This window comes from Aeromonas sp. FDAARGOS 1402 (assembly GCF_019046925.1).
GTDB lineage: Bacteria > Pseudomonadota > Gammaproteobacteria > Enterobacterales > Aeromonadaceae > Aeromonas > Aeromonas caviae.
Window position 1 is genome coordinate 114,246 of record NZ_CP077202.1, and the last position, 47,139, is coordinate 161,384.

The 47,139-nt window shown below is 53.4% G+C and carries 44 protein-coding genes and 2 pseudogenes (1 of these 46 cut by a window edge); 5 read left to right on the plus strand and 41 right to left on the minus strand.

Features of this window, described 5'->3' with window-relative positions:
* The 9 genes and pseudogenes from I6L32_RS22005 to I6L32_RS22045 form a co-directional block, all read right to left on the minus strand.
* On the minus strand, nucleotides 1-381 hold the 5' portion of the coding sequence (locus I6L32_RS22005; RefSeq protein WP_001067834.1) for an IS6-like element IS26 family transposase. The gene continues 324 nt to the left of window position 1, outside the view; only the first 381 of its 705 coding nucleotides appear in the window; it begins with the start codon at nucleotides 379-381; the stop codon falls past the left edge of the window.
* A gap of 64 nt (nucleotides 382-445) precedes the next feature.
* Nucleotides 446-1,696, minus strand: a pseudogene (locus I6L32_RS22010) (transposase); the annotation flags it as partial.
* Between the two features lie 74 nt (nucleotides 1,697-1,770).
* Nucleotides 1,771-2,439, minus strand: coding sequence for an EAL domain-containing protein (locus I6L32_RS22015; RefSeq protein ID WP_001300294.1), 669 nt, complete (start codon nucleotides 2,437-2,439; stop codon nucleotides 1,771-1,773).
* A 35-nt stretch (nucleotides 2,440-2,474) separates the two neighbouring features.
* Entirely contained in the window at nucleotides 2,475-2,711 is a 237-nt protein-coding gene (merE, locus tag I6L32_RS22020; protein ID WP_000993386.1) for a broad-spectrum mercury transporter MerE, read from the minus strand.
* Entirely contained in the window at nucleotides 2,708-3,070 is a 363-nt protein-coding gene (gene merD / locus I6L32_RS22025; RefSeq protein WP_001277456.1) for a mercury resistance co-regulator MerD, read from the minus strand. Before merD ends, merE begins: the two co-directional genes overlap by 4 nt.
* Before the next feature lie 17 nt (nucleotides 3,071-3,087).
* A complete protein-coding gene (gene merA, locus I6L32_RS22030) occupies nucleotides 3,088-4,782 on the minus strand; it encodes a mercury(II) reductase (RefSeq protein WP_000105636.1) in 1,695 nt (564 codons plus the stop codon).
* 51 nt (nucleotides 4,783-4,833) lie between these two features.
* Nucleotides 4,834-5,256, minus strand: a complete 423-nt coding sequence (merC, locus tag I6L32_RS22035; protein ID WP_001447540.1) for an organomercurial transporter MerC — start codon at nucleotides 5,254-5,256, stop codon at nucleotides 4,834-4,836.
* 35 nt (nucleotides 5,257-5,291) lie between these two features.
* A complete protein-coding gene (gene merP / locus I6L32_RS22040; protein ID WP_000732292.1) occupies nucleotides 5,292-5,567 on the minus strand; it encodes a mercury resistance system periplasmic binding protein MerP in 276 nt (91 codons plus the stop codon).
* A gap of 13 nt (nucleotides 5,568-5,580) precedes the next feature.
* Nucleotides 5,581-5,931 carry a mercuric transport protein MerT gene (locus I6L32_RS22045; RefSeq protein WP_001294663.1) on the minus strand — a complete coding sequence of 117 codons (351 nt, stop codon included), beginning with the start codon at nucleotides 5,929-5,931 and terminating at the stop codon, nucleotides 5,581-5,583.
* Between the two features lie 71 nt (nucleotides 5,932-6,002).
* Here I6L32_RS22045 and merR point away from each other — a divergent pair, with 71 nt between their 5' ends.
* Nucleotides 6,003-6,437 (plus strand): Hg(II)-responsive transcriptional regulator, encoded by a 435-nt coding sequence (gene merR / locus I6L32_RS22050; RefSeq protein ID WP_000429836.1) that lies wholly within the window; start codon nucleotides 6,003-6,005, stop codon nucleotides 6,435-6,437.
* A 279-nt stretch (nucleotides 6,438-6,716) separates the two neighbouring features.
* Here the strand turns inward: merR and I6L32_RS22055 are convergent, their stop codons facing one another.
* Together I6L32_RS22055 and I6L32_RS22060 are read right to left on the minus strand one after the other, a co-directional pair.
* Nucleotides 6,717-7,577 (minus strand): broad-spectrum class A beta-lactamase TEM-1, encoded by an 861-nt coding sequence (locus I6L32_RS22055; protein ID WP_000027057.1) that lies wholly within the window; start codon nucleotides 7,575-7,577, stop codon nucleotides 6,717-6,719.
* A gap of 182 nt (nucleotides 7,578-7,759) precedes the next feature.
* Complete coding sequence (locus I6L32_RS22060; protein ID WP_033147151.1) at nucleotides 7,760-8,317, minus strand: recombinase family protein; 558 nt, start codon at nucleotides 8,315-8,317, stop codon at nucleotides 7,760-7,762.
* Nucleotides 8,318-8,480: 163 nt separating this feature from the next.
* On the opposite strand from I6L32_RS22060, the gene I6L32_RS22065 reads away from it, so the two are divergent.
* The gene (locus tag I6L32_RS22065) at nucleotides 8,481-11,486 is read left to right on the plus strand and encodes a Tn3-like element Tn3 family transposase (protein WP_001143760.1); all 3,006 of its coding nucleotides are present in this window, start codon (nucleotides 8,481-8,483) and stop codon (nucleotides 11,484-11,486) included.
* A 306-nt stretch (nucleotides 11,487-11,792) separates the two neighbouring features.
* On the opposite strand, the gene I6L32_RS22070 is transcribed toward I6L32_RS22065, so the two are convergent.
* From I6L32_RS22070 to I6L32_RS22135, 14 genes are all read right to left on the minus strand, one after another.
* Nucleotides 11,793-12,032, minus strand: a complete 240-nt coding sequence (locus tag I6L32_RS22070) for a hypothetical protein (protein ID WP_160838349.1) — start codon at nucleotides 12,030-12,032, stop codon at nucleotides 11,793-11,795.
* Nucleotides 12,033-12,751: 719 nt separating this feature from the next.
* Nucleotides 12,752-13,321 (minus strand): restriction endonuclease, encoded by a 570-nt coding sequence (locus I6L32_RS22075; protein ID WP_210538265.1) that lies wholly within the window; start codon nucleotides 13,319-13,321, stop codon nucleotides 12,752-12,754.
* 373 nt (nucleotides 13,322-13,694) lie between these two features.
* Nucleotides 13,695-14,366: a DUF4400 domain-containing protein gene (locus tag I6L32_RS22080; RefSeq protein ID WP_210538264.1), complete on the minus strand. Its 672-nt coding sequence runs from the start codon at nucleotides 14,364-14,366 to the stop codon at nucleotides 13,695-13,697.
* Nucleotides 14,366-16,510, minus strand: a complete 2,145-nt coding sequence (traD, locus tag I6L32_RS22085; protein WP_210538263.1) for a type IV conjugative transfer system coupling protein TraD — start codon at nucleotides 16,508-16,510, stop codon at nucleotides 14,366-14,368. The genes I6L32_RS22080 and traD overlap by 1 nt, the downstream gene beginning before the upstream one ends.
* A 101-nt stretch (nucleotides 16,511-16,611) precedes the next feature.
* On the minus strand, nucleotides 16,612-17,148 hold the full coding sequence (locus I6L32_RS22090; protein WP_210538262.1) for a PFL_4695 family integrating conjugative element protein: 537 nt from the start codon (nucleotides 17,146-17,148) through the stop codon (nucleotides 16,612-16,614).
* Nucleotides 17,149-17,162: 14 nt separating this feature from the next.
* Nucleotides 17,163-17,741 carry a transglycosylase SLT domain-containing protein gene (locus I6L32_RS22095; protein WP_210538261.1) on the minus strand — a complete coding sequence of 193 codons (579 nt, stop codon included), beginning with the start codon at nucleotides 17,739-17,741 and terminating at the stop codon, nucleotides 17,163-17,165.
* Nucleotides 17,742-17,767: 26 nt separating this feature from the next.
* Nucleotides 17,768-18,637, minus strand: a complete 870-nt coding sequence (locus tag I6L32_RS22100) for a hypothetical protein (protein ID WP_210538260.1) — start codon at nucleotides 18,635-18,637, stop codon at nucleotides 17,768-17,770.
* Nucleotides 18,638-18,905: 268 nt separating this feature from the next.
* Nucleotides 18,906-20,255, minus strand: a complete 1,350-nt coding sequence (locus I6L32_RS22105; RefSeq protein WP_210538259.1) for a hypothetical protein — start codon at nucleotides 20,253-20,255, stop codon at nucleotides 18,906-18,908.
* Nucleotides 20,252-20,716 carry a hypothetical protein gene (locus tag I6L32_RS22110; RefSeq protein ID WP_210538258.1) on the minus strand — a complete coding sequence of 155 codons (465 nt, stop codon included), beginning with the start codon at nucleotides 20,714-20,716 and terminating at the stop codon, nucleotides 20,252-20,254. The genes I6L32_RS22105 and I6L32_RS22110 overlap by 4 nt, the downstream gene beginning before the upstream one ends.
* A 1,404-nt stretch (nucleotides 20,717-22,120) precedes the next feature.
* The gene (locus I6L32_RS22115) at nucleotides 22,121-22,963 is read right to left on the minus strand and encodes a PFL_4669 family integrating conjugative element protein (RefSeq protein ID WP_210538257.1); all 843 of its coding nucleotides are present in this window, start codon (nucleotides 22,961-22,963) and stop codon (nucleotides 22,121-22,123) included.
* A 23-nt stretch (nucleotides 22,964-22,986) separates the two neighbouring features.
* Nucleotides 22,987-23,577, minus strand: coding sequence for a hypothetical protein (locus I6L32_RS22120; protein ID WP_210538256.1), 591 nt, complete (start codon nucleotides 23,575-23,577; stop codon nucleotides 22,987-22,989).
* 379 nt (nucleotides 23,578-23,956) lie between these two features.
* Nucleotides 23,957-24,796: a hypothetical protein gene (locus I6L32_RS22125; protein WP_210538255.1), complete on the minus strand. Its 840-nt coding sequence runs from the start codon at nucleotides 24,794-24,796 to the stop codon at nucleotides 23,957-23,959.
* A 53-nt stretch (nucleotides 24,797-24,849) separates the two neighbouring features.
* Complete coding sequence (locus I6L32_RS22130; protein ID WP_210538254.1) at nucleotides 24,850-26,859, minus strand: TraI domain-containing protein; 2,010 nt, start codon at nucleotides 26,857-26,859, stop codon at nucleotides 24,850-24,852.
* Complete coding sequence (locus tag I6L32_RS22135) at nucleotides 26,763-27,311, minus strand: hypothetical protein (protein WP_210538253.1); 549 nt, start codon at nucleotides 27,309-27,311, stop codon at nucleotides 26,763-26,765. The genes I6L32_RS22130 and I6L32_RS22135 overlap by 97 nt, the downstream gene beginning before the upstream one ends.
* 253 nt (nucleotides 27,312-27,564) lie before the next feature.
* Between I6L32_RS22135 and I6L32_RS22140 the strand changes: the two genes are divergently transcribed.
* On the plus strand, nucleotides 27,565-28,788 hold the full coding sequence (locus tag I6L32_RS22140; RefSeq protein ID WP_216945333.1) for a hypothetical protein: 1,224 nt from the start codon (nucleotides 27,565-27,567) through the stop codon (nucleotides 28,786-28,788).
* 25 nt (nucleotides 28,789-28,813) lie between these two features.
* Here I6L32_RS22140 and istB read toward each other — a convergent pair whose 3' ends face one another.
* Nucleotides 28,814-29,560: an IS21-like element helper ATPase IstB gene (istB, locus tag I6L32_RS22145; RefSeq protein WP_008950208.1), complete on the minus strand. Its 747-nt coding sequence runs from the start codon at nucleotides 29,558-29,560 to the stop codon at nucleotides 28,814-28,816.
* 9 nt (nucleotides 29,561-29,569) lie between these two features.
* Nucleotides 29,570-31,123 (minus strand): IS21 family transposase, encoded by a 1,554-nt coding sequence (gene istA, locus I6L32_RS22150; RefSeq protein WP_216944339.1) that lies wholly within the window; start codon nucleotides 31,121-31,123, stop codon nucleotides 29,570-29,572.
* Nucleotides 31,124-31,323: 200 nt separating this feature from the next.
* On the opposite strand from istA, the gene I6L32_RS22155 reads away from it, so the two are divergent.
* Nucleotides 31,324-31,557 carry a hypothetical protein gene (locus tag I6L32_RS22155; protein WP_216945317.1) on the plus strand — a complete coding sequence of 78 codons (234 nt, stop codon included), beginning with the start codon at nucleotides 31,324-31,326 and terminating at the stop codon, nucleotides 31,555-31,557.
* Between the two features lie 47 nt (nucleotides 31,558-31,604).
* Here I6L32_RS22155 and I6L32_RS23570 read toward each other — a convergent pair whose 3' ends face one another.
* The 14 genes and pseudogenes from I6L32_RS23570 to I6L32_RS22215 form a co-directional block, all read right to left on the minus strand.
* On the minus strand, nucleotides 31,605-31,736 hold the full coding sequence (locus I6L32_RS23570) for a hypothetical protein (RefSeq protein WP_265216449.1): 132 nt from the start codon (nucleotides 31,734-31,736) through the stop codon (nucleotides 31,605-31,607).
* Between the two features lie 315 nt (nucleotides 31,737-32,051).
* Nucleotides 32,052-32,765: a hypothetical protein gene (locus I6L32_RS22160; protein WP_210538251.1), complete on the minus strand. Its 714-nt coding sequence runs from the start codon at nucleotides 32,763-32,765 to the stop codon at nucleotides 32,052-32,054.
* A gap of 6 nt (nucleotides 32,766-32,771) precedes the next feature.
* On the minus strand, nucleotides 32,772-33,680 hold the full coding sequence (locus I6L32_RS22165; RefSeq protein WP_210538250.1) for a DNA replication terminus site-binding protein: 909 nt from the start codon (nucleotides 33,678-33,680) through the stop codon (nucleotides 32,772-32,774).
* Between the two features lie 496 nt (nucleotides 33,681-34,176).
* Entirely contained in the window at nucleotides 34,177-34,551 is a 375-nt protein-coding gene (locus I6L32_RS22170) for a hypothetical protein (protein WP_210538249.1), read from the minus strand.
* 117 nt (nucleotides 34,552-34,668) lie between these two features.
* Nucleotides 34,669-35,271, minus strand: a complete 603-nt coding sequence (locus tag I6L32_RS22175; protein ID WP_210538248.1) for a hypothetical protein — start codon at nucleotides 35,269-35,271, stop codon at nucleotides 34,669-34,671.
* A gap of 342 nt (nucleotides 35,272-35,613) precedes the next feature.
* The gene (locus I6L32_RS22180) at nucleotides 35,614-36,504 is read right to left on the minus strand and encodes a hypothetical protein (protein WP_210538247.1); all 891 of its coding nucleotides are present in this window, start codon (nucleotides 36,502-36,504) and stop codon (nucleotides 35,614-35,616) included.
* A gap of 570 nt (nucleotides 36,505-37,074) precedes the next feature.
* Entirely contained in the window at nucleotides 37,075-37,932 is an 858-nt protein-coding gene (locus tag I6L32_RS22185; protein WP_210538246.1) for a hypothetical protein, read from the minus strand.
* Between the two features lie 177 nt (nucleotides 37,933-38,109).
* Entirely contained in the window at nucleotides 38,110-39,006 is an 897-nt protein-coding gene (locus I6L32_RS22190) for a hypothetical protein (RefSeq protein WP_246876657.1), read from the minus strand.
* 1,235 nt (nucleotides 39,007-40,241) lie between these two features.
* On the minus strand, nucleotides 40,242-40,472 hold the full coding sequence (locus tag I6L32_RS22195) for a hypothetical protein (RefSeq protein ID WP_216945335.1): 231 nt from the start codon (nucleotides 40,470-40,472) through the stop codon (nucleotides 40,242-40,244).
* Between the two features lie 1,229 nt (nucleotides 40,473-41,701).
* On the minus strand, nucleotides 41,702-42,490 hold the full coding sequence (locus I6L32_RS23575) for a hypothetical protein (RefSeq protein WP_367950696.1): 789 nt from the start codon (nucleotides 42,488-42,490) through the stop codon (nucleotides 41,702-41,704).
* A gap of 173 nt (nucleotides 42,491-42,663) precedes the next feature.
* Nucleotides 42,664-43,377 (minus strand): methyl-accepting chemotaxis protein, encoded by a 714-nt coding sequence (locus I6L32_RS23265; protein WP_234922909.1) that lies wholly within the window; start codon nucleotides 43,375-43,377, stop codon nucleotides 42,664-42,666.
* Between the two features lie 77 nt (nucleotides 43,378-43,454).
* Nucleotides 43,455-43,751 carry a HAMP domain-containing protein gene (locus I6L32_RS23270; protein WP_367950697.1) on the minus strand — a complete coding sequence of 99 codons (297 nt, stop codon included), beginning with the start codon at nucleotides 43,749-43,751 and terminating at the stop codon, nucleotides 43,455-43,457.
* A 328-nt stretch (nucleotides 43,752-44,079) separates the two neighbouring features.
* Nucleotides 44,080-45,059 (minus strand): IS5-like element IS5 family transposase gene (locus tag I6L32_RS22210; protein WP_026141915.1). Its coding sequence is split into 2 segments (ribosomal slippage): nucleotides 44,080-44,324 and nucleotides 44,324-45,059, totalling 981 coding nucleotides; the frame shifts between segments, so codons are not numbered across the junction.
* Between the two features lie 275 nt (nucleotides 45,060-45,334).
* Nucleotides 45,335-46,365: pseudogene (locus I6L32_RS22215) on the minus strand (IS630-like element ISAhy2 family transposase).
* Between the two features lie 80 nt (nucleotides 46,366-46,445).
* Between I6L32_RS22215 and I6L32_RS22220 the strand changes: the two are divergent.
* Entirely contained in the window at nucleotides 46,446-46,958 is a 513-nt protein-coding gene (locus I6L32_RS22220; protein ID WP_254203908.1) for a transposase, read from the plus strand.
* Nucleotides 46,959-47,139 lie beyond the last annotated feature (181 nt).

Here is a 47,139-nt window from a genome sequence, read left to right on the forward strand (position 1 = left end):
CTTCACGTTGTTGAGGATTTTACCCAGAAACCGGTATGCAGCTTTGCTGTTACGACGGGAGGAGATATAAAAATCGACAGTGCGGCCCCGGCTGTCGACGGCCCGGTACAGATACGCCCAGCGGCCATTGACCTTCACGTAGGTTTCATCCATGTGCCACGGGCAAAGATCGGAAGGGTTACGCCAGTACCAGCGCAGCCGTTTTTCCATTTCAGGCGCATAACGCTGAACCCAGCGGTAAATCGTGGAGTGATCGACATTCACTCCGCGTTCAGCCAGCATCTCCTGCAGCTCACGGTAACTGATGCCGTATTTGCAGTACCAGCGTACGGCCCACAGAATGATGTCACGCTGAAAATGCCGGCCTTTGAATGGGTTCATGTGCAGCTCCATCAGCAAAAGGGGATGATAAGTTTATCACCACCGACTATTTGCAACAGTGCCCATCGGCGTAGTAGTGGATGTGGTCGATGACAAAGCCGGTGCGGGTCAGCGTGCGCCGGAGGATCGGCAGAAAATCGACCAGGAACGAAGTAGCGCGTGTGACGACGGCCGGTACGCCGACACGCGCCACGGCCTCGGCCCAGCGCGCGGCCGGCGGTTGGAGCAGGCCGTTGTGCACCGAACCGTGGTAGGTGCCGACCGCCAATGTGAGCCAGCGCTCTAGCTCGCGCAGCGTCAGGGCGGCCTTGTTTTCGGAATCGTAGTCGCCGCGCTGGTCAGGGTTGGAGAAGGTCGTTCCCGGCAGTTCGTCGTGAATCATCTGCATCGCCGTGCCGATGATCCGTTCCACGATGCCGCCATAGTGCGGCTGTCCCAGCGGGCGATAGTCCAGCCGGATGCCATGCTGCTCGCAACCCCGGCGCAGGGCCTCGCTCTTGAACTCGGCCGCGTTGTCTAGGTAGAGCAGCAAGGGCTTGCCGCTCATCTGCCAATCCATTTCCACGTTCAGTCCTTCCAGCCAAGGGCGCTTGTCGCAGGCGACATGCACGAGGCACAGGCCAACCGAAACGGCAGACGGCGCTTCCAGCGTGACGACCATGCCGAGCACGCAGCGGGTGAACACGTCGATGGCGAGGGTCAGGTACGGGCGGCCAATAGGTTGCCGGTCGCGGTCATCGACCACGATCAGGTCGATGACCGTATGGTCTATCTGCACCTGCTCCAGCGGCGCGGTCACGGCAGGAGGCTCGCCGCCCACACCTTGTAGGTCACGAGCGGCATCCTGGCCTTCCCGCCGGCGGATGACCTTGCGCGGGTCAAGGCTAGCGATCCGTAAGGCCACGGTATTGCGCGCCGGCACTCGCAGTTTTTGAGCCTTGCACACCTGAGTGACTTCGCGGTGAAAGGCCGCTAGGCTGCGCTTCTGCTTGGTCAGGAACCGCTTTTGCAGTAGCTCGTGGATGACGCGCTCGACCGGTTCCGGCAAGCGCCCCTTACCTTTACCTCCACCGGACTGGCCGGGCACCAGATCCGTCACGAGGCCGCTGCCTTGCCGGGCACGCCGGATCAGAACGTATACCTGGCGCCGAGACAAGCCCAGCGCCTGAGCCGCCATATCGGCCGCTTCGTGCCCGACCGTCTCCGACTGCGCCAACGGACTGATGATCTCCGCACGACGGCGCGCACGCTCCCAAGCCTCATCAGGCAGAGTGGCCACGCCTTGTTCTGGAATCCGTGGGGTGTCCGTCGCCATGCTCACCTCGCTTTGGTGCACACGAGTATTGAGCATAGTCGAGATTGGTGCAGATCACTTCTGATATTGAACTGTCAGGAGCTGGCTGCACAACAGCCATTACGCCCAATCAACTGGTGCAGTCGTCTTCTGAAAATGACATCCATGCCCAGCCCGTGCGCGAGCTGGATCACCGCCCGCACGATAGTTTGGTCACGGGCATCATCCGGGAGCCTGGCGACAAAGGATTGGTCGATTTTCAATGTGGTGATGGGGCAGCATTTCAGATGTTGCAGGCAGGAATAGCCGGTGCCGAAGTCGTCGGCGGCGAAGCGCACGCCGATGGCGCGCAAGGCGTCGAAACTGGCGAACAGGGCTGGATTGCCGAATGCGACCGATTCGGTCAGTTCGATCTCCAGAAGCTCGGCGGGCAGGGCCATATCGGCCAGCACCCGCTTTACCTCGTCGTCGAACGTTGGCCCAACCTGGCTGGCGGACACATTGATGGCAAGACGGAACGGTTGCCATGCCGGTCCTTGCCACTTGTGCATCTGGCGACAGGCCTCGCCCAGCACCCACGCGCCTATTTCCGGCATCAGGCCGAACGACTCGGCCAGCGGCAGGAACTGGCCGGGCGGCAACAGGCCAAGCCTCGGATGCCGCCAGCGCATCAACGCTTCCGCGCCAGCGATCCGGTGATCGCGCAGATCGACCAGCGGCTGGTAATGCAGGTCAAGCTGTCCGCGCGCCGCCGCCTGCGCCAACTCGGCCGCCGTCCATCCGGCGGGCTGCGAACTCGTCATGATCCGCCCCGGAAGGCGCGCAGCAGCCGCGTTACGGCCAGAACGAACAAGCCGGTCAGCGCGAGCGCGGCAACACCCCAATGCTCGCCAAGGAAGGCACCGGCGGTCGTCCCGGCCAGCACGGCGGCGAGAATCGGCAGATGGCAGGGGCAGGTCAACACGGCCAGCGCACCCCACAGGTAGCCGGAAACGGGTTGGCGCGTCTCGGGCGGCAGTTTGTCAGGGGCGTTCACGGCAATGCCTCCTCGTGCGCCCGCTCGGCTGGCATGGAGGCCAGTTGCGCGTCCAGATGGGCCAACGCCGCGCGCCGCCGCTCGACCAACTGGCGCAGCACGGCAAGCTGCGCTGCGGCTTGTGCGCCGTCCGCTGCGTCGAGCGCACGGCACAGCCGCGCCAGGGCATCCAGGCCGATACCCGCCTCGAAGGCCGCGCGCACGAAGCACAGCCGTTGCAAGGCCGCATCGTCGAACACGCCGTAGCCGCCCGTGGTGCAGGCCACCGGCCGTAACAAGCCGCGCACCAGGTAGTCGCGCACGATATGTACGCTCACCCCAGCGTTATGGGCCAGTTGCGATACCGTGTAGGCGCTCATCGCACACCTCCTTGTCCTCACCCGGCGCAGCAGGAAAGCTGCTTCACATCCTTGTTGAAGGTCTGCGCCGCGAGCTTCAACCCTTCGACCATCGTCAGGTAGGGGAACAACTGGTCGGCCAGTTCCTGCACCGTCATCCGGTTGCGAATCGCCAGTGCGGCCGTCTGGATCAGTTCGCCCGCTTCCGGGGCCACTGCCTGCACGCCGATCAGTCGTCCGCTGCCTTCTTCAACCACCAGTTTGATGAAGCCGCGCGTGTCGAAGTTGGCGAGCGCGCGCGGCACGTTGTCCAGCGTTAGCGTGCGACTATCAGTTTTGATGCCGTCATGGTGCGCTTCCGCCTCGCTGTAGCCTACGGTCGCCACTTGCGGGTCGGTGAACACCACGGCCGGCATCGCGGTCAGGTTCAGGGCCGCGTCACCGCCGGTCATGTTGATCGCGGCGCGAGTGCCGGCCGCTGCCGCCACATAGACGAACTGCGGCTGGTCGGTGCAGTCGCCTGCGGCGTAGATGTGTTCCACGCTTGTACGCATGCCGGGGTCGATGACGATAGCGCCTTGCGGGGTGAGCGTGACGCCCGTCGCATCCAGTGCCAGCTTGCGTGTGTTGGGCGCGCGGCCGGTGGCGACCAGCAGCTTGTCGGCGCGCAGTTCGCCGTGCGCCGTGGTGAGCACGAATTCGCCGTCCCCTTCACCATTGATATACGCGACCTGGCTGGCCTGGGTGTGTTCCCTCACCTCGATGCCCTCCATGCGGAATGCGGCCGTGACGGCTTCGCCTATAGCTGGGTCTTCGCGGAAGAACAGCGTGCTGCGAGCCAGGATCGTCACCTTCGCTCCGAGTCGGGCGAACGCCTGCGCCAGCTCCAGCGCCACCACTGATGAGCCAATCACGGCCAGGCGCTTAGGAATCGTCTCGCTGACCAGCGCTTCAGTGGAAGTCCAGTACGGAGTGTCTTTCAGGCCGGGAATCGGCGGCACGGCCGGGCTCGCGCCGGTGGCGATCAGGCAGCGGTCGAATGCCACCACGCGCTCGCCGCCGTCGTTGAGTTGCACGATCAGGTTGCGATTGTCCTTAAAGCGGGCGGAGCCGTGCAGCACAGTGATCGCCGGATTGCCCTCCAAGATGCCTTCGTACTTGGCGTGGCGCAGTTCATCGACGCGGGCCTGCTGCTGGGCCAGCAGCGCCGTGCGCTGGATGGTCGGCGTGGTAGCGGCGATGCCGCCATCGAACGGGCTTTCCCGGCGCAGATGGGCGATATGGGCGGCGCGGATCATGATCTTGGACGGCACACAACCGACATTGACGCAGGTGCCGCCGATGGTGCCGCGCTCGATCAGCGTGACACGTGCGCCTTGCTCGACGGCCTTCAGCGCCGCTGCCATCGCGGCCCCGCCGCTGCCGATGACGGCGATATGCAATGCGCCGCTGCTACCCGTCTTGTCGTTTCTGCCCAGCAGATCGCGCATCTTGTCGAGCAATCCGCCCGGCGTCGAAACTGAGGGGGCATCGGCCAGCGTGGCCCGATAACCGAGTCCAGCTACAGCGGCCGTCAGCGCGTCGGGTGACGTGCCGACCTCAATGGCGAGCTTGGCGCTGCCCTTGGCGTAGGAGACATCCGCTGATTGCACGCCGGGCACTTTCTCCAGGGCGTCCTTGACATGCACTGCGCACGAGTCGCAAGTCATGCCGGTGATTTTGAGAGTGCTCATACCATCGTTCCTTATTCGTGTGGGCCGCCGTGTCGCACGGTCAGCCGTCTTTCACAAGCGCTTGGCGGGGAGTTCGCAGCCGTCCAGTCCGCAACGGCGATGCGCCGGCGACACGAAGTCCCAGATCGACACCCCAATCATCAAGGCCAGGCCGACGTACATCAGGTTCGCCGTCCACCAGTTGCCGAGCAGCCAGACCGTGGCCGCAAACACGATGGCCGGGCCGATCATGCCGAGCAGACTGCGCAGCCATTGCCGATGACTGAACCAACCCAGCGCGTTCGCCAGGAAGGCCAGCGCGGCAAACAGCGGCAGCAGGCGGCTGATGAACAGTCCCTCGTACTGGCTCAAGAAGCCCAGCCCGATGGCCGCGCCGAAGCTGGCGAGGGCTGGAAAGCAGGCGGCGCAGCCCATCGCGGAAACGACGCTGCCGAGCGCGCCGGTTTTATCGGCAATGCGTGTCATCAGTCCCATGAAGCGGCTCTCGCTGTTGTCGTTGGCTTGCTGGCTCACTGCTTGACGCTGGACGGATAGCCGGCGTCTGCGGTGGCCTTGGTCAGCTTCTGTACGCTGGCCTTGGTGTCGTCAAAAGTGACGACGGCCTCGCGCTTCTCGAAGCCCACATCGACCTTGCTCACGCCTTCGACCTTGGAGAGCGCTTTCTTGACTGTGATCGGGCAGGCGGCGCAAGTCATGCCGGGAACCGCTAGCGTGACGGTCTGGGTAGCGGCCCACACCGGGGCAACAGCGGCGGCGAGGGCAAGGGAGGCAAACAGTTTCTTCATGATGAACTCCTGGTTAATAGAAAAATGGAACGACATAGGGAAATCCAAGCGCGACCAGGACCAGCACGGCCACGATCCAGAAAATCAGCTTGTAGGTGGCGCGCACCTGCGGAATCGCGCAGACCTCACCTGGCTTGCATGCCTGCACGGGCCGGTAAATCCGCTTCCAGGCGAAGAACAGCGCCACTAGCGCCGCGCCGATGAACAACGGTCGATAGGGTTCCAGCACCGTCAGGTTGCCGATCCAAGCACCGGAGAAGCCCAGGGCGACCAGTACTAGCGGCCCCAGGCAGCAGGTCGATGCAAGAATGGCGGCCAGCCCGCCGGCGAAGAGCGCACCGCGCCCGTTTTGTGGTTCAGACATACGTTGGCCCTTTTGAATTTGGATTGGATAGCGTAACCTTACTTCCGTACTCATGTACGGAGTCAAGCGATATGGAAAATAATTTGGAAAACCTGACCATTGGCGTTTTTGCCAAGGCGGCCGGGGTCAACGTGGAGACAATCCGCTTCTATCAGCGCAAGGGCCTGTTGCGGGAACCGGACAAGCCTTACGGCAGCATCCGCCGCTATGGGGAGGCGGACGTGGTTCGGGTGAAATTCGTGAAATCGGCACAGCGGCTGGGGTTCAGTCTGGACGAGATTGCCGAGCTGTTGCGGCTCGACGATGGCACCCACTGCGAGGAGGCCAGCAGCCTGGCCGAACACAAGCTCAAGGACGTGCGCGAGAAGATGGCCGACTTGGCGCGCATGGAAACCGTGCTGTCTGAACTCGTGTGCGCCTGCCATGCACGAAAGGGGAATGTTTCCTGCCCGTTGATCGCGTCACTACAGGGCGAAGCAGGCCTGGCAAGGTCAGCTATGCCTTAGCGTGCTTTATTCCGTTTTCTGAGGTGCCCCCTAATAGTGTTCTTCCATTTCGGTAAAAATCCCTACCATGGATTCCCACTCGTCCGGGGGGTAATGACTCCAACTTATTGATAGTGTTTTATGTTCAGATAAGGGGTCTGACGCTCAGTGGAACGAAAACTCACGTTAAGGGATTTTGGTCATGAGATTATCAAAAAGGATCTTCACCTAGATCCTTTTAAATTAAAAATGAAGTTTTAAATCAATCTAAAGTATATATGAGTAAACTTGGTCTGACAGTTACCAATGCTTAATCAGTGAGGCACCTATCTCAGCGATCTGTCTATTTCGTTCATCCATAGTTGCCTGACTCCCCGTCGTGTAGATAACTACGATACGGGAGGGCTTACCATCTGGCCCCAGTGCTGCAATGATACCGCGAGACCCACGCTCACCGGCTCCAGATTTATCAGCAATAAACCAGCCAGCCGGAAGGGCCGAGCGCAGAAGTGGTCCTGCAACTTTATCCGCCTCCATCCAGTCTATTAATTGTTGCCGGGAAGCTAGAGTAAGTAGTTCGCCAGTTAATAGTTTGCGCAACGTTGTTGCCATTGCTGCAGGCATCGTGGTGTCACGCTCGTCGTTTGGTATGGCTTCATTCAGCTCCGGTTCCCAACGATCAAGGCGAGTTACATGATCCCCCATGTTGTGCAAAAAAGCGGTTAGCTCCTTCGGTCCTCCGATCGTTGTCAGAAGTAAGTTGGCAGCAGTGTTATCACTCATGGTTATGGCAGCACTGCATAATTCTCTTACTGTCATGCCATCCGTAAGATGCTTTTCTGTGACTGGTGAGTACTCAACCAAGTCATTCTGAGAATAGTGTATGCGGCGACCGAGTTGCTCTTGCCCGGCGTCAACACGGGATAATACCGCACCACATAGCAGAACTTTAAAAGTGCTCATCATTGGAAAACGTTCTTCGGGGCGAAAACTCTCAAGGATCTTACCGCTGTTGAGATCCAGTTCGATGTAACCCACTCGTGCACCCAACTGATCTTCAGCATCTTTTACTTTCACCAGCGTTTCTGGGTGAGCAAAAACAGGAAGGCAAAATGCCGCAAAAAAGGGAATAAGGGCGACACGAAAATGTTGAATACTCATACTCTTCCTTTTTCAATATTATTGAAGCATTTACCAGGGTTATTGTCTCATGAGCGGATACATATTTGAATGTATTTAGAAAAATAAACAAATAGGGGTTCCGCGCACATTTCCCCGAAAAGTGCCACCTGACGTCTAAGAAACCATTATTATCATGACATTAACCTATAAAAATAGGCGTATCACGAGGCCCTTTCGTCTTCAAGAATTTTATAAACCGTGGAGCGGGCAATACTGAGCTGATGAGCAATTTCCGTTGCACCAGTGCCCTTCTGATGAAGCGTCAGCACGACGTTCCTGTTCACGGTACGCCTGCGGCCAAATTTGATTCCTTTCAGCTTTGCTTCCTGTCGGCCCTCATTCGTGCGTTCTAGGATCCTCCGGCGTTCAGCCTGTGCCACAGCCGACAGGATGGTGACCACCATTTGCCCCATATCACCGTCGGTACTGATCCCGTCATCAATGAACCGGACTGCCACGCCCTGAGCGTCAAATTCCTTTATCAGTTGGATCATATCGGCAGTGTCGCGGCCAAGACGGTCGAGCTTCTTAACCAGAATGACATCACCTTCCTCCACCTTCATCCTCAGCAAATCCAGCCCTTCCCGGTCTGTTGAACTGCCGGATGCCTTATCGGTAAATATACGGTTTGCTTTCACACCTGCGTCTTTGAGTGCTCTGACCTGAAGATCAAGAGACTGCTGACTGGTTGAGACCCGAGCGTAACCAAAAAGTCGCATAAAAATGTACCTTAAATCGAATATCGGACAACTCATGTCTATTATTACAAATTTACGATTTAATAGACATATTAATGTAACAGTTTTACGATGTCCGATAATTTATAACATTTCGTACGGTTGGAAAAATGTTACTAAATGCCCGTCAGGCAGGGAGGCCGATATGCCCGTTGACTTTCTGACCACTGAGCAGACTGAAAGCTATGGCAGATTCACCGGTGAACCGGATGAGCTTCAGCTGGCACGATATTTTCACCTTGATGAAGCAGACAAGGAATTTATCGGAAAAAGCAGAGGTGATCACAACCGTCTGGGCATTGCCCTGCAAATTGGATGTGTCCGTTTTCTGGGCACCTTCCTCACCGATATGAATCATATTCCTTCCGGCGTCCGGCATTTTACCGCCAGACAGCTCGGGATTCGTGATATCACCGTTCTTGCAGAATACGGTCAGAGGGAAAATACCCGCCGTGAGCATGCAGCGCTGATACGTCAGCACTATCAGTATCGTGAATTTGCCTGGCCCTGGACATTTCGCCTTACCCGTCTTTTATATACCCGGAGCTGGATAAGCAACGAACGTCCTGGCCTGCTTTTCGATCTGGCGACAGGGTGGCTTATGCAACATCGTATTATTCTCCCCGGAGCCACTACGCTGACCCGGTTGATTTCAGAGGTAAGGGAAAAGGCGACGTTGCGCCTGTGGAACAAACTGGCACTGATACCGTCAGCCGAACAGCGTTCACAGCTGGAGATGCTGCTGGGGCCAACTGATTGCAGCCGCCTGTCTTTACTGGAATCACTGAAAAAGGGCCCTGTGACCATCAGTGGTCCGGCGTTTAATGAAGCAATTGAACGCTGGAAAACTCTGAACGATTTTGGCCTGCATGCTGAAAACCTGAGTACACTCCCGGCTGTGCGCCTGAAAAATCTCGCACGTTATGCTGGTATGACTTCGGTGTTCAATATTGCCAGGATGTCACCGCAGAAAAGGATGGCGGTTCTGGTTGCCTTTGTCCTTGCATGGGAAACGCTGGCGCTGGATGATGCATTGGACGTTCTGGACGCCATGCTGGCCGTTATCATCCGTGACGCCAGAAAGATTGGGCAGAAAAAACGGCTCCGCTCGCTGAAGGATCTGGATAAATCTGCATTGGCGCTCGCCAGCGCATGTTCGTACCTGCTGAAAGAAGAAACACCGGACGAATCGATTCGTGCTGAGGTGTTCAGCTACATCCCAAGGCAAAAGCTGGCTGAAATCATCACGCTTGTCCGTGAAATTGCCCGGCCCTCAGACGATAATTTTCATGAAGAAATGGTGGAGCAGTACGGGCGCGTTCGTCGTTTCCTGCCCCATCTGCTGAATACCGTTAAATTTTCATCCGCACCTGCCGGGGTTACCACTCTGAATGCCTGTGACTACCTCAGCCGGGAGTTCAGCTCACGGCGGCAGTTTTTTGACGACGCACCAACGGAAATTATCAGTCGGTCATGGAAACGGCTGGTGATTAACAAGGAAAAACATATCACCCGCAGGGGATACACGCTCTGCTTTCTCAGTAAACTGCAGGATAGTCTGAGGCGGAGGGATGTCTACGTTACCGGCAGTAACCGGTGGGGAGATCCTCGTGCAAGATTACTACAGGGTGCTGACTGGCAGGCAAACCGGATTAAGGTTTATCGTTCTTTGGGGCACCCGACAGACCCGCAGGAAGCAATAAAATCTCTGGGTCATCAGCTTGATAGTCGTTACAGACAGGTTGCTGCACGTCTTTGCGAAAATGAGGCTGTCGAACTCGATGTTTCTGGCCCGAAGCCCCGGTTGACAATTTCTCCCCTCGCCAGTCTTGATGAGCCGGACAGTCTGAAACGACTGAGCAAAATGATCAGTGATCTACTCCCTCCGGTGGATTTAACGGAGTTGCTGCTCGAAATTAACGCCCATACCGGATTTGCTGATGAGTTTTTCCATGCTAGTGAAGCCAGTGCCAGAGTTGATGATCTGCCCGTCAGCATCAGCGCCGTGCTGATGGCTGAAGCCTGCAATATCGGTCTGGAACCACTGATCAGATCAAATGTTCCTGCACTGACCCGACACCGGCTGAACTGGACAAAAGCGAACTATCTGCGGGCTGAAACTATCACCAGCGCTAATGCCAGACTGGTTGATTTTCAGGCAACGCTGCCACTGGCACAGATATGGGGTGGAGGAGAAGTGGCATCTGCAGATGGAATGCGCTTTGTTACGCCAGTCAGAACAATCAATGCCGGACCGAACCGCAAATACTTTGGTAATAACAGAGGGATCACCTGGTACAACTTTGTGTCCGATCAGTATTCCGGCTTTCATGGCATCGTTATACCGGGGACGCTGAGGGACTCTATCTTTGTGCTGGAAGGTCTTCTGGAACAGGAGACCGGGCTGAATCCAACCGAAATTATGACCGATACAGCAGGTGCCAGCGAACTTGTCTTTGGCCTTTTCTGGCTGCTGGGATACCAGTTTTCTCCACGCCTGGCTGATGCCGGTGCTTCGGTTTTCTGGCGAATGGACCATGATGCCGACTATGGCGTGCTGAATGATATTGCCAGAGGGCAATCAGATCCCCGAAAAATAGTCCTTCAGTGGGACGAAATGATCCGGACCGCTGGCTCCCTGAAGCTGGGCAAAGTACAGGTTTCAGTGCTGGTCCGTTCATTGCTGAAAAGTGAACGTCCTTCCGGACTGACTCAGGCAATCATTGAAGTGGGGCGCATCAACAAAACGCTGTATCTGCTTAATTATATTGATGATGAAGATTACCGCCGGCGCATTCTGACCCAGCTTAATCGGGGAGAAAGTCGCCATGCCGTTGCCAGAGCCATCTGTCACGGTCAAAAAGGTGAGATAAGAAAACGATATACCGACGGTCAGGAAGATCAACTGGGCACACTGGGGCTGGTCACTAACGCCGTCGTGTTATGGAACACTATTTATATGCAGGCAGCCCTGGATCATCTCCGGGCGCAGGGTGAAACACTGAATGATGAAGATATCGCACGCCTCTCCCCGCTTTGCCACGGACATATCAATATGCTCGGCCATTATTCCTTCACGCTGGCAGAACTGGTGACCAAAGGACATCTGAGACCATTAAAAGAGGCGTCAGAGGCAGAAAACGTTGCTTAACGTGAGTTTTCGTTCCACTGAGCGTCAGACCCCTTATCCGTTTCAGCAGTCATGATATTCCCCTCATTAAATCAGCCCGAGGCGCTCGAGCTCTGCACGGAGGTCAGGGGCAAGGCCGTCAGGCTTAAAAGTCCTCCACCCCCCGCCAGAAATTTCGTGAACTTGCCGCTGAGTCCCTGTTTGAGTTATCCAGATTTGTCCATGTTCCTTAGCGGCATTAATTGCTGCATCACGGGTTCGGTGGCTTTTTATATCACGGTCTTTGCCTGCTCGCAGGCTGTAAAACGGAGCGTTCTTTGTGGCCATTCAGATACCACCTTCTTCAACTACCGGGCGCTTTGTCGGATCTAGCCAAGCCAGAGCTTCATTCTTGCATTCTTCGCGAGACGCGCTGTACCCGGCCTGCACCATGACCCGTCCATACTCAGCTGCCAGGTATTCATAAGCATCGGCCATGTCAGTCAGGGTCTGGGCTGCGTCGACATTTCCGGAATGGTACAGACCCTTTGCTTGCATTCGTACTTTGGGAATTCCTTTGATGCTCATGATGTTCTCTCTTTGGTCGGATAGATAATATTTCGATTAGTTGAATGTACCATATTGCTGAATGACGCAACTCCTGGTGCGCTCCCGGCTTGGTTAATCTAGGAATGACAGGTCGCAATCACGAATGAGGATCTGCTGTCGTGATCATGTCGGGGGGGGGGAGTAAGGATAGTTGGGGGGGGGCCACTAATGGGTGGCCATCCTAAAGTCTCGGTGGCGCGAGCCCCTACGATGGGGGCTTTGCGCTGCGCTGGGACACGCCAGAGCACGCAGCTCCGATGTCAACAATTAATAGCGAGCGGCGAATTCCTGGCCCTTTCTATGTCGGTAAATTTCCCGGGCCCGCTTATTGATTTCTCCGTTGTGTGACAAGCTCGCCAAGATCCCAACCGCAGCTATTAGCCACGGAATTGACCAGAGAGAAAAGTATCCAACGAAATCTTCATGTTGCCAAACATCATCCAAGCCACAGGCAAGACGAACTATGGCCGCAGCCATACAGATAGAGATGGTAATGACCCACCCGGGAATCACATCTACATGCGCTTTCGCGATGTCTTTACTCGTTGGTCCATGTCTCATGATCTCCGACCTCTTCTAGGCTGATTTCGATGGGATGAACCTACCATGATGCTGGACAACGCAACCCCAAGAGGTCTAGCAAGAAGGGGGGGCTGGTGGACCATCCCTGGCTCTCTCAGTTGATGGATCACCGGCAGTTATGTGAGAAACTCGATGAGTTGTGGGCCGCTGATGATAGTGACAGGGGATCCCTTGACCGCGTGCCAAGCTGATTTCGGCGTTCGTCCAGTGTGAATGAACAGGCCTTTACATTCCTGCTGCCGGCATTGCTCAGCAAATGCTCTCACATGGTCTGTGCTGATGAATTTTTGGTAGCGTTTTGCCTGGATTAGTACCAGTTCACCGCTTATGACCGCCTTTCCATCAACCCCCCCATCTCGGGAATAGCTTTTGTTTCGGATGATCATCATTCCCTTCAGTTCCAATGCGCTCAGAATGAGCTCCTCAAATGTGTATGGGTCGATCTTGCGGAGGTAGGCTATCTGGGCCTGCCACGTCGATAATCCCCGAATTTTTGCCAGTACAGAACCCGATTGCTCTATCCGTACCTCATGTCTTCCTTTTTTACCCCTTGGCCTGCGGGTTGGGTTTACAAATGCGAGCATGACGAGCAGTACAAGTAGAACCAGAATCGGCCAGGCCTGCAGGTGTAGAAGAAGAGAGGAAAGCGGCTCAGTGAATGAGGGTAGGGAAGGAAGAACAATCATGGTAACACCATTGGTGGGTGGTTGACGAAAGGCAGGCCCCCCCCTATCAAGCACCGTATGTGAGAAGAAGGCGGGGCATTTTGCCCCGCAGTGAGTTTCGGATCGCGCTATTCGCCGGCGTCCAGGATTTGGTAGGTACCGATGGCGGCCAACTCTTGCTCTAGTTGCTCTAGCCGCAGAAGGGCATCCGAGTCGTTCCCTGCATGCTGATGATCAAGGCACGTAGATATTCGGTCCCAGACAAACAACAACTCTTTCATGCTGAGGGATGATTCGTGGCTATCAGCAAGCAACTCCAATGCTTGCGATGTCTCCAGACTGCTCACCCTGGATAGGATGGCTACGACCTGGGATCTGGTCATGGGTACCTCCATTACAGATGCTTTTTGAAGAACCTTACAGCCAACCAGAGGGATACAGAGGACAGCACTGCACTCGGTACCAATATCCAGTTGGGGTGGATTGTGAATGGAATGGCCAAGTACAGCCCCCACCCACACCACATGCACGGTAAAATCATACGCTTGGCGTAGTGGTGCCTTAACCCAGACTCCCGGGCACCTCCGTATTTGCGTAGATCCCTGAGCATCAACCCATCAAAGAAGGCCACAAACATGAATAGCCCATACAGTGGCAACGTAAACAGCAAGATCACCGCACGGATTAGGCAGACGATTGTGATGTAGATGGCCGCGAGCAGGTACTGTTCGAAAACAGCAATCGAAGCAGACCAAGAGGTGAGCCATCGGTACCTCGCGGGGTCTAAAACATCGGGGCCCATAGGGGAACCGGTTACGGCCTGTGTGATGTAATGGATAGCCTCAGTCGGTGTCCAACCAAACAGCGCTGCATTAACGAAGTCTTCATTCAGATATCCCGCCTCATCGATCACCATTTTGAGGGCGTGCTGGGCTCCTTGCTCAGGCCAGAACCATATCATGCCGCACCATTCAATAATGACGCCGGTGACGGTGGCCCCTACCACCATTCCGATGGAGATGATGACAAACGAGAGGATATCGATCCGTTCATTCGGTGTGGCCATCAGGCAACCCTCGCAGCCAGTTCATCGGGGAGGCCAGCTGCAGTCTGACCAAACGGGTTATTGGCCGCGGTTGGCCTGTCTATGCTCTTCCAGGATCTCAAGTTGTTATACCAGCTATCCGAGGTCTGATAGTTCGATTCCATCAATGCACAGATCTCTTCCACGTCTTTCGGGATCGGTATGTTGTCTTTCTTGTCATCCATCAGCGGGAAACGCAGCTTGTAGAGCTTGGCGCCATCGAGTAGAGCGAAGGCCTGCCCCTTGGGCAGGCGAATAATGTCGGAGGGTTGTAGTAGTGGAACCTGGCGTGTAGCGATGGTGTCCGAGTTGTTCGACTCGAAGTGAATGGTACTGGTCACGTCGGAGTTATCACGTGCAGAGCTCAATGCGCCCAACTCGCTGATCGTGACCTCTGGCAACTGGTTGGTGAGAAGCTCAGCTGTTTCTATTGTCTTGACACGCAGCATGATGATCGCATTGAAGTTTGACAGCATTTGCTGGGCTTTGGCAGCATCGCCTAGTTTGGCCTCTAGGTCGAACACTGACTGGGTGTAGGCTGTAAACCTCACGCCAGAGCCACCGGACTTGTTGAGAATCGGGATAGCGAAGTCTGTCGCCAATTCATTGAATTCATCGCAGTGGAGGTAAACCTTCGGCAACACGCCATTTTTTGCGTCCACAAGCCCCTTCTCCATCCCGTATTTATACAGATAGCCACAGGTAGAGAGCAGGTCGGACAGCATGGAACCGCCAATGGCTTCAGCTACGGTCTTATCTGTCATGGCATCCAAACCGATATAGACCACTGCCTTTTGCCGCATGATGGTCATCCAGTCGATGATGGGTCGAGAGTCTTTAGCGTCGTATGTTGGGGCCACCAGCTCAACCAGCCGGCCAGATGTGACCTTCTCTACGAACGGCAGCAAGGATGCAGTCAGCTTGTCAAAGTAGGTCTTGTCGTACTGAATTGCGGATAGCAGGGCCAGCAGCACAGGATCAAAGATACGTTTCCCCTTTATGTAGGCTTCCAGGGCTGCTGTTCGCTTGGTCCGGCTTTGCATGTGCCGGGGTGGAGCCTTCATGTTCAACTCAATAGTGCTCACATCCTCACGCCAGCGAGCAATCCGGTGCTTCTCGAAGTAATACTCGCTGTAGTCGTTGAATAGCGGCTCCATGTCAGCAATATCGCCTTGGATCTGCACATAACTCGGCCGACTACCCATTGCAACCCTGGCTTGTGCAACGATGTTTACGAATCGCCAAGAGAACTCCGCAAATGCAGCACTGTTTCCCTCACTGGCTAGTTGGCTGGTGGCTCGGGTGGCCACTTCTGAAATCCTGGCGAATGAGCCCACGGCGTTATAGCGGCAGCTGATGTCGGGGAACCCTAAGTGGAAGATGTAGAACGGGCGGTTATGCCTCTTGGCTTCCGTATAGAGGCGCTTAAGGATGCCTGCGTCAGATTTGGGGTCCATGAAGACCGTGCAGCCGTCGCCGCGGGCAATATCTGATGCGACATATATCTCGGCGGCTCGGGTTTTCCCTACACGCGTTGTACCAATCACGATTTTGTGAGCAACCCGTTCTCCAAGGTCTTCGTAGACATCCCTTTCATGAGGCTCAACTGCATGCATGATCGGCGATCCCCCAACGGGGGGGAGGGGGCGGACAGGGTTCCATGGACTGTCTTTGCGAAGCGCTTTGGCGATCGACTCTGCCAACAGCCCTTTCCCCTCCAAGGTAATTTCTGCCCGGCGGGCCAGCTTACTTAGATTGCTGGGCTCCAGGTACTTCATCGCCTTGATGGATTGCGCCTCAATCATCCGTTGTGTGTGAATGGGCTTCCACTCAAAACCGCGGCCGATCCAGTTGAGACGTTGCGAACATGGAACGTCCTGGGGCTTCATCTCGTAGTAACTGAGGCGCGTAAGGTTGCGATGATACTTGCTGACGGTCCATCCGTCGTGAAACCTGCTGAGGGCCCCGGCCGCCAATATGCTGCCACAGGCATAGCTGACCGATGGCGTCATCATGAGAGTGTGAGGCGCCCACATGCACAGTGCTGCTCCCCCGGACATGATCGCAGAGCTATAGAGCTCAACAGGCGGGCGTAGCAGGGATTCGATTTCAAATTTGGCAGTCATGGATGCATTCCATATATGAGATATCGGGGGAGGGGATCCCGCCGGTGAGCAAGGGGCTCCGGCATGGTGGCGGCAGATGGGGGGTTGCCATCTCGGACTAGCTACTGAAAAAAACCAGACTTGGTGATCATAAGCGGGTAGCCTGGGGCGCCTAGCTGATCGGCCAGTGCATCAGCATTCATTGGCCAGAGTTGCATGGGAGCCACCAGCTTTTGCATGTACTCCCACTCTGTTTGGTTCCTTACCTTCGTCAACACACCTGACGAACCATACTGCTCCAACACCTTTCGGTTTGCCTGGAACCAGCGAATGCTGTACTCGTCGGTGCCGATGACGAACAGTGGTTGGGGGAGGTCCGGCAACTCTTTGATCATCTGGGTACCGGGAAGAACTACCGGCTTTATGAGTTTTGGTTCAATAGGGAAGATCCTTGGCAGTGCTGCAGATGAGGGTTTGAAATTCTCCATGGCAGTTTTGAGGTTAGACTTGATTTGATCCAGAGAGTCCGGTTTCTTCAAGTCGGAGTAAAACTGATCATCAACCCAATTCTTGATAGGGAAGGCACTCTCATTCTGGTAGATCACAACCCCTGGAGATGGCACCTCTGCATGTGCACTGCCAGCGATCATCGCCAGCATGATCCCCACAACGGTTATTGCATGGTTTGCTTTACATATTGCCATTGTTTATACACCGAATTGCGATAGGCTGCGGCTTTCGCCGCATCCTTTGGATTGTGATACTGGCCGGTTGCCTGCCACCAGTTTCGGGATTTTTGGTAATGCTCTGATAGGTACTCAGCAGCCGCGTTGAGGTTCGTCCATGGATCCGTGGCCGCCCAAAGGTCACCGCCAAACCTTCCAGAGTGCCAACGCCAATTCACCTGGGCAATGCCGATGTCTACGGATCGGTGTCCCTGGTCAATTAGCTGTTTGCAAAACTGATACAGCGCAACGCGAGTTTTGAACCTATACCCTTTCCCCTTGAAGTTTGCCGTCCATGGCCAAGGCACGATCCGCCCCTTGTTTGTCGACAACTTGCTTTCGGCCAATGAGATTGAATACAGAAGATCCGCCGGCACACGCTTAATCATGGCTACTTCATAGTAGGCTGGTGGAATTGGAGCTACTTGGGGCTTTGTTCCCTTTACCAGTTTCGTTGCATGGCGGCCTTGAACATCGGTTGAGGCGCTACCCTGTGAGGGGCTGGCAAAGGTGAGTATGGCCAGCATGACTGTTGCACTGATCGTCCTAGTCCTCATGGCTTCAACTCAACCGTGTTGTTGAGTTGGACCCTATATGCCACCGGCAACCCTGGGGCGGGTTTAAGGCGAGCGTAGTATCCACTGTCATAGTTTACGGTCGCTTTACCATCAGCCAGCATCTGAGTTGAGATCCCGACAGCACGAGAGAAGGACAACAGATTTTCATCGGATCTGGCGTTGATGACGAAAAGATCAAGGCGGTTGAGCTTGCTCGAACGGGTGGCAAGATTCTTGATGAATCCGGTGCACCTGACATCGCAGTTTTCTGCGTCAGCATAGGCAACTGTTCTCGTGTCTTTGATCGGTACCGCTACACTGTTGTTGCTTAAGCCCGCGGCCTTGGCGCTGTCCACCCCAGATTCAGCATTACGTTTGGCCCAAGCTCTTCTCTCCAAATCAGACATCCAAACCGGGTGGTTCGGGATCAGCGTCTTAATGTATTGATTAACTGCTTCATCAAACTGAACCTCCCTTGCCAGGCGGGCGCGTTCCATTTCGACTGAAAGCTTGGCATATCGGGTGCGATCATAATCAGTCTTGGCGTTGATCCCCATGACCATGGGTGGAGTCAGTTCTGGCTTATTGGCGTAATAGGCAGCATTCGGTCCGGTGGACATCAACTCCTTGTACTCCATCCATTCTGATTGTTTCATCCCCCAAGCCTTTGATTGCCGCAGATCCTCATTCGTCCACTGCAGATACGACGGCACTTCGTTAACTGCAGGCACGGAATCCCGCTGTGTTGTAGATTGGCCAATGGTTGTGAGATTGGAATTTGCTCCTGACCTCAGTTCTACGGCTTGTGCTGAGATGCTGAGTGTTCCTGCAAAAGTGGCGGATAAGATTGCATGCTTAAATTTCATCGTAAGTACCTCAGTGGTAGAAGGCAGCGCGAGCCATCCCGGCCATAAATGAAGATTGCTCCGCCAGAGTAGTAGGGCCTTGATGAGTCAATATAAAGCGAACGGAGGCCAGCAATGTCTTGTGGTGAGCAAGCGGGGACGGTAGCTACTTTCTTCGGCTCAGGAGCCTTCTCTTCGAAGCTTTTTGCTAGCGAACTTGAAAGGTTCTGGATAGTGCTGCACCCACTCAGCAACAAGACTGTCGCAGAAAGTAAAATCCATTTTGGCATCAGTAGCCCCCACTGGCCACGATCGTGAGAACCTTATCCCCCTGGATAAATACAGCCTGTCTCGATTGACGTTCAGCGCTCTCCAAACGCCACATTCCTATTTCATCACCAATTTGAAGGCGCTTAACTTCGTCACCATTCATCATGGTGACAAGCAGGATTCCACCCCAATCATCAACATCGAAGAGCGTGTGGCCATCGATGACCTTGACTACTTCAGGTTTGCTGACTGGTTGGAGTTTTGTGGCGGTATGATGTGACTCTGCAGCTCGTGCTGCTTGAGGTAAAGTCTGGTTACCGGCACTCTTAATCTTATTGATGGCTGCCTGAGAGGCCTCCTGACTAACCCTCAATGCATCAACAGACTCCTGAATATTGTCCACCATCTGACGAGTCTGTCTGGCCCAGGTCAAACTAAGATCGGTGTCCGTTGACAATTTTTCGGTAGATGACTTTAGTGAGTTAAGCTCTGAGTTAAGAGCTGACAAATCTGCTGCCTGTTGCTGCACATGCCGCGAAATTTCACCTACAACCGCATCTGTTTCATTGGTTTTCTTTACGGTGTTAGATTCGATTTTATCCATCCTCGCGACCATCTCAGTTCGTAGATCATCGAAAATCTGTTGAGTGTCTTGATTCTTTGGGAGTGATAGAAATGTGTAACTGGCTAAGCCAAAACTGAAAATTCCAAGAGCCAAACTGACATACGCCGCCGCAATGGTTCTTCCACCAATAGGGTCACCATCATACCTCTCATGTACGTGTCCCTGATTACGTTCCTGAGTCGATTGGTTTTCAGGCTCATGTTCCGTGAGTGGATGCACCGTAGGCTTTTTGTCCTTTCTCATTCGACGGAGGATGTTGCCATTTGATTTTTGCCTATCACTAGACTCTGCATGAATAGACTCCAACGAAGGTTCGACGGGCACAAGGCTTTCTACTAACTCTTCGGCACTATTCTTGAGTGAAGCATCCTGGGAAATCTCTGGAAGGAATTCGTCACTGCCAGGTTGAATGTCTTGATGCTGTGCAGTACCTGTGGTGTGTTCATCAGTGACTGTCTGTTCCGTGCTCTCTACTACTCCCCCAACAATCCAACCCGCACTTGAATCTTCTCCCATAAGTTCTCTGGCAACATCCATCGGGTCGATCTCATGGACTACATCGATATCATCTGTCTTATCTTTGCCGGTGTCAGTTTGGAGATAGGCATCGTCATTAACCTGGTTGTTGCTAACCAATATGTCGTCGTCCTGATTGTTTTTAAGAGTAGGTTTAACACCAAATGAAGAAAGAAGGTTATCTGTCTCGCTGCTCTTTCGACTGAGGAAATTGCTATCCTTTTTCATGGTTGTGCACCGTTATCTTCAATAATGGAAGGATCTGCATCATGGAGTAATGGGACAAATGTGACCACGCGATGTACGGGGTCGACAAGAAGCAGGAAGGCATCTCCAGCAAGTGTCTTTAGCGCAGCTTGGACCGTGACGTATGAGAATTTTCTTTGCACGCTTGGCAAGGGTAAGGTAAGCATCACCTTCGTGCTTTCCGGCAGATTAGACATCTCGGCCAGCGTGTACCCGGTCTGCTGAATAGTGTAGTTAATTGCTTGCCCTACTGTCTCAACGGTGGGCGGAAATGAAAAGCTCACAACGGTAAGAAGCGGATTGGATTGGCGCACTTCAGGAGTGGTGTCGATAGTGGTGTAACGCGAAATTGCATACCGATCTTCTTGTGTTGCCGCGGTGACACCCTGCGCAATCATCATCCAGATTGTCGCTACTGCCAGCGCACTTTTTACTGTCTGCATCTCAATGCGTCCATGGTTGATTTTAGTCGCCAATTTTACCATGACGTGATACCGGAAAATGGGTGCAGTTTTGGCAGTGATTTTTTCAGCAATAGGCAATGAGCTATACGAGGAACCTTGACGGAAAGAACTGCGACATCTAGCAGAGTGGGGTATTGCGAGAGATGGGTTCTACGGAGGGGAAACAAGTAATATAGGAAGGAAAGCTGGATAGACAATATTGCAGGTAAAGTTAAGGCGCCACCAGGCGCCCTAATAATATTCGTGTTTATCTTGAAATTAAAAAGCCGGTTTCTTTTCCTGGCCATTTTATTTGATGTTGGGGAGGAATTTACATTCCGGCCTCTGGCACCCCCTGGGCCTTTCGTCGGGCCAGATTTACTCTGACTAACTGGCCGATCGTTTTTGCCGACGATCTGCGCGGCGTTGTTGAGGTCATGTTCACCATGACGATTCCAATGCTATCGGATCACTCCGGGCTGATCAAGGGAACTAATCGACCACCAAAGAGCAAGGGGAATGGCGAAAGGAAGGGGGCAGGCTGCGCTGCCCTTAACCATTAAAGGGGGTGTGGGGGAAATGAGAGGGCCCAGCACCAATGCGCTGGCGTAGGCCTGCACATCCCCAGGGCGGATTGGGCTTGTATTGCCGCCGGCACTTGTAAGCGGACCGATCAATGCTTGCCGTGTTATCATAACATATTGAATTCTAATGTTTTATGCGTGTTTCTCGACTTTGCGGCGATCTTCCATTCCAGAAGCCTGGCGGACCGTAATATGCAATAAATGGCTCCGAATGGGAATCGGCGGGTTGCTTAGCTCAATCCGTGTGGCCCCAATGGGGTCTACTTTGTGAGGCCAACACGTACTTGAGGAGGTGTGCCGGCCCGTTCTTCATGATCACTTCCGTGCTATTGGCCGCTTGTCTTGTGGCGATAACCCCCACCGGCTGGGATTATTAGTGCAATGAATGTGATCTGTGTCACATATTTTTTCAGTTGCATGCGACCCCAAATGGCGTGGGCGGCGTGCTGTTACTGTGCCGCCTAATAAAAAAGACCCGCAATAATTGCGGGTCCTTCCTATCTTCTTGTTCGCTTGGCGAACAGGCTTAGTTGAGAGTTTATATAGTCGAGCTGAGTTTGGGTTTCTATGGCCAGAGTGCTCTCTGTTTCATCTAGCTGGAGATCGAAACCACTGTAATTCGATATCCTTCTGTTACTACCATCGATAATTTTCCATCTGAGGTAAATCCTGTTGTAACTCCGATGTGGGATTATTATTAATGGAAGAACATTACGAATCTTCAAATTAAGCTCATTGACGATATTTGAAATCTCGGCCTCTATATAGTCATCGCTCATCTGCTTCAAAGAGTTTAGACAGAGGCCACCCATTCCTTTCATCATGCCTCTTCGGCTGCTGTTTCCTTCACGATTTCAGGTTCGATATACGCGTCCGCAGGGTTGCTTTTCCTTTCAGCAACGTTATGGATTTCAGGGGCAAATTCATGCCGGGTTTCACCACGCATGTGACCAATCGATGGCGAGATCCCAATCGACTCATAGCGCTCAGCAGCCATGCGAGCTTTCTCGTTATTTGCTGAAACGTCATCTCGTGTGACAGGGGTGTGTCGATAGGATGCAGCGCGCGAAATGAGTGCTCGGCAACCCCGCATAACATCCCGAATGTAAGTGGTTCTTGCACTCGGGCTCAGCAGTGCGACATGGCTTGCAAGCATGACAAGACGAATGAAGGAATCAATTTCCAGGACTGCATACAGGAACTGATAGTAGAGCTGGCTACCACTACGAACCTGGTAGACTATGGGTTTCACGGAAAATGATTCAGATGAGGTGAAGTTCTCTGGTACCCGGTCTTCCATGTAGCTAATCAGTGACTGCTTTTTAGTTTTCAACTCTTCTCTGAACTCTGTGATTGCTGTCCAGATTGAATCAAACCAGAAGTCTGCGTAGGGATTGTCGAGTCGGATATCCCCTTCAAGGATCATCATTGATTGCGCCAACATGGTCAGATTGTGTGGGGTGAATTTTTTCTTCTGACCATTGTCGTCAGTACCGTCCTGATCCGATTCACGCTTTACGCCGGAGAACAGTGCGGCACCCTCATAGGTATGGATCTCGATTTTGATATGTGATCTGAGTCTGCCCAGTTCGGTTACCCGATTGTTCGGTGTGCTCGAGGCCTCTTCATTGCTGAGGGCTCCAAGAATCAGTTTGCTGCTCATTTTTCTATTTCTCCGTTTGTTGATCAAATGATGATGTCGACAGCGTGGTATACCTGTGTAGCCATTTTTTTGATGCTGGGTGTGATAGTGATGTTGAGTCCCATGCCACTACATGCATTGGTACATCTCCTGACGTCAGCCTGATTCCACTTTGAAATCCTACCCATAAGTACGCCGAGATGCTGCCCTGCATGCTTTAGTGAAATTTCTTCGCGCTCATCGCCTTGGTAAAATTCAACGATGAACCTGACGATCTGCGTGTAAAGATCCAGAGGGTCCATAACATCGAAATTTGGTTGGAAGAGATTCAGAGTATGGATCACAAGCCCTTCAAGACGTGGGTCTATTTTCGACGTTGGTCGCCCGGGGGTGTTTTGCGTCCCCATCCACTGAATGGCTGAAATTGGTGAGCCTGTAATGATCCCTATCTTCTTTCTGTGAATCTTTAGCATGGACAGAAGCTGTTGAGTTCGGATCACTTCGTTATGCTGTTCTGATGTCTCCCCGATGATCATAGCGATGTCTGGCGACAACCTTATGTGCTCCGGAAGTATCAATGTTGCAAGTGAGCCCAGCCTGCTTGGATTCATCCTGCAGTATTGAACGACTGACATAAGTTCATCCCTTTTTAGAAGGCATACATCAGCTAGGAAATCACAATTTGTGAAGCTGCTGCTGATCAGATGCAGTAGAAGGGCTCGGGGGAACTGAGCATTTGCATCTTCGTCGCGTGCAGGCATACCATTGGCGATGGCACTGTATACTGGGCGAAGATCGATAGTCCCAAAGCATCCGCTTGGGTCATCATGAATGTCATCCATCACTCGGCGTTTGAATTGAAGCGTCTTTATCCAGAATTCATTCTGGCAAAATTGCTCAAGCCCATACCCCGTTAGGTTGTGAGAAAAGGGGGTCGCATATGAACGATGTAGGATGGCGTGCCTGATTATCTCTGCCAGGAGTGAGCCACAGCATGCGATCAATTTGTCCCGTTTATTCGACATCACACTCTCCGCTGTTTAGTGCCACACTGATCGACATGCGTCGTATCAACCGCATTAGTCTGCCACAAGCTGCGTGAATTGTGTTGTCGTTTGATTCATCGATCATGGAGATGATTGTGGCGTTGGCCCAAGACGATCGTGATAGGTTGAATCGCATATGAATTGACTCTGCCATCTCGTTTTCATCGCGATATCCATTTCGAAGAGCTAATTTGTCCAGGCCGGCCGCCAGTGATTCGCTTCGTGATGATTGTGCCCCGAGTAGAAGTAGGGGGATTGCTCTGACCATTTGCACTCTGGTGGTGACGCTACGCAGATCAACACAGAAGCCACCATGGGTGAGCGTTGATAGCTTTATTCCATATGTTGAGGAAATTGATTCGGCTGTGAGATAGATTGCGTGATCAAGAAATGTGAGGTCTTGTTGTGCTTCAGAGATATGTTCTGGTGCCGTGGTGATCGTGATGTCCGGCATTTTGGCGACCAGAAGTGAAATGGCTTGGCCAACACTGTAACCTTCGATGGGACTTGCAGGATTGTTGTCCCACATATCCGGACCGTCGCAAATCTGCGAGAGAAGAGCGGCCACGTTCTTGATTTCCATGGCAGATGCTGACCGGAGCTTATCCGCACCAAACTTAACGATGCTGTTCCAGCTTGCTCGGTAGTCGCGAATAAACCGCTTCGATGAGGCCATCACCTCTTCGTAACTACTAGGTGTATCAATTGGGATTTCAAGCTGCTCGTTGCCGTAGAGCTCTGCAATTGCTAACAGTCTCTCCCCGCCATCAAGCCTTCTAAGATCCAATTCTTCTTCAAGCCCGTTCACTGATTATCCTCCCGCAATCACCACAAATTTTGTGTCTTTTTTTTTTGCGATATCTATCTGATATCGCCTAGTGTTATGAATCTGTTTGCATTGTCAAAGTCGAGGTCAAGCATTAGCTGCTCAGTACCCTGTGCTGTTAGCACCATCACGTGAAGATCAGCTCGTTTTCGCATTCCAACAATCTCAGCTGTGATCATTGTGCTACCCAAGATAGAACGCTCGAACGTCAGTACCGATGCAATGGCATGCTGAACTTTAGATACCGCTTCTCGTCTCGCTTTTGGATCCAGGTTCTTGTTTGCGCCATTTTGATCTAGAAAGGTGTAGAACAGCCCCGGACTGACGAAACAGAGCCTACGTTCTGAAACGATGTGTACCACGCCTGCTCTTGCATTTACCTGGAGTGCTCCAGTCATGATCTGTGCACGTAGCCACTCAATAAATTGGTGTGCGGTATCAGATCGACCAGAAATCGATTTTTTAATAGAGGGTGCCGCGGATTGCTGCGTCTCCTGACTTGCACCCGGCGCCTCGGTTCCTTGAACAAACCTTTTGAATTCGTCGCTTGTAGTTTTGACTGTTAATGGGTATTCAACGATACCTGCTTCTTCTTTGGCGGCAACTTCAGTGAAGCTCTGATCACCGGTGAGGTTAGGCTGGACCTGCTCATGATGCTGTTGAGGCTGTAACTCCATGCTCGGATTCTTGGCATCAGGAGCAGTGATGATCTTCGGCGTCGTCTGAGTAGAAGTAGCCTTCTGTTCCGAACGAACTTGTGATTGAGCAGGTTTAGCAATCGGCTTCGCATCGCTTGTTGATGAACCAGTTTTGGCCGGCTTAACTTCTCCAGGGATCTGATGATGATATTGTTCATCGACAGATGGACACAGAAGCCTACCGGTGTAGACCGGAAGCTTTGCATCTGGGTCTAGTACCTGGCGTTTGACCAGCACAACAGCAAGTGGCTTTTGATTTGGCGTGAACATCAGCGAGTGCATCGCCTTCCCATTCACGTTCAGGATCAACATGCCGTTGTCACCCATGGTGTCGTAAATCAGGCTGGTGTTATCCGGCAGGAACTGGTTCTCGGTACCGAGCGCAGATCGGATACACTCAACGAACCGCGGGGCGACACAAGCAATGAAGTGTTGGGATACCCAATAGGGTGAATTTTTCTTGTTCGGCTCAAAGTCACGTAGTGACAGTGTAATTCCCTTGATGGCCAGAGCATGGATTTGCGGCCTTTTTGCAAGAGAGCTATTCACAGTGGCTTGTGCGGCTACTGCAACTGGGGCATCTGCCATGGCGTCGCCTGTTGATTGCGAGTCGCACTCAATTACGCACCGACCGATATTTCCCCCTAGCTCCATTGCTTTACCGCCGATAGTGGCAAGCCATTCATCGCGGATGATTGATTTTTTCCAGATCCAACTCAGCGCTGCTTTTGGCATGATCTGGAATATCAGTGGAAGACTCGCGACTTCGTGTACGCCATGCTGGCGGCGGTCATTGTATCGGTAGATATACTTGGTACCCGGTGCCATGGGGCCGAGGTGTGGCAACCAGGGCGTCATGTTTGACCCCTTCATAACCACAACATCCACATCTGTGAGGAGTTTGCCAATATCGTGCAATGCACCCGCTGAAGTCATCGCGAAGATATACAAGGCCTGCCATTGAGAGATCTGTTCCTCTCCATCAGATATGTATAAGAATCGACCTGCGATTCGAGCTGAGTACACAGCCACTTCGATACTGTGCTCTAACAGACCACCAAGGTGAGCATGATGATGTCGTTCACTTGCGGGCAGGTGCTGGCACCAGGCAGCAAGATTTCGAAAGAGCTCCATGTAAATTTGATTGAACCGGGTCTCATCGAGTTGCGTGAACGCACTCAAGTTCTGCAGCAGGGGCATATGGCGTTTTAACAGGGCCTCAGGGCTCTCTGCGACGAGGGCGCTACCGCTTAGTGCATTTGCTTGCTGTGTGGGCTCAGCGTGTGATTTGTTATTGATTTGTCCGACTTGTTGCCTTGTTGTCCATTTGAACCACCAATTACGCACGCCTGCCTCTCCTTCACTTCTTGTAGTATTTTCTTCCAAACACTGATCACTCTGGGGTCAGCCTCTGGCATCACTTTTCTCTGGACTTGGGTTGGGTACATTCGACCGATGAAAGAGTGAAGGGCTTCATCTTCAGGGTTCCAGCTTTCCCCCTGGCAGTAGAAGTGCAGCCTCCCTAATGAACAGCTTGCTATTGCCATATGGGCGGCGGCTTCCGGTGTTTTCTCGGTTTGCAGGCAATGGCTTGCAACAAGCAGCAACGGAAGTTCATTTTTGGGGGCCATAGAGCTGGGCGTTGCTGAGTCAAAAATTGCACAGTGGGCGGAGAAATCTCTGATCGCTGTGTAAAGGACTCTCATCTCTGGCTCAAGAGCAAAGTTGAGTTTGTCCTTCCCGGTCAGAAATTCGTATAACTCACCCCAAGGGTTCACCGCTTTCTCTTTAACCAACACAACACCCCCCTTTAAGTTTTGTGGCATTATCTAGCAACTGAGAACGAATAAACGGCTGTCAATTTTGAGGGGGGTTTTTATGGCGGGTGTTTGGATTGTAAAGGGGGGGACGCTTCAGCCCATTAGACGTCTCGAGAAGTCTATAATCCTGCATCCGGACAACCGCGATAGCCTTGAGACGCAAGAGCTTCTTGCAACGTTGCATCACAATAAGTATTGGCTGCTCTGTGGGTGTAAGAAGCCGGACGCAAGGATGTTTGTGCGCCAGGTTGCGGATGATAGGTACCTGATAGTCAATCATCATGAACATGGTCACCACGACCCGCATTGCCCTCTGCGCACGTCTCTTGGATTGGGTGGTGCATCGGAGGACTCCGGCCCTGATGCCGGCGATAACACGACGGCGATGAAGCAGCCGGAGTACCGCTTGATCTCTCCATACCGCAAAATTGACCTGCTTTCGTTGGATGGGGATGTCATTGATGATGCGGAATCACAGCGTAGTGCTGCTCTTGATGAATTGGGCATATCACCCGTTGATAATTCGGACAAACCGAAACGAACTCAGGCTGAGAACCCCGCTCAGAAGATAGATGTTCTTTACAAACTCCTTTGGCAACTGATGGACGACTCGTTCTGTACCTATCGTCATCACCGGCAGAAGATCTCGATCAACTCTCTGCAGATGAAGATACGTGCTGCAGCGTATCCGCTCAATCTCAAGGGGTTTGGATGCTTGCAGCAATTCACATTTGTTGGGGAGCAGGGATTGGACATGCTGCTTGGCCAACTGAATCGTGCCCATAAACGCGATCCGAAGACCCGGCACCAATTCCTTTTTTTGTGCGTGATCGCTGACTACACCTTGTTTAATGGAGCGGCATCTTGCGTCTTGCTCAACGGCTCTGCACTAATGTTGGGGCAGGCTAAGCGACCTCCATTGTTGCTCAATGGAATGCAGTCAGGTGATGGTCCGTTCATGCTGGCTGTGACCTTTGCATACGATAAGCCAACCGATGAGGGACCCTCAATCCTCCGTTGGGCGTTGCAACCGCTCGCCAGTGCAGAGACCCCTTTGCCTGTTGCCAGTTGGCCAGAGCGCCTGATTGTCATTGAGATGGCCCGCTGCCTGGACAACATTGATCCCAACATCAGCACTCGTTACCAGCTCTGGTTGCATAAGCCTGTTTTGCCAATGGTCGACCGGATGACTGGGGTCTGGATCCAGCCCGCGATCACGTTGATGGCCAAGGACCTTCGCGGTGAGCGTTGCCGTGTAGCCTTCAGGCTCCAGGGAGAGGGTGATAATATCGAGGCTTACAAACGAACCTTTGAGCATGTCCATACCTTGGATCTGGATAGCCCCAGTACGTTGGCTAAGTCATGCCAAGAGATGTTTGTTGCGTATTTCGGTTTGTCCGGCCACCTGTTCCGGTTTCATCCGGCCAGGCGTTTCGGTGTGATCCGGCCAGCATGATCTGACCTTCGTTTATCCTCTCTTTTTACCCGACTTCTTCACCCTGAACCAGTGTTTTTTTACGTTGTGACTCACCTGTTAATTCCAGTCGGTGGGCATTGTGGATCACTCTGTCTAACAGCGCATCTGCAACAGTTGGATTATCCATTAAGCCGTACCACTCCGAGACCGGTAACTGACTGACGATGATTGTGCTGCGTTGCTCGTAGCGATCTTCAATGACGTCCAGTAAATCGCTGACTTGTTTACCTTTAAATCCCTCAAGGCCCCAATCATCTAGGATCAACATATCTACCTTTTGTAGCTGTACCAGTTGTTTCAGATAGCTACCATCAGCATGCCCCATTTTCAGGCTTTCCAGTAACCGACCTAACCGGTAATACAGCACGCGTTTATTCTGTCGGCAAGCTTGCTCACCTAAGGCGCAGGCAAGATAGGTTTTGCCGCTGCCGGTGGGCCCGGTTATCAAGATATTCTGGTGGTACGTCAGGTGATGTCCTTGCATAAGTGGTGTAATTTGTTCAGCTCGCAAGCCGCGCTTTGCCGGATAGCGTAAGCCTTCTGGTGTCGCTTTAAGGCGCAGATTGGCTTGTTTGCGCAAGCGTTGTAAGCGGGTGTTATCCCGCGCCAGATGTTCTTGCTCGACCAGCAATCCCAATCGTTCATCGAAGCTAAGTTCGGCATAGGTATGGGGCGCAAGACGTTGTTGCTCCAGCGCACTGGCCATGGCCGCCAGCTTAAGCTGGCGCAGTTGGATAAGCAGTGAGTCCATTGGTGGTCCTTATTGGTAGTATTTTGAGCCACGGATGTTGGTGTGTGTGCCAGGGATAATGGTTTTAGTTTCATCCGGTTGCCAGCGCATATCTTCACCGTTTTTCAGTAGCTTTTTGATGACCGGTATATAAGGTAGTTGGCGACTGATGGCCAGTGCGCAGGCCTTTTCCAGCCGGTCACTGCCATAGCGCTTTTGCTCGCTCAGGAGTCCCAGGCAGGTGCGCTGCGCTTGGATAAGATGGTCTTTGTTACGCTCAACCGCTAAGACCACCGCCAGCGTGTTAGTGCCGATATGGGTTGCCCAGCTGCGAATGCGCTCAGGGCTCCATTCCAGATGGGCAGCATGGTTTTCTGGCATATGCGCTATATCAGTCGTGTGCCGGTAGCGGGTATAGCTGCGCGGATGCTGAGCGACGCATTTCGCCTGATGGTAAACCTTTATCAGCGTCTGCGTTGCACTGATTTCAACCCGCTCACCGACTAAACGGTGTGGCACCGAGTACCAGTGATAGTCGTATTGTACGTGGTAGTCTTTGGCGACTTTGGCAATGCGATAATCGGTGTACTCATAAGCGTAAGGCGGCAGTGGTTGTAATGCAGGCGCATCGAGCAAGTTAAACAACTGCTCACGGCTGGCACCGTTGTAATGCTTCATTGGCCGCTGATTGAGTTCTGTATTCAATGCGCGGATGGCCTGATTTAACGCTGCCAGTGAGTGAAATACCTGATGGCGCAGCCGGGCTAATACCCAGCGTTCCACAATCAGCACAGCCGATTCGACTTTGCCTTTATCCTGCGGTTTGCGTGGTCGGGTCGGCATCAACGCACAGCCATAATGTCTGGCCAGCGCTTTGTAATTGTCGTTAATCACCGGCTCGAACTTATCCGCTTTATCAACCGCCGCTTTGAGATTGTCGGGTATCAATAATGCGGGTACGCCACCTAAAAAGGTCAGGCAACGACTGTTCGCCATCAGCCAGGATTCCCTATCCTGACCTTTACAGGCTTCAATATAGGTGTAGTTAGATGCGCCCAGGGTGGCGACGAAGATAGCGGCCGGTTTTATCTCACCTGTTTCTGGGTTCACAATCGGCACTGTCGGGCCACAGAAGTCGATAAACAGCTTCTCACCGGCTTCATGATGCTGTCGCATCGAGCGTTTTTGTACAGCACACCAACGCCGGTAATGTTCACAGTACTGCGTGTAGCCAAGTGCTTTACTGCCGTGCTCTGCCTGATACTCCTGCCATAACAGCAGTTTGGTGACGCCTTTTCTACGCAGCTCAAGATGTACCTGCACCCACGACGGCAAGACCCGCTGCGTACTGTAATCACGGCCAGGAAATAACTGTTTGTCGAGGCTATCAAGCGGATAGTCGGCTGCCAGCGGCCAACTGAGGCCTAAGTTGTTAAAGCGGATAACCAAATCACTGATGGTTGCCCGGCCAATATTTAGCGCCTGAGAGATTTGCCTGTCACTTAACTTGGCCTCAAATTTGAGGCGGAATATATCCAGATAAGTTTGCATATCTGTCCTTACCATTTTCTTTTTACGTGTCATGACTACTCCGGCAAACAGTTAAAAAACTGTTATGCCAAAGACCGTAAAACGAAGGAAGAACAAACTGGCCGGACGATACCGAAACAGGTGGCCGGATGAAGCCGAAATCAGTGGCCGGATGATACCGAAATGGGTGGCCGACTCATGCCGAAATCGCTGGCCAGATCATCCCGAAATATGCATTTGTAATCGGAAAGGGGGTGATTGACAGTCATTATCGGGCTCTTGACAAAGAACGGGCTGAATTAGAAGCAATGGAAGAACAGAAGAAGTTAACCTATCGAATGCAGAATAGGGAGCTTGAAATTCGTGAGGAACTATCGCGAACTTCAGCTGGTCATCTAGATATTCCCCCTATGCCGATGGACACCCCAGAGTATGACATGCCTTATGATGAAGAGTTGGAGCGAACGATTGAAGACCCTGACTACTGAGCTGCGGGCAAAAAAAAACCACGCCTATGGGCGTGGTTTTTTGTTTTTTAACTTCGGGCCTTAATTCGCAGGATGCGTGACCGCTCAAAAGCGGCTGCATCCTCCCGGCACATAAACCAGAAACGAATTGCAAAGGCTAAGCCGACGACTTCAAGTGCTAAAACAATGTTGATCCACATAATGAGATCCTTGGCCGAAAGGCCTGGTTGAGGTAGCCCAGATGGGCGGATTGGAGGTTGGCAGCCGCGGTTAGCGGTACAGGCTGGTTATGCCATCGCCTGTCAACTCACTCTCGGGAGAGAGCGGTTTGGGCTGTGCACATGTGAGTGTGCTCAGGCCAAACATGACAGTCTGAGAACGACAAAACGCAGCCAAGGCTGCGTTTTGTGATTGAGGTGACTCCGATGCATTTCTGCGTGTGCTATGCGGATAAACCGAAGGAGAATGAGCACTTTGGCTAAGTTAGCCTATATGCGGTCGCCATGCAACGACAGTTATTTATTGCCCATGATGTTTGTAACCAATTTCTTGATCATCCCGGGTTCTTGTTTCCCCTCCAGGGGCAGGGGATGGCTCTGTTCACTGTTTGGTAAATGTCGGCGGGAACGTTCTTGCCTATCACGCTCGGCCCGATCCAACGCGACGCGATAAGTGATACTACCGCGCATAAAGCCAATCAAGGCGTTGAAGCTGAGGCAAAATGCCTGGCACAGTCTGCGGCTTGTTTCATGCTTGTCTTTGGGTGAGCGATTATGCGTCAGCAGTTCCATAAACTGCAGGTCACGGTCGCTGGGCCCGTCTGGAATAATGATGCCTGTTGGAGGGGTGATGTCGAATACTTCCAGGATCGCTTGCTCTGGAGAGTAACCCATATCGAAGACAAACTGGCGCAGCCTAGTGATGTGCTGCCGTGCTCGTTCTGCCCGCCGGTCGGCTTCAATCATCTCTAGTTTGGTGGCACTCATACCTGGGGTACATAAGGTTGTTGCGTTGATTGGCTTGATGTTGACCGCCAGATACCCTTTTTGTATGGCTCGTGCGCTGAACTCTACGATCATGCCGACTTCGGGGGGGGTCTCCCCCAGCCAGTTTTGAGGGGTAATGAAGTAATCGACGCCGGAGATGTCTGCGATGGTGCCGATGGGACCTGTATCATTGATCACTGTACCAACGACAAAGCCTCGTAGAGGGCCAAATGCGATGCTCATGATTTTCTACTGCTCCTGGTAAAGCCAGAGGCGCGAGATAAGCGGCTCATTGGCGGTTGTTTTTGCTTGCCGCGGAGGGCGTTTTTGGGTGATGTCGTAGTTCTTTAGAAGACCGATCTTCACTTTCTGAGCTCCGAGAATGAGAACCGGGGTCGATGCTACTTGCATACGACGACTGTTTCCTTCCACCAACCAGGCTTGTGGGTGGACTGGATTGGGGCGCCGGATGACAAGGCGAGCATCATCGGAGAGGGCGGATAGCAGCACAATTTCATCCTCTAGCTGTGCGACCCAACCAGCTGGATCGAGTACATGGCGCGGGGGTGAGTCCTGTGATGCTCTGAGCGTACCGATGATCTGTTGTTTGGTCATTCTCTGCATGGTGTTTTTATGAGCCCAACAGAACGAAATTGACCGGGCCGTGTCGCCGGCGATTGTGATTTGTCGGTAAAACTGCAAAGTGATCAACCCCTCGAACATGCCTTTGCTATGCAGGAACTCCCACCGGGTATTGGGTCCCCCGAGTATCGGACCTGAGTTTGTCACCAAGTCTCGGAAGGTTTTTCGGTCTGCATTTATGGCCTCAATTATACCGAACAGCTCCTCGCTGTGCCTGGAGTGAATCTGAATTGCTCCCGGCAAGCGGTACACTAGGCGAGTGTTTTCACCAGCGTCAGCGTAGAGATGGCCCCAGGCATGGTGAGCAGCATACAGAGCCTCAAGACCGTGAGCGGGAGTCACCGTAATAGAGGGAGTGTCGTGGCGGGTATCCTGCCTCGGATCGTGCGGGGGGAGGGCAAAGGTGCTGCCTTGGATGAGCTCGCTATCGTCTATAAAGTCTCGCAGCATGGCCAACAGCTGGTGTTGACGCCGCTCCAGAACGCGGAGCTGTGCAGCCAGTTCGTGTTTATTCATGAGGCATTCCATCGAGGGTTTCAAGCTGGTGTTATTATGACCAGTAGAGGGCACTTTCTCAACCAACATTCCTAGTGACTATTTTCAACCAGAGCACAGCCCTTCGGGCTGTGAGCTCCCCCTGGGCTATTTTGTTCTATACCTGCCCCCGAGTGCCAGGTTAGACCTCGAACCGACACTTCTGCTGTGCCGCGTTCGCGCGAAGAGAAAGGGGGAGAAAATGAAGAGAAAGAGAGAAAAATGAGATCCTAATTTAGTTCTCGGGCTACACGAAATGAACACCGGTTCAGCAGGTTGGTGTCTTGTAGCATTTAAGGATATAGGAATGTTGGTTGAGATTTCTGTTTTGGCCACATCCTTCGTCCGGCTCTACTCTGCAAGTCCCACCACCCTATGGCACCACCTAGTGGTTATCACTGCCTACTCACGACATAAAAAAGCCCCGCAATGCGGGGCTCTCTCTTGGATATCAGTCTATCACTGCATCCAATGTTGATCAGGCCTCAATGAGAGGTAAACCTTTTACTCTGAGCCAGTTCAGTACCGCCTTACGCAGATTCTGATCTGACTCTATATTCAGTACAGACTCGAGAATAACTTGAGCCAAGCAATCTCCATCATTGTTATTCGCATGATCGTAGTCGAAGATGCATCCAAGACGGGTGTAATCAACTAGCTCAACAAGCCAGGCTGAGGTTTTGCCACAGGCAGTGACCAAGGCATCCATTATATCGCTTGCCCCCCCTGTCGTGATTGAGAGGTCGCGTAAGTGCAATTGCCAAGTGTTAACAAGCAGGTAACCCATGGTGCTATCGAACATCGGTTTGGTAGCCATTGTGTTAGTAGCTGTTTCTTGCAATGAGTTGTGCATTTGTATTCCAAAAGCCCAGAGGGCTGGTTAAGCCTTCAAAACGAATGTTGAGGCGAAAGGCCGTTGGCCTAGTTGATGAAATAGAGGTATAGCCGCCCAAAAAATCAGACTGACGACCTATTCGTTATGGAAAAGAACATATCCTGCTCCGATTTTGCTGGCATCTCTGAACACCGGCCACAATCGTTCTGGGATTACTCCTTCATCGAGGGCGTCGTAGTTCGCCATATTAAAAAGAAACTCATAAGTTGGGTTGTCATGGTGATGGTTGCCCTTATGAGAGAAGGAGGCGTGCTCACGCACCCAATCCCACTCCGGGACGTCATATGCGCAGTCATAATCTCCGACGGTTTCAGGCATGCTGATTTCCAGCACGTGACAGATACGGCCGGCAGTGACTGCCGGTATCCGAAATTTTCCGTCTCTGAGAGCAATGACCTCGATTACTGCGTTCCGCATTAACGACGCGATACTCTCAACGACCCTTAGAAGCTCTGGAAGAGCGAGGTTTTCATAGGTTTCGCTAGGCACATAGCTACATAGGGAATCGCCTGATTTGACAGAATTCAGAAGATCTTGGTACGCAGAAAGCCACTGTTGTTTATCAATATGTGGGAATACTTGAGCCATCGCATGAGCGAAAAGCACATCATCGATTGCTTGGTTCATAAATTGGACCTCGTTGAAATTGGGCTTTACGCCCGGGTTGATGTTGGTCACGAGTGGCACATTGCGGACCGAGTGCCATAAGACAGCCTTGGGCTGTTTCTGCATGTGCGCTGACGCCGGAGAAATTCCGGTGAACGGACATGCAGAATCAGCCAACTAGGGCTTGGGTGATATATGACAGGTGGGGTACCTGCAGAATGCAGGGAGAGTTGAAGTTGGTGCCTGGCCGGGCGGCCTGTCCCCACGTGGGCACCGAGGACAACTGCAGGATACCGAATATCATGAACAGGAGCAACAGCATCAACATCAACTTAGGTTGCCCTAAGCGAGGCAAAGCAGCAATGTATGGGGGGGCACTGCCCCCCTACAAATGTGCAGAGTTTCCTGATCGAATTAGCCACCCCTCAAGGTTGCCATCCAACTCTGTGCCTGCGCCGTCAGTATCCCTCCGCCGGCGCTCTCCAGGAGCGTCCGCAAACTGCCGACCACGGCGCCGATCACTGGCCATTTGGGGTTAGGGGAGGCGGCCTGGGCCTTGAGGGTGTCCAGATCGGCCTGCAGCTCTGCACACGCCTCTCCCTGCAGCTGCCCTTGCGCGATCACCTGCTGCAGCCACGGCAACAAAGCCGCCAGCGCCTCGGTCTTCTGCTCGCCTGTCACCGTCTGTTTTTGTTGGCCGCCGGGCGAGCCCAACATCATTTGACCTCCGATGACATCCCCCCCAATGAAAATATTGGTCACCGATTCCGCCTGCTTCTGCTCCTGGGTTGTAAAGCTCATCCCTTCACCCTGGATCCCCAACTCATCCAGATCGAGTGCCCATTCAAGGACCTTAGTACGCACCGCGCCGATCAAACGCTGGACCTGGTTTGCTCCAAATCGAACTTGTGGTGCGATTGGCATTTTATAGAGAGCCGCTACCATCTTCGATTGAGACGGGTCCATGGGCAACACTACGTATTCTGTCCCTGAAGCCAATGGTTCCACTCCATCGATGGGGTAATAGAAGGGACATGTTGTCATCACCTCGTGAAGCTCTGCATTCATGACCGGTAGCAGTACAAGACCTTTCCCCGGGTTAATGGCGTAGAGTTGCCCCGTCAAAATCCGGTACGGAGGGATAACAGCCGACTCTGGGTAGCCATCAAGTTCGTTTTTGATCCAGCTAATCCAGTCAGGCTGCTTGAGCTTACGTGCGGCCACCAGTGCGTTTCGCAGTAGATCGGTTGTCTTGACTTCGGGATTACTGGCCATGGTGATTAGTTGAGGGATAAGGGCGGGCATCAATGCGTTCCTGGGCGATATTGGGTCCTCATTATACCCGGGTTCGGTCGTGCGGGTTGTAGTGCTACAAGCGGAGAGGATCCGCTCCGAGTCAAAAAAAAGGGAGGCCGAAGCCTCCCTCCAAAAAGTCACTTTTTGAACCAGTTTCACTGGCCTACGTGTAGGTGAAAGTGAAGAGAAATCTTCACTTGATACACGCAGATCAGCATCAAACCGCTAGCGATAATCATGCTTGATAGCATATAGATCTCCATATCAAATCAGGCGAATCCGTTCACCTGTGGGTTATTGGCCTCTTGGCTAGCCATAAAGACTCGCTCTTGTGCCCGTGTTGACATTATACGCCATGCCCCCCAACATTTTTCATAAATTACAGATAAATCATGCAGATAAAATATAATTCTCACGCTGGTATCACATCACTCGCCCCCCAATACTTGACCAGCCCTGTTTATCTACGAAGTATTCCCCGCGCCCACAATATGGGCGGCACCAGTTGATCTGGCTTGTATCTCGCAACGCCACCCGCCGCACGAAGAAAACGTGGCCTGCTGCCTCTGCCGGACTTGCTCAGTGGCCGTTAAGGGTTGCCAGCCACTTCAGCACCAGTTCGCTCAGAACTCCGCCGCCGGCGCCTTCCAGAATCGCCACAACAGTGCTGGCCACCGCAGCGATCACCGGCCATTTCCACTTGGGGGCGGCGGTCTGGGCCTTAGTAGTATCCAGCTCGCTCTGAAGCACATTGCCGTTTGCCAGCTGCAGTGGCATCTCCTGCGCCACCCCAGGCTGGTCCGTAGCCTGCTGCTCGCCGGTGATGGTTTGCTGTTGCTGGCCCCCGGGCGAGCTCACCATCAGTTGACCACCGTTGAACCCGCCCTCGATGCGAATGGTAACCGGCGCCAGCGGCTGGGGTGAGGAGGGCATTTCATCCCCCTCGATCCCGGCCTCAACCAGGTCGAGCGCCCAGGTCAACAGTTGGTCCCGGACCGCATCAACAAGTGCGCGGATCTGATTGCCGCCAACCACCCGTACTGGCTCCATTGAGATATTCAGGTCTTGCATCAGCATGGCCATCATCTCCGGCGGGAGAACCATGCTCACATTTTTCCCGGGAATAGCCACGTCCTCCAACCCGCTGATGGGCTGACCAATGCTGCATGTCGAGACAACTTCTGCGAATTCAGGGTGGTTGATGATGATTGGGATCAGCCCTCGAAAGGGATTCCGAGCTTTCAACTCACAACGTATGACACGATAGGAGGGCAGCTTGGCATCATCCGGATAGCCCCGCAGCTCATGGTCGATCCAGGTAGCCCACTCAGCCTGTTTTAGCATACGGGCGACCACCTTGGCCTTGCGGAGCAGATCGGTGGTCTTAACTGCCGGATCACCGACCAGGGCAATCAGGTCAGATAGCGAGGTGGACATCGAGGTGCTCCTGGGCGACGAGGGAGGCCCAGTGTACCCGATCTGGCCCGGTTAGTTGCAACGCTGCAAGCGGGTCGGATCCAGCCGGTCCGCTCTGACTGGATTTCAGTTTGGCTTTGGCCGTTGGCCCAGAAAACAAAGCGGGGCTGCAGCCCCGCCCATGCCCTCCGATATCGATCAGCTGCCGCTCAAGGTGGCCAGCCACCCCAGTGCCTGCGCAGCCAGCACCCCGCCGCCAGCCCCTTCCAAGATCCCCCGCACACTGTTGGTCAGCGTCCCAATCACCGGCCAGCTCTGCGTAGAGGCATTGGCCAGCGCCTGTAGGGCAGTCAGGTTGGCCTGCAGCTCGGCCTGCACCGGTGGCGAGAGTTTCCCCTCGTCTATCACCTGCTGCAGCCACGGCAACAAGGCAGCCAGCGCCTCGGTTTTATGCTCGCCGGTCACCGTCTGCTGTTGCTGGCCCCAAGGCGAGTTCAGCTGGACTTGTACACCGGTGGCATTCCCCCCAATGTGAATGCTCATCGAGGGCACCTGCTGCGCCTGTTGCTGCTCCTGGGCGGTGAATGTCATCCCTTCCCCCTGGATCCCAGCCGCCTCCAAGGCTAACGCCCAGTTCAACACCCGGTTCTTTATCGCATCGAGGCAGCCGGCAAGTTGGCCATGAGTCAGTGCAATCACCGGCTCCAAGTTAGTGCTCAGTATCTGCTGGATATGCAGTACCTCATCAGGCGGCCGCCGAAAACGCACAGACGCGCCGGCGGCCATCAATGTTTCGAGCTCCCGCAGCGGGTTGTTCAAGGGGGTAATCGACAGGCGTTCTGCTACCCCTCCATCCTCGACCAGCAAGGGAGTGGTGTCCCCGCCTGGGTGGATGGCATACAAGACGCCACGGGGGCGCCGGTAGGCCGGCAGCTCATCAAAGGTGTCGTAGCCATCGAGCTCGTGCTGTAGCCAAGCGGCCGCCTCGGTCTGCTGCAGTCGGCTGGCGGCCACCAGGGCGCGGCGCACCAGATCAGAGGTGGCCCCCCCCGGATCGCTGGCCAGGGTAATCAGTTCGGGGATGAGGGCGGGCATAGAGTGCTCCTGGGCGACGATAGAGTCTCTAGTTTAGCCGCCCTGCAAGCGGTGAGGATCCCGCTTGCCCTCGCTGGCTGGTTTGAGGGCGGGCTTTGGCCGCTGACCAAGAAAACTAAGCCCCGCAAACGCGGGGCTTGGTCATTCAATAACGGATCACATAACCCGTTTAAAGTAAGGTATATGATCGGCGCTCCAGATCTGCACTGGACGGTCAGGGATATTCACCCTTAACGATTTGCCTCGTACTCGGCTTTCCTTTTCCAACATGATTTGGCGGCTGACTCTGTGCAGCCTGTGCCGGTGATCCAGTGTCCTCTGAACAGACCGACCACTTTCACTGAAGATCCTTTGCCTTGCAGCGACACGGCAACCACTTCACCGTCTATCGCGATCCAGTCCTGCTTTGATACGAACATACAAACCTCGCTATCACGTGATGTTCAACTCACCGAAATGCTACGATCACGACGCAGAACAGATGCCATCAATTTCAGCAGCGCGGCAGCTTCCATTTTCCCAGGCCACTTTGGCCGTTGGCCCAGAAAACAAAGCGGGCCGCAGCCCCGTTCATACCCCGACCGATAGCGATCAGCCGCCGCTCAAGCTGGCCAGCCACTTCAGCACCAGCTCGCTCAGCACCCCGCCGCCGGCGCCTTGCAGCACGGCCAGCACGCTACTACGGCCAGCACGACGATCAGCGGCCATTTCCGTTTGGCGGTGGCGGCCTGGGGCTTGAGGGTGTCCCTGCTCGTTCTGCCGCGTGTCGCGGTCTGCCGGCTGCAGTGGTGCATCCGCGTTCCCCTGCGCCAACCCGGACGGGCAAGCGGCCTTCTGCTCGCCGGTGACGGTATGCTGTTGCTGGCCTCCCGGCGAGCTCACCATGACTTGGCCACCGTGGACTCCGCCCTCGATGTGAACGGTCACCGGTACCAACGGCTGGGGTAGGGAGGCATCTCGTCCCCCACGATCCCGGCCTTGGTCAGCTCGAGTGCCCAGTCCAACACCTTGTCACGGACTTGAAACTACGACGGCATGCAGTTGTGATGCGTCCAGTGATGCACGACCTGGTACTGATCGCGGCTTTCGCTGACAAGCCATCGTAAACGCGCATGCCCAGAGGGGAGTTGCACATAGAGGGAGCCTTGTGACCCCAGAACCTCCAACTTGCTGATCGAATCAAAACAGAGGTGAGCCTGAGCGGGAATCTCACCGTCAGCTTGGAACGTAACAGATCAAGTCAATTTGCCTGTCTGGACATCCCGCAGGTACACCGGGGCACGGATAAAACGGTATAGAGGAAGAGGATCTGACTCACGGTAGCCCCGCAGCTCCAGGTCGATCAGGCTAACTGGTCGGATAGCTGGCACCGGTGGGCGACTCACCTTGGCCTTGCGCAGCAGATCGGCGGTCTTGACGGCTGGATCGCTGGCCTGGGCGATGAGTTCAGGGAGTAGGGCAGGCATCGAGGCGCTCCTAGGCGACAAAAGAGCCCCAGTGTACCCGATTTGGCCTGCTCGCTTGCAGCGCTGCAAGCGGGGCGGACCCCGCTCGCCCTCGCTGACCCGATTGGGGGCGGGCTTTGGCCACTGACCAATCGTGCAAAACGGGTCGGAGAGCAGGTCAGCGCGTCAAGCTGGCTATGCAACTGATCATAGTAGCTGGCAGGCTGGGTATCTATTTCTTCTGATTGTTTTTTCTTATAGATACCCGACATGGCTCCTGCCATAAGTACCATAGGCATGGACTCAATGAAGGAGACTTGCCAATGACCAAGAGAAGAATCGATGCCGTCGAAGTGTGCGAAGGTATTTCAGAAAGGAGATAGAAAACAACGAGAAGAACAACATATGGCCTTCCATCAACGCCACGGTCAGGGTACTGCTCCGGCAAAGCCGGACCATGGCCCCCGTTTATGAAGAACTCTGCGAGCTGCTCCCCCTAGAACGGTACGTGACGAGTTTTTAGGATGCGCTGATCAGCACATTCACCTTCTGGGATGAAGATGACATGCGCAAGGCTAGGGAAGAACGTGGCAGGCTCATCCAAATCAACGAGGACATAGCGGATCTCGCAACTCGCTTGGGTGATTTGCTGAGGGAGAGAGAGACATCTGTAATCGAGCGGGATTTGGGTGTGAAAGAGAAACCGGTCTGGCGGCGCTATTTGATCGTGCGGGTGAGCACAACCCGCTCTATACCCTGTACCCCAGGATGAATTTATACGCCTTACGCACCGATACGAGCACAAGTATTGGCCGAGTATCGAAGACCTGCTCAGTGAGCTCGCAAGCGATGCGGAACAATCGGAGGTGTATGCCCACGATGCGGAAACGGAGGCTGGCACCTCATCTAGAAAGCCATCACAGTACGACGTCCTTCGCGCGTTCCAAGCAAAACTCGATGACTACGCACTCGGCGGCGAACTTCCATCCAAACTCAGACTGTCTGACAGCGCCATGGCCACCATCCTGAACTGTATCACGGAGCTCGATGCAGACTCCTTGGTCACAGCCGAATACATCAAGAGCTTTCGACAGAAGGAGCGAGCGAGAGCCAAATCACGGCAGAAGTAGGTCGCGAACCGTGGGGTTGACCGTTCACCCAGCATACACCGCAATGCCGTTGCGCCGCCCACCCCCCGGATATCGCTCAGTTGCCGCTCAAGGCGGCCAGCCTGCCCAACACTGTTTCCGTCAGTACCCCGCTGCCGGCCCTTCCAGGATCGCCCGCACACTGTTGGCCACGGCGCCGATCACCGGCCACTTGGGCTTAGGGGAGGCGGCCTGGGCCTTGAGGGTATCCAGCTCGGCCTGCAGCTCCGCACACGCTTCTCCCTGCAGTTGCCCTTGCGCGATCACCTGTTGTAGCCACGGCAACAAGGCCGCCAGGGCAGCTTCCTTCTGTTCACTGGTCACAGTCTGCTGTTGCTGACCGCCGGGCGAGTTTTGCATCACCTGAAGACCATGAGCATCTCCATTGATGTGAATGTGGGTCACCGGCGCCACCTGCTGGGCTTGCTGCCGCTCTTGGGAAGTGAAGCTCATACCTTCCCCCAAGATCCCCTCCTTTTCAAGCTGCAGTGCCCAATTCAAGACCTGATTTCTGACCGCCCCCAAGATCCGGTTCATGCTGGCCAACGTGAACCGACGAAGAGGGGTACAGTTCGTATCACATGCCGCCCGCAAAGCATCAGCTTCGCGCGGGGAAAATTGCATATGAATATCGTCAGATTCAGCGCACCACCCCTCAATCTCGTCAACAGGCGTGTCAAAGTGGCAGAGTTGCCATCGAAATGCAGCCTCTGCAGACGGAAAGACCACCCCCTTCAGCCCATGGTGCCCATCGATCAGGACTTCTCCTTGCACATGCCGATAGACTGGGATGGCATCATCCGGCCCGTATCCATTGAGCTCGTGTCCAAGCCAGGTAACCCACTCGGGCAACTGCAGGCGGTGGGCCGCCACTAGGGGGAACCGCAGAATTCGGAAAAAATCGTACGCTAAGCTAACGGTGTTCTCGTGACAGCTCTTTGACTAGGCTTTCTAAGGCCATTCTGATAGCCCTGACTTCCTGAAAAGCCATGGCTAAAATTTGTGCGGCTAAAAGGGATAACCGATGGTAAAGTAAGTTATCCCTGTCGAGATACTGAAAAGCGTTATCCTCGTTTTTCCCAAAACTGTTTTGCCAGTTCGCTCAGAGCGCTAGTTAACTGAGCGACAGATTTCGCACTTTGCAAATTATTCTGCCCGGTCTGTACATTGGTATCAGCAGCATCGCGTATATTGATAATACTGCGGTTTATGTCTTCACTTACTGCTCCCTGCTGCTCGACCGCAGTCGCTATTTGCGCGTTCATGTCGGTAATTTCGTTAACGCGTTGGCCAATTCCATCAAGAGCTGTAGCTGCTTCCTCTGCGTGAGCTACACTCGTGTGCGCTTGCCGACTACTTTGCTCCATGACTGTAACAGCGGATTGCGCTCGCTCTTGTAGAGCGCTGATCATGCTTTGAATATCCGTTGTCGATTGCTGTGTGCGAGCAGCAAGACTGCGAACCTCATCGGCGACAACAGCAAAACCACGCCCCTGCTCACCAGCACGCGCGGCCTCAATTGCTGCGTTGAGTGCCAACAAATTCGTTTGCTCGGCGATCCCTCGTATAACGTCAAGAACTTTTGATATCTCGTTACTTTGACCTTCAAGCTCATGAATAACCTGAGCGGCTTGCCTAATTTCACCTTCAAGGGCAGTGATTGACTGGCTTGTGTGGGCTACCAGACGCTGGCCAGATGCCGTCTCAGTGTCTGCTCTTCCGGCCGCATCTGCAGCATGCTGTGCATTGCTCGCAACCTCTTGAATGCTTGCCACCATTTGGTTTACTGCCGTTGCTATTTGATCTGTCTCTGCCTGCTGCTCAACTGTAAGTACATTGCTTGACTCAATATCCTTTAGTAGGCCTCGGTGTGTTCGCTAAGCCGATTTGATGCATCACCTATGCGACCTACTATGGCGCCTGTTTCAGCTTGCATCATTCGTAAAGCAAACTCTATTTGGCCAAACTCATCGGTGCGCCCAGTGTAGAGGGATTGACTTAATGGGTTATTGGAAATATTCCTGGCTCTTTCAACCAGTCTTCCAAGAGGAGAGAGAATAGCCAAAACACTAACAGAGCTTAAGCTTCCTGACATTAAAGTGGCTAACAATAAGCTGCTTATTGATGTATCAGTAAGCATGCCGGCAGCCATTGCGCTTGATATAATACTACCCCATATGAGCAAGAGTATTTTCACGGAAAAGCTAGCAGCCAATTTCGGCCTCGCGGCCTTCCCGCTTCTCAATTGAGCATATAATTTTTCCGCAGCCAAAACCTGCTCAGGTTCAGGCTTGGTCCTTACAGACTGGTATTCAACAATCGAACCATTCTTAGGGAAGGTGCGAATAAGCGGGGAAATTCTTCTCGGCTGACTCAGTCATTTCATTTCTTCATGTTTGAGCCGATTTTTTCTCCCGTAAATGCCTTGAATCAGCCTATTTAGACCGTTTCTTCGCCATTTAAGGCGTTATCCCCAGTTTTTAGTGAGATCTCTCCCACTGACGTATCATTTGGTCCGCCCGAAACAGGTTGGCCAGCGTGAATAACATCGCCAGTTGGTTATCGTTTTTCAGCAACCCCTTGTATCTGGCTTTTACGAAGCCGAACTGTCGCTTGATGATGCGAAATGGGTGCTCCACCTTGGCCCGGATGCTGGCTTTCATGTATTCGATGTTGATGGCCGTTTTGTTCTTGCGTGGATGCTGTTTCAAGGTTCTTACCTTGCCGGGCGCTCGGCGATCAGCCAGTCCACATCCACCTCGGCCAGCTCCTCGCGCTGTGGCGCCCCTTGGTAGCCGGCATCGGCTGAGACAAATTGCTCCTCTCCATGCAGCAGATTACCCAGCTGATTGAGGTCATGCTCGTTGGCCGCGGTGGTGACTAGGCTGTGGGTCAGGCCACTCTTGGCATCGACACCAATGTGGGCCTTCATGCCAAAGTGCCACTGATTGCCTTTCTTGGTCTGATGCATCTGCGGATCGCGTTGCTGCTCTTTGTTCTTGGTCGAGCTGGGAGCCTCAATGATGGTGGCATCGACCAAGGTGCCTTGAGTCATCATGACGCCTGCTTCGGCCAGCCAGCGATTGATGGTCTTGAACAATTGGCGGGCCAGTTGATGCTGCTCCAGCAGGTGGCGGAAATTCATGATGGTGGTGCGGTCCGGCAAGGCGCTATCCAGGGATAACCGGGCAAACAGACGCATGGAGGCGATTTCGTACAGAGCATCTTCCATCGCGCCATCGCTCAGGTTGTACCAATGCTGCATGCAGTGAATGCGTAACATGGTTTCCAGCGGATAAGGTCGCCGGCCATTACCAGCCTTGGGGTAAAACGGCTCGATGACTTCCACCATGTTTTGCCATGGCAGAATCTGCTCCATGCGGGACAAGAAAATCTCTTTTCTGGTCTGACGGCGCTTACTGCTGAATTCACTGTCGGCGAAGGTAAGTTGATGACTCATGATGAACCCTGTTCCATGGCTCCAGATGACAAACATGATCTCATATCAGGGACTTGTTCGCACCTTCCCTAATAGATCAAGCCCGAGTGAACATGCTCAGAGACTGGAAGCATTCCGGCTTTAGCATCGAGAGCGAAACCAGACTATTCAACAAGGCCGATCGAGAAGCCCTCGGCCAGTATGTCGTTCGCGGCGCTACCTGTGCAGAAAAAATTCAGTATGATCCAGCTTCCGACACGATAATCTGGACAGCTAAATAACTGATCCCAATAGTGCTACACCTTCGCTGTGCCATAGCCATTCCCCGGGAAAGAGACACGGTATCCATGAAGTGTTTCACTCGGGCCAGCAGGTTTGCCATCCCTATGCATTGATGATTGCGCGTGATGGTTTCATGTAACTTGTGCCATAGCCGTTCTATGTGATTAACCCAAGGGCTGTAAACTGGCTGGAACACCAGGCAGAACTTGGGATTCTTCTTCAACCATCGCTCGGTCTGTTTGCTTTTGTGAATGATGTAGTTATCGAGGATCAACGTGATGGTTTTGGCTCGTCGGTAGTGGTGGCGCAGCTTTTCCAGCATGGCAATAAACAGCGATGAGTTTTTCTTGATCCCGCTGACGTAAAGTACCCTTCCGTTGCCTGCGTGGAGAACGCCTGCCAGATAATGCTTGGCATTCTGCCCCGGTGTGACAACCCGCTTTTGCTGCGCTCTGAACATCCAGTCGGCTCCTAATTTGGGATTGAGGTCTATATCGACTTCATCCTCATAAAACACCGGATTATCGGCATCACAGCGGGCCAGCGCGGCGTCGATATTCGCCATTTTTTCCTGATAGGCTGGGTCTTTTATCCGCAAGGTCGGCACGGGCCTGCGCCAGACAATGCCCATACGAGGTAACCATCGGCGGAGCGTGGAGGCTGCCACATTGAGCCCTGTTAACCGATTGATTTTTATAGCCAATAGTTCGGTACACCAACGGCTGCGCTGATAACCAAAATCTTGCGGAGAAAACTGCATGAGCAGCACCAGTAAGGTGACAATCTTGGCGATAGGTAAGACTGGGGCACGGCCAGCCGGTAAGGCTTCTAGCGCATCTATGCCTTCATCTCGATACCACCGAAGCCAACGACCGATGGTCGAGCGCGCAGCGCCGGTAAGGTGATGAACATCGGTGATCGTGCGTCCTTCATGTAACAGCAAGATGGCCATCAAGCGACGAGCATGTCCTTTATCACGGGTGGCATGGATGATTTTGTGAATGCGGCGCCGTTGTGGTCGTGGCAGAGGTGGTAGGATAGGCATCAACTCAGTCCTTTGGGTGTGGCTTGTTTTGTTTAGCGACTAATCAGATCGCACAAACTGGACTGAGTTCCCTTCCTCCGGTGATCTACTATTCGGAACAGCTATTTAGCCCAAAGGGATTCTACAAAGGAAAAACAGAGACCTTCAAAGGCTTTGAATTCGTCGACCAGCTTGTGGCCCATTTACCACCAAGGCGGGTTCAATTGCTTCGTCGCTATGGCGTATATGCGGGCAAAGTCCGCAAGCAGTGGCAAGAGCGCCCCAATATTTATAGCCTGGCCCCAGAAAGTTGGCAAAAAGGTCATCCACGCGAATCCAAAATTGTTCCAGCCATACCTCAGGAGAAACCGGAAACTGTCCAAGTTTCCGATGCCTGGTCCAAGTTGCGCAAACAAAGTTGGGCACGGTTGTTACAGAAAGTCTATGAAGTTGACCCGTTTGTTTGCCCAAAATGCCAGGGAACAATGTCGGTTGTGGCGATAATCGAGGATCCCAAGGAGCTTGCCAAGATTATTAACTGGGCAAAGCAGCAGGAACGGGAGCAGCCAGTGGCCGTCTGTGCTCGTTCACCTCCTGAGCTTGCTTTGGTGTAGGTATAATACCCAAAAACGAAGTTTATGCGGAACAGGATAACACCTCGAAATCGGAGTTTATATGGCTTCGTGGGGAGTTATGTGTTTGAGCTTTGTCGCATTAACGCGAATCAGGGGTTGACGGCAGAAATAGACTGGAATTACACTTCTTGGAGTCGGCGTTGCCGGAAAATTCTGATTG

Coding starts and splice junctions, on each gene's coding strand:
- merD (WP_001277456.1), bottom strand. CDS start 3,070: ATGAGCGCCTACACGGTATCGCAACTGGCCCATAACGCTGGGGTGAGC.
- merA (WP_000105636.1), bottom strand. CDS start 4,782: ATGAGCACTCTCAAAATCACCGGCATGACTTGCGACTCGTGCGCAGTG.
- merC (WP_001447540.1), bottom strand. CDS start 5,256: ATGGGACTGATGACACGCATTGCCGATAAAACCGGCGCGCTCGGCAGC.
- merP (WP_000732292.1), bottom strand. CDS start 5,567: ATGAAGAAACTGTTTGCCTCCCTTGCCCTCGCCGCCGCTGTTGCCCCG.
- I6L32_RS22045 (WP_001294663.1), bottom strand. CDS start 5,931: ATGTCTGAACCACAAAACGGGCGCGGTGCGCTCTTCGCCGGCGGGCTG.
- merR (WP_000429836.1), top strand. CDS start 6,003: ATGGAAAATAATTTGGAAAACCTGACCATTGGCGTTTTTGCCAAGGCG.
- I6L32_RS22055 (WP_000027057.1), bottom strand. CDS start 7,577: ATGAGTATTCAACATTTTCGTGTCGCCCTTATTCCCTTTTTTGCGGCA.
- I6L32_RS22060 (WP_033147151.1), bottom strand. CDS start 8,317: ATGCGACTTTTTGGTTACGCTCGGGTCTCAACCAGTCAGCAGTCTCTT.
- I6L32_RS22065 (WP_001143760.1), top strand. CDS start 8,481: ATGCCCGTTGACTTTCTGACCACTGAGCAGACTGAAAGCTATGGCAGA.
- I6L32_RS22070 (WP_160838349.1), bottom strand. CDS start 12,032: ATGAGCATCAAAGGAATTCCCAAAGTACGAATGCAAGCAAAGGGTCTG.
- I6L32_RS22075 (WP_210538265.1), bottom strand. CDS start 13,321: ATGATTGTTCTTCCTTCCCTACCCTCATTCACTGAGCCGCTTTCCTCT.
- I6L32_RS22080 (WP_210538264.1), bottom strand. CDS start 14,366: ATGGCCACACCGAATGAACGGATCGATATCCTCTCGTTTGTCATCATC.
- traD (WP_210538263.1), bottom strand. CDS start 16,510: ATGACTGCCAAATTTGAAATCGAATCCCTGCTACGCCCGCCTGTTGAG.
- I6L32_RS22090 (WP_210538262.1), bottom strand. CDS start 17,148: ATGCTGGCGATGATCGCTGGCAGTGCACATGCAGAGGTGCCATCTCCA.
- I6L32_RS22095 (WP_210538261.1), bottom strand. CDS start 17,741: ATGCTGGCCATACTCACCTTTGCCAGCCCCTCACAGGGTAGCGCCTCA.
- I6L32_RS22100 (WP_210538260.1), bottom strand. CDS start 18,637: ATGAAATTTAAGCATGCAATCTTATCCGCCACTTTTGCAGGAACACTC.
- I6L32_RS22105 (WP_210538259.1), bottom strand. CDS start 20,255: ATGAAAAAGGATAGCAATTTCCTCAGTCGAAAGAGCAGCGAGACAGAT.
- I6L32_RS22110 (WP_210538258.1), bottom strand. CDS start 20,716: ATGCAGACAGTAAAAAGTGCGCTGGCAGTAGCGACAATCTGGATGATG.
- I6L32_RS22115 (WP_210538257.1), bottom strand. CDS start 22,963: ATGAGCAGCAAACTGATTCTTGGAGCCCTCAGCAATGAAGAGGCCTCG.
- I6L32_RS22120 (WP_210538256.1), bottom strand. CDS start 23,577: ATGTCAGTCGTTCAATACTGCAGGATGAATCCAAGCAGGCTGGGCTCA.
- I6L32_RS22140 (WP_216945333.1), top strand. CDS start 27,565: ATGTTTGTGCGCCAGGTTGCGGATGATAGGTACCTGATAGTCAATCAT.
- istB (WP_008950208.1), bottom strand. CDS start 29,560: ATGGACTCACTGCTTATCCAACTGCGCCAGCTTAAGCTGGCGGCCATG.
- istA (WP_216944339.1), bottom strand. CDS start 31,123: ATGACACGTAAAAAGAAAATGGTAAGGACAGATATGCAAACTTATCTG.
- I6L32_RS23570 (WP_265216449.1), bottom strand. CDS start 31,736: ATGTGGATCAACATTGTTTTAGCACTTGAAGTCGTCGGCTTAGCCTTT.
- I6L32_RS22160 (WP_210538251.1), bottom strand. CDS start 32,765: ATGAGCATCGCATTTGGCCCTCTACGAGGCTTTGTCGTTGGTACAGTG.
- I6L32_RS22165 (WP_210538250.1), bottom strand. CDS start 33,680: ATGAATAAACACGAACTGGCTGCACAGCTCCGCGTTCTGGAGCGGCGT.
- I6L32_RS22170 (WP_210538249.1), bottom strand. CDS start 34,551: ATGCACAACTCATTGCAAGAAACAGCTACTAACACAATGGCTACCAAA.
- I6L32_RS22180 (WP_210538247.1), bottom strand. CDS start 36,504: ATGCCCGCCCTTATCCCTCAACTAATCACCATGGCCAGTAATCCCGAA.
- I6L32_RS22185 (WP_210538246.1), bottom strand. CDS start 37,932: ATGTCCACCTCGCTATCTGACCTGATTGCCCTGGTCGGTGATCCGGCA.
- I6L32_RS22190 (WP_246876657.1), bottom strand. CDS start 39,006: ATGCCCGCCCTCATCCCCGAACTGATTACCCTGGCCAGCGATCCGGGG.
- I6L32_RS22195 (WP_216945335.1), bottom strand. CDS start 40,472: ATGCCTGCCCTACTCCCTGAACTCATCGCCCAGGCCAGCGATCCAGCC.
- I6L32_RS23265 (WP_234922909.1), bottom strand. CDS start 43,377: ATGGTGGCAAGCATTCAAGAGGTTGCGAGCAATGCACAGCATGCTGCA.
- I6L32_RS23270 (WP_367950697.1), bottom strand. CDS start 43,751: ATGGCTGCCGGCATGCTTACTGATACATCAATAAGCAGCTTATTGTTA.